Source organism: Amycolatopsis sp. NPDC033938 (genome assembly GCF_055575975.1).
Map to the genome: position 1 here is coordinate 170885 of NZ_JBVIRO010000001.1, position 55105 is coordinate 225989.

General features: G+C 67.6%; 58 protein-coding genes and 1 tRNA gene (1 of these 59 only partly in view). 19 read left to right on the forward strand and 40 right to left on the reverse strand.

Annotated elements, in window-relative coordinates; all coding sequences use genetic code 11:
- Nucleotides 1-86: 86 nt before the first annotated feature.
- A complete protein-coding gene (locus ACZ5ZX_RS00880) occupies nucleotides 87-1106 on the reverse strand; it encodes a glycoside hydrolase family 76 protein (RefSeq protein WP_465500031.1) in 1020 nt (339 codons plus the stop codon).
- Between the two features lie 73 nt (nucleotides 1107-1179).
- On the opposite strand from ACZ5ZX_RS00880, the gene ACZ5ZX_RS00885 reads away from it, so the two are divergent.
- Entirely contained in the window at nucleotides 1180-3315 is a 2136-nt protein-coding gene (locus ACZ5ZX_RS00885; protein WP_465500032.1) for a molybdopterin oxidoreductase family protein, read from the forward strand.
- Nucleotides 3316-3712: 397 nt separating this feature from the next.
- Here the strand turns inward: ACZ5ZX_RS00885 and ACZ5ZX_RS00890 are convergent, their stop codons facing one another.
- The 7 genes from ACZ5ZX_RS00890 to ACZ5ZX_RS00920 all read right to left on the reverse strand — a co-directional run bounded on the left by ACZ5ZX_RS00890 (nucleotide 3713) and on the right by ACZ5ZX_RS00920 (nucleotide 10381).
- The gene (locus ACZ5ZX_RS00890) at nucleotides 3713-4366 is read right to left on the reverse strand and encodes a TrmH family RNA methyltransferase (RefSeq protein WP_465500033.1); all 654 of its coding nucleotides are present in this window, start codon (nucleotides 4364-4366) and stop codon (nucleotides 3713-3715) included.
- A 14-nt stretch (nucleotides 4367-4380) separates the two neighbouring features.
- Nucleotides 4381-4773 (reverse strand): DUF2784 domain-containing protein, encoded by a 393-nt coding sequence (locus tag ACZ5ZX_RS00895; protein WP_465500034.1) that lies wholly within the window; start codon nucleotides 4771-4773, stop codon nucleotides 4381-4383.
- 286 nt (nucleotides 4774-5059) lie between these two features.
- Nucleotides 5060-5623: an orotate phosphoribosyltransferase gene (gene pyrE / locus ACZ5ZX_RS00900; protein WP_465500035.1), complete on the reverse strand. Its 564-nt coding sequence runs from the start codon at nucleotides 5621-5623 to the stop codon at nucleotides 5060-5062.
- Between the two features lie 58 nt (nucleotides 5624-5681).
- Entirely contained in the window at nucleotides 5682-8216 is a 2535-nt protein-coding gene (locus ACZ5ZX_RS00905) for an FtsX-like permease family protein (protein ID WP_465500036.1), read from the reverse strand.
- Nucleotides 8216-8974, reverse strand: a complete 759-nt coding sequence (locus tag ACZ5ZX_RS00910) for an ABC transporter ATP-binding protein (protein ID WP_061981816.1) — start codon at nucleotides 8972-8974, stop codon at nucleotides 8216-8218. The genes ACZ5ZX_RS00905 and ACZ5ZX_RS00910 overlap by 1 nt, the downstream gene beginning before the upstream one ends.
- Nucleotides 8975-9058: 84 nt before the next feature.
- Nucleotides 9059-9565: a PepSY domain-containing protein gene (locus ACZ5ZX_RS00915; protein WP_465500037.1), complete on the reverse strand. Its 507-nt coding sequence runs from the start codon at nucleotides 9563-9565 to the stop codon at nucleotides 9059-9061.
- A 48-nt stretch (nucleotides 9566-9613) separates the two neighbouring features.
- Nucleotides 9614-10381 carry an SDR family NAD(P)-dependent oxidoreductase gene (locus ACZ5ZX_RS00920; protein ID WP_465500038.1) on the reverse strand — a complete coding sequence of 256 codons (768 nt, stop codon included), beginning with the start codon at nucleotides 10379-10381 and terminating at the stop codon, nucleotides 9614-9616.
- A gap of 115 nt (nucleotides 10382-10496) precedes the next feature.
- Between ACZ5ZX_RS00920 and ACZ5ZX_RS00925 the strand changes: the two genes are divergently transcribed.
- Nucleotides 10497-11630: a hypothetical protein gene (locus ACZ5ZX_RS00925; RefSeq protein WP_465500039.1), complete on the forward strand. Its 1134-nt coding sequence runs from the start codon at nucleotides 10497-10499 to the stop codon at nucleotides 11628-11630.
- Here the strand turns inward: ACZ5ZX_RS00925 and ACZ5ZX_RS00930 are convergent.
- From ACZ5ZX_RS00930 to ACZ5ZX_RS00945, 4 genes are all read right to left on the reverse strand, one after another.
- Nucleotides 11627-12337 (reverse strand): hypothetical protein, encoded by a 711-nt coding sequence (locus ACZ5ZX_RS00930; protein WP_465500040.1) that lies wholly within the window; start codon nucleotides 12335-12337, stop codon nucleotides 11627-11629. The two genes, ACZ5ZX_RS00925 and ACZ5ZX_RS00930, sit on opposite strands and share 4 nt — an antisense overlap.
- Nucleotides 12338-12764: 427 nt before the next feature.
- Nucleotides 12765-15362, reverse strand: coding sequence for an ATP-dependent chaperone ClpB (gene clpB / locus ACZ5ZX_RS00935; RefSeq protein ID WP_465500041.1), 2598 nt, complete (start codon nucleotides 15360-15362; stop codon nucleotides 12765-12767).
- A gap of 87 nt (nucleotides 15363-15449) precedes the next feature.
- Nucleotides 15450-16634 carry an MFS transporter gene (locus ACZ5ZX_RS00940; protein WP_465500042.1) on the reverse strand — a complete coding sequence of 395 codons (1185 nt, stop codon included), beginning with the start codon at nucleotides 16632-16634 and terminating at the stop codon, nucleotides 15450-15452.
- 76 nt (nucleotides 16635-16710) lie between these two features.
- On the reverse strand, nucleotides 16711-17175 hold the full coding sequence (locus tag ACZ5ZX_RS00945) for a MarR family winged helix-turn-helix transcriptional regulator (RefSeq protein WP_465500043.1): 465 nt from the start codon (nucleotides 17173-17175) through the stop codon (nucleotides 16711-16713).
- Nucleotides 17176-17445: 270 nt separating this feature from the next.
- On the opposite strand from ACZ5ZX_RS00945, the gene ACZ5ZX_RS00950 reads away from it, so the two are divergent.
- The 4 genes from ACZ5ZX_RS00950 (at nucleotide 17446) to ACZ5ZX_RS00965 (ending at nucleotide 21755) form a co-directional block, all read left to right on the forward strand.
- Nucleotides 17446-18651: a globin domain-containing protein gene (locus ACZ5ZX_RS00950; RefSeq protein ID WP_465500044.1), complete on the forward strand. Its 1206-nt coding sequence runs from the start codon at nucleotides 17446-17448 to the stop codon at nucleotides 18649-18651.
- A 472-nt stretch (nucleotides 18652-19123) separates the two neighbouring features.
- A complete protein-coding gene (locus tag ACZ5ZX_RS00955; protein WP_465500992.1) occupies nucleotides 19124-20224 on the forward strand; it encodes a globin domain-containing protein in 1101 nt (366 codons plus the stop codon).
- Between the two features lie 159 nt (nucleotides 20225-20383).
- Entirely contained in the window at nucleotides 20384-21136 is a 753-nt protein-coding gene (locus tag ACZ5ZX_RS00960; protein ID WP_465500045.1) for a lytic polysaccharide monooxygenase, read from the forward strand.
- 13 nt (nucleotides 21137-21149) lie between these two features.
- Entirely contained in the window at nucleotides 21150-21755 is a 606-nt protein-coding gene (locus tag ACZ5ZX_RS00965) for a DUF305 domain-containing protein (RefSeq protein WP_465500046.1), read from the forward strand.
- Nucleotides 21756-21996: 241 nt separating this feature from the next.
- Here ACZ5ZX_RS00965 and ACZ5ZX_RS00970 read toward each other — a convergent pair whose 3' ends face one another.
- The 7 genes from ACZ5ZX_RS00970 to ACZ5ZX_RS01000 form a co-directional block, all read right to left on the reverse strand.
- Nucleotides 21997-22428, reverse strand: a complete 432-nt coding sequence (locus ACZ5ZX_RS00970) for a heat shock protein transcriptional repressor HspR (RefSeq protein WP_465500993.1) — start codon at nucleotides 22426-22428, stop codon at nucleotides 21997-21999.
- A 5-nt stretch (nucleotides 22429-22433) separates the two neighbouring features.
- On the reverse strand, nucleotides 22434-23606 hold the full coding sequence (gene dnaJ, locus ACZ5ZX_RS00975) for a molecular chaperone DnaJ (protein ID WP_465500047.1): 1173 nt from the start codon (nucleotides 23604-23606) through the stop codon (nucleotides 22434-22436).
- A gap of 33 nt (nucleotides 23607-23639) precedes the next feature.
- On the reverse strand, nucleotides 23640-24419 hold the full coding sequence (gene grpE, locus ACZ5ZX_RS00980) for a nucleotide exchange factor GrpE (RefSeq protein ID WP_465500048.1): 780 nt from the start codon (nucleotides 24417-24419) through the stop codon (nucleotides 23640-23642).
- Nucleotides 24416-26293, reverse strand: a complete 1878-nt coding sequence (gene dnaK / locus ACZ5ZX_RS00985) for a molecular chaperone DnaK (protein WP_465459832.1) — start codon at nucleotides 26291-26293, stop codon at nucleotides 24416-24418. The genes grpE and dnaK overlap by 4 nt, the downstream gene beginning before the upstream one ends.
- A gap of 166 nt (nucleotides 26294-26459) precedes the next feature.
- A complete protein-coding gene (locus tag ACZ5ZX_RS00990) occupies nucleotides 26460-27866 on the reverse strand; it encodes an alpha/beta hydrolase (RefSeq protein ID WP_465500049.1) in 1407 nt (468 codons plus the stop codon).
- Nucleotides 27863-28534, reverse strand: a complete 672-nt coding sequence (locus ACZ5ZX_RS00995) for a DUF4097 family beta strand repeat-containing protein (protein ID WP_465500050.1) — start codon at nucleotides 28532-28534, stop codon at nucleotides 27863-27865. The genes ACZ5ZX_RS00990 and ACZ5ZX_RS00995 overlap by 4 nt, the downstream gene beginning before the upstream one ends.
- A gap of 28 nt (nucleotides 28535-28562) precedes the next feature.
- Nucleotides 28563-29330: a DUF4097 family beta strand repeat-containing protein gene (locus tag ACZ5ZX_RS01000; protein ID WP_465500051.1), complete on the reverse strand. Its 768-nt coding sequence runs from the start codon at nucleotides 29328-29330 to the stop codon at nucleotides 28563-28565.
- Nucleotides 29331-29491: 161 nt separating this feature from the next.
- Here ACZ5ZX_RS01000 and ACZ5ZX_RS01005 point away from each other — a divergent pair, with 161 nt between their 5' ends.
- Nucleotides 29492-30031, forward strand: coding sequence for a YbhB/YbcL family Raf kinase inhibitor-like protein (locus ACZ5ZX_RS01005; protein WP_465500052.1), 540 nt, complete (start codon nucleotides 29492-29494; stop codon nucleotides 30029-30031).
- A 630-nt stretch (nucleotides 30032-30661) separates the two neighbouring features.
- Here the strand turns inward: ACZ5ZX_RS01005 and ACZ5ZX_RS01010 are convergent.
- From ACZ5ZX_RS01010 to ACZ5ZX_RS01020, 3 genes are read right to left on the reverse strand one after another with little or no spacing between them, the layout of a single operon-like run.
- Entirely contained in the window at nucleotides 30662-31096 is a 435-nt protein-coding gene (locus ACZ5ZX_RS01010; protein ID WP_465500053.1) for a GNAT family N-acetyltransferase, read from the reverse strand.
- Between the two features lie 22 nt (nucleotides 31097-31118).
- Nucleotides 31119-31679: a TetR/AcrR family transcriptional regulator gene (locus ACZ5ZX_RS01015; RefSeq protein WP_181775333.1), complete on the reverse strand. Its 561-nt coding sequence runs from the start codon at nucleotides 31677-31679 to the stop codon at nucleotides 31119-31121.
- Entirely contained in the window at nucleotides 31680-32006 is a 327-nt protein-coding gene (locus ACZ5ZX_RS01020) for a DMT family transporter (RefSeq protein WP_465500054.1), read from the reverse strand.
- A gap of 169 nt (nucleotides 32007-32175) precedes the next feature.
- On the opposite strand from ACZ5ZX_RS01020, the gene ACZ5ZX_RS01025 reads away from it, so the two are divergent.
- The 3 genes from ACZ5ZX_RS01025 to ACZ5ZX_RS01035 all read left to right on the forward strand — a co-directional run bounded on the left by ACZ5ZX_RS01025 (nucleotide 32176) and on the right by ACZ5ZX_RS01035 (nucleotide 36189).
- On the forward strand, nucleotides 32176-34470 hold the full coding sequence (locus tag ACZ5ZX_RS01025) for a (Fe-S)-binding protein (protein ID WP_465500055.1): 2295 nt from the start codon (nucleotides 32176-32178) through the stop codon (nucleotides 34468-34470).
- Nucleotides 34471-34662: 192 nt separating this feature from the next.
- Nucleotides 34663-35163, forward strand: coding sequence for a DUF742 domain-containing protein (locus ACZ5ZX_RS01030; RefSeq protein ID WP_465500056.1), 501 nt, complete (start codon nucleotides 34663-34665; stop codon nucleotides 35161-35163).
- A gap of 30 nt (nucleotides 35164-35193) precedes the next feature.
- On the forward strand, nucleotides 35194-36189 hold the full coding sequence (locus ACZ5ZX_RS01035) for a cation diffusion facilitator family transporter (protein ID WP_465500057.1): 996 nt from the start codon (nucleotides 35194-35196) through the stop codon (nucleotides 36187-36189).
- Here the strand turns inward: ACZ5ZX_RS01035 and ACZ5ZX_RS01040 are convergent.
- Both ACZ5ZX_RS01040 and ACZ5ZX_RS01045 read right to left on the reverse strand, forming a co-directional pair.
- Complete coding sequence (locus tag ACZ5ZX_RS01040; RefSeq protein ID WP_465500994.1) at nucleotides 36183-36878, reverse strand: CAP domain-containing protein; 696 nt, start codon at nucleotides 36876-36878, stop codon at nucleotides 36183-36185. The two genes, ACZ5ZX_RS01035 and ACZ5ZX_RS01040, sit on opposite strands and share 7 nt — an antisense overlap.
- A 121-nt stretch (nucleotides 36879-36999) precedes the next feature.
- A complete protein-coding gene (locus ACZ5ZX_RS01045; protein ID WP_465500058.1) occupies nucleotides 37000-37482 on the reverse strand; it encodes a MarR family winged helix-turn-helix transcriptional regulator in 483 nt (160 codons plus the stop codon).
- Between the two features lie 73 nt (nucleotides 37483-37555).
- Between ACZ5ZX_RS01045 and ACZ5ZX_RS01050 the strand changes: the two genes are divergently transcribed.
- Complete coding sequence (locus ACZ5ZX_RS01050) at nucleotides 37556-38746, forward strand: FAD-dependent oxidoreductase (protein WP_465500059.1); 1191 nt, start codon at nucleotides 37556-37558, stop codon at nucleotides 38744-38746.
- On the opposite strand, the gene dcd is transcribed toward ACZ5ZX_RS01050, so the two are convergent.
- Nucleotides 38743-39324: a dCTP deaminase gene (dcd, locus tag ACZ5ZX_RS01055; protein ID WP_125679521.1), complete on the reverse strand. Its 582-nt coding sequence runs from the start codon at nucleotides 39322-39324 to the stop codon at nucleotides 38743-38745. The two genes, ACZ5ZX_RS01050 and dcd, sit on opposite strands and share 4 nt — an antisense overlap.
- A gap of 13 nt (nucleotides 39325-39337) precedes the next feature.
- Nucleotides 39338-40543, reverse strand: a complete 1206-nt coding sequence (locus ACZ5ZX_RS01060; protein ID WP_465500060.1) for an oxygenase MpaB family protein — start codon at nucleotides 40541-40543, stop codon at nucleotides 39338-39340.
- 111 nt (nucleotides 40544-40654) lie between these two features.
- Here ACZ5ZX_RS01060 and ACZ5ZX_RS01065 point away from each other — a divergent pair.
- A tRNA-Gly gene (locus ACZ5ZX_RS01065) sits at nucleotides 40655-40725 on the forward strand.
- A 94-nt stretch (nucleotides 40726-40819) separates the two neighbouring features.
- Here ACZ5ZX_RS01065 and ACZ5ZX_RS01070 read toward each other — a convergent pair.
- The 8 genes from ACZ5ZX_RS01070 to ACZ5ZX_RS01105 all read right to left on the reverse strand — a co-directional run bounded on the left by ACZ5ZX_RS01070 (nucleotide 40820) and on the right by ACZ5ZX_RS01105 (nucleotide 47372).
- On the reverse strand, nucleotides 40820-41998 hold the full coding sequence (locus tag ACZ5ZX_RS01070) for a tyrosine-type recombinase/integrase (protein ID WP_465500061.1): 1179 nt from the start codon (nucleotides 41996-41998) through the stop codon (nucleotides 40820-40822).
- 2 nt (nucleotides 41999-42000) lie between these two features.
- On the reverse strand, nucleotides 42001-42219 hold the full coding sequence (locus ACZ5ZX_RS01075) for a helix-turn-helix domain-containing protein (RefSeq protein WP_005165076.1): 219 nt from the start codon (nucleotides 42217-42219) through the stop codon (nucleotides 42001-42003).
- Between the two features lie 17 nt (nucleotides 42220-42236).
- Nucleotides 42237-43802 (reverse strand): replication initiator, encoded by a 1566-nt coding sequence (locus ACZ5ZX_RS01080; protein WP_465500995.1) that lies wholly within the window; start codon nucleotides 43800-43802, stop codon nucleotides 42237-42239.
- Nucleotides 43803-43855: 53 nt separating this feature from the next.
- A complete protein-coding gene (locus tag ACZ5ZX_RS01085) occupies nucleotides 43856-44242 on the reverse strand; it encodes a hypothetical protein (RefSeq protein ID WP_465500062.1) in 387 nt (128 codons plus the stop codon).
- Nucleotides 44239-45816: an FtsK/SpoIIIE domain-containing protein gene (locus tag ACZ5ZX_RS01090; RefSeq protein WP_465500063.1), complete on the reverse strand. Its 1578-nt coding sequence runs from the start codon at nucleotides 45814-45816 to the stop codon at nucleotides 44239-44241. Before ACZ5ZX_RS01090 ends, ACZ5ZX_RS01085 begins: the two co-directional genes overlap by 4 nt.
- Nucleotides 45817-46126: 310 nt before the next feature.
- Nucleotides 46127-46381, reverse strand: coding sequence for an AMED_5909 family protein (locus tag ACZ5ZX_RS01095; protein WP_465500064.1), 255 nt, complete (start codon nucleotides 46379-46381; stop codon nucleotides 46127-46129).
- Nucleotides 46359-46607 (reverse strand): hypothetical protein, encoded by a 249-nt coding sequence (locus ACZ5ZX_RS01100; RefSeq protein WP_465500065.1) that lies wholly within the window; start codon nucleotides 46605-46607, stop codon nucleotides 46359-46361. The genes ACZ5ZX_RS01095 and ACZ5ZX_RS01100 overlap by 23 nt, the downstream gene beginning before the upstream one ends.
- 303 nt (nucleotides 46608-46910) lie before the next feature.
- On the reverse strand, nucleotides 46911-47372 hold the full coding sequence (locus ACZ5ZX_RS01105; RefSeq protein ID WP_465500066.1) for a hypothetical protein: 462 nt from the start codon (nucleotides 47370-47372) through the stop codon (nucleotides 46911-46913).
- Nucleotides 47373-47541: 169 nt separating this feature from the next.
- On the opposite strand from ACZ5ZX_RS01105, the gene ACZ5ZX_RS01110 reads away from it, so the two are divergent.
- Together ACZ5ZX_RS01110 and ACZ5ZX_RS01115 are read left to right on the forward strand one after the other, a co-directional pair.
- A complete protein-coding gene (locus ACZ5ZX_RS01110; protein ID WP_465500067.1) occupies nucleotides 47542-48309 on the forward strand; it encodes a GntR family transcriptional regulator in 768 nt (255 codons plus the stop codon).
- 14 nt (nucleotides 48310-48323) lie between these two features.
- The gene (locus ACZ5ZX_RS01115) at nucleotides 48324-48986 is read left to right on the forward strand and encodes a YdcF family protein (protein WP_465500068.1); all 663 of its coding nucleotides are present in this window, start codon (nucleotides 48324-48326) and stop codon (nucleotides 48984-48986) included.
- Nucleotides 48987-49078: 92 nt separating this feature from the next.
- Here the strand turns inward: ACZ5ZX_RS01115 and ACZ5ZX_RS01120 are convergent, their stop codons facing one another.
- A complete protein-coding gene (locus ACZ5ZX_RS01120) occupies nucleotides 49079-49555 on the reverse strand; it encodes a DUF6941 family protein (RefSeq protein WP_465500069.1) in 477 nt (158 codons plus the stop codon).
- Between the two features lie 82 nt (nucleotides 49556-49637).
- Between ACZ5ZX_RS01120 and ACZ5ZX_RS01125 the strand changes: the two genes are divergently transcribed.
- The gene (locus ACZ5ZX_RS01125; RefSeq protein ID WP_465500070.1) at nucleotides 49638-49949 is read left to right on the forward strand and encodes a BrnT family toxin; all 312 of its coding nucleotides are present in this window, start codon (nucleotides 49638-49640) and stop codon (nucleotides 49947-49949) included.
- A 137-nt stretch (nucleotides 49950-50086) separates the two neighbouring features.
- Complete coding sequence (locus ACZ5ZX_RS01130) at nucleotides 50087-50338, forward strand: DUF6290 family protein (RefSeq protein WP_465500996.1); 252 nt, start codon at nucleotides 50087-50089, stop codon at nucleotides 50336-50338.
- 749 nt (nucleotides 50339-51087) lie between these two features.
- On the opposite strand, the gene ACZ5ZX_RS01135 is transcribed toward ACZ5ZX_RS01130, so the two are convergent.
- Together ACZ5ZX_RS01135 and ACZ5ZX_RS01140 are read right to left on the reverse strand one after the other, a co-directional pair.
- Nucleotides 51088-51498, reverse strand: coding sequence for a type II toxin-antitoxin system VapC family toxin (locus ACZ5ZX_RS01135; protein WP_465500071.1), 411 nt, complete (start codon nucleotides 51496-51498; stop codon nucleotides 51088-51090).
- Complete coding sequence (locus ACZ5ZX_RS01140) at nucleotides 51495-51749, reverse strand: hypothetical protein (RefSeq protein WP_465500072.1); 255 nt, start codon at nucleotides 51747-51749, stop codon at nucleotides 51495-51497. The genes ACZ5ZX_RS01135 and ACZ5ZX_RS01140 overlap by 4 nt, the downstream gene beginning before the upstream one ends.
- A 220-nt stretch (nucleotides 51750-51969) precedes the next feature.
- Between ACZ5ZX_RS01140 and ACZ5ZX_RS01145 the strand changes: the two genes are divergently transcribed.
- Both ACZ5ZX_RS01145 and ACZ5ZX_RS01150 read left to right on the forward strand, forming a co-directional pair.
- The gene (locus ACZ5ZX_RS01145; RefSeq protein WP_465500073.1) at nucleotides 51970-52494 is read left to right on the forward strand and encodes a hypothetical protein; all 525 of its coding nucleotides are present in this window, start codon (nucleotides 51970-51972) and stop codon (nucleotides 52492-52494) included.
- A gap of 27 nt (nucleotides 52495-52521) precedes the next feature.
- Complete coding sequence (locus ACZ5ZX_RS01150) at nucleotides 52522-53010, forward strand: GNAT family N-acetyltransferase (protein WP_465500074.1); 489 nt, start codon at nucleotides 52522-52524, stop codon at nucleotides 53008-53010.
- Between the two features lie 3 nt (nucleotides 53011-53013).
- On the opposite strand, the gene ACZ5ZX_RS01155 is transcribed toward ACZ5ZX_RS01150, so the two are convergent.
- The 3 genes from ACZ5ZX_RS01155 to ACZ5ZX_RS01165 form a co-directional block, all read right to left on the reverse strand.
- Nucleotides 53014-53667: a hypothetical protein gene (locus ACZ5ZX_RS01155; RefSeq protein ID WP_465500075.1), complete on the reverse strand. Its 654-nt coding sequence runs from the start codon at nucleotides 53665-53667 to the stop codon at nucleotides 53014-53016.
- A gap of 75 nt (nucleotides 53668-53742) precedes the next feature.
- Nucleotides 53743-54177 (reverse strand): GNAT family N-acetyltransferase, encoded by a 435-nt coding sequence (locus ACZ5ZX_RS01160; RefSeq protein ID WP_465500076.1) that lies wholly within the window; start codon nucleotides 54175-54177, stop codon nucleotides 53743-53745.
- Complete coding sequence (locus ACZ5ZX_RS01165; RefSeq protein WP_465500077.1) at nucleotides 54174-54575, reverse strand: DUF4279 domain-containing protein; 402 nt, start codon at nucleotides 54573-54575, stop codon at nucleotides 54174-54176. Before ACZ5ZX_RS01165 ends, ACZ5ZX_RS01160 begins: the two co-directional genes overlap by 4 nt.
- A 152-nt stretch (nucleotides 54576-54727) precedes the next feature.
- Here ACZ5ZX_RS01165 and ACZ5ZX_RS01170 point away from each other — a divergent pair, with 152 nt between their 5' ends.
- On the forward strand, nucleotides 54728-55105 hold the 5' portion of the coding sequence (locus ACZ5ZX_RS01170; protein ID WP_465500078.1) for a GNAT family N-acetyltransferase. The gene runs 150 nt beyond the window's last position; 378 of the gene's 528 nt are visible here — the first part of the coding sequence; its start codon is at nucleotides 54728-54730; its stop codon lies off the right edge, out of view.

The following is a 55105-nucleotide window of genomic DNA, read 5'->3' on the forward strand; positions in this document are numbered from 1 at the left end:
GGGTCGACCCCCTCGTCGGGCCCCGGGGGCCAGGTTTGGCGCCCCTGGGGTGAGGGTTTCGTTCGGGGGCCTGGCGGTTAAAACCCCTAATCGCCACTCACGACAATGCGGGCGGCGGCTTCGAGGAGCATCCAGGCGCTGATCTGGACGGAGAGGTCGCGTTCCGGCGCGTCGGGGGCGAGAGGCAGCGAAGGCGCCGGAGTCGCCCAGTCGGCGCTGAAGAGCGGCCCGTGCGGTGTCGCGGTGGCTCCGCTCCAGCAGGCTTCAGCCGACCGGAGGACCAGATCGCGCGCCACCCCACTCGGCAGCAGCGGCGCCGCGAGCGCCAGGTAGCGCGCCAGGATCCCGGCGAACAGGCCCCCGTCGCCGCCTCCCTGCCCCCGGATCACCCCGTTCGGCGCGACGTGCGCGGCGACCGCGTGGATCGTGCGCTCCACCCTGTCCATTTCGGACAGTTCAAGGCAGGCACCGAGGTAAACTCCTTGGCAGTACGTGAAAATATGCTTGACCAGCTCGCCGGAGTCGACGCGCAGGCCGTCCCACACCAGTCCGGTCTCCGGATCGACGAGCCGATCGGTCATCCAGTCCGTCAGGCCTCGCGCGTGCTGCGTCGCCCCTTCGCGGGCATGGAAGATCGCGGCGGGGCCGTTCGCGGGGGCGTTCTTGAACTGGTCGCCGACACGCCACCAGATGCCGCCGCCCGCGTCGTCGGTCCAGCCTTCGCGCAGCCGCGAACTGATCGCCTCGAGCCCGCCGCGGACGTCCAGACCGAGATGGCCGACGCGTTGCAACGCGAGGCCGAGCCAGGCGATGTCGTCGTAATAGTCGTTGATCCACTTGCCGAAGTTGCGCAACCGCAGCGAGCCCACGAACCGGTCGATCAGCTTCAGCCGATCCGGTGAGGGATCCCGCAGCTGGGCGTCGACGAGGGCGTCCAGCAGATGCGCCTGCCACCAGTAGTTCCAGTGCCAGTGGACGCGCTGGTCGGCCGAGGGCGGCCAGCCACTGCGGCCGAGCACGGTCCGCGGCAGCCCCCACACCCGGCGCAGATGCCGGTCGCGCACCGCGCGCTCGGCGGTCGCGGCCCGGTCGGCGAGAGCACTCATCGCGCCATCATCCCTTGCCCCCTGACATACCGCTCAGTATGTTGAGACGATCCCCGATCCCGCGAGGTGCCTCATGACCACGGCGCATGTGACCTGCCCCCTGTGCGAAGCCACCTGCGGCCTGGAGGTGACGATCGACGAGAAGAGCCTCGTCACCCGGGTACAGGGCGACCAGGAGGACGTCTTCTCCCACGGGTACATCTGCCCGAAGGGCGCCTCGCTCGGCGCGCTGCACCACGACCCGGACAGGCTCACCGCGCCGCTGGTCAAACGCGACGGCGAGTTCGTCGAGGTCACCTGGGACGAGGCCTTCGCCGAGATCGACAAGCGGCTCCGGCCGATCATCGAGGAGCACGGCCGGAACGCCGTCGCCGTCTACTCAGGCAATCCGACGGTGCACAACGCGGCGCTGGTGCTCTATGGCCGCGTGTTCTTCAAAGCCTTGGGCACCAAGAACTTCTACACCGCGACCACGGTCGACCAGATGCCGAAGCACTTCTCGTCTGGGTATCTGTTCGGCGATCCGCAGGCCATTCCCGTCGCCGACCTCGACCGCACCGAGCACCTGCTCATCCTCGGCGCCAACCCGTTGGTGTCCAACGGGAGCCTGATGACCGCGGCCGACACCCGCGGCAGGCTGCGCGGGATCCAGCGGCGGGGCGGCAAGATCGTCGTCCTCGATCCACGCCGCACCCGGACGGCGCAGCTCGCCGACGAACATCACGCGATCCGGCCCGGCACGGACGCACTGTTCCTGTTCGCGCTGGTCAACGTCCTCTTCGCGGAGAACCGGGTCAGTCCCAGCGAGCAGGTCAACGGCGTCGACGAGGTCCGTGCGCTCGCGGAGCCGTTCACCCCGGAGGCGGTCGCGCCCGCGACCGGCATCGACGCGGCCGAGATCCGCCGCATCGCGCTCGATCTCGCGGACGCCGGACGAGCCGCGGTCTACGGCCGGATGGGGACGACGACGCAGTCGTACGGCACCATCGCGAGCTGGCTGGTCGACGTCGTCAACACGCTCACCGGCAACCTCGACCGCGAGGGCGGCATGATGTTTCCGCTGCCCGCCCTCTGGCGGCCGCGCCGGTCCTCGCCGTTCACCAGCGGCCGGTGGAAGAGCCGGGTGCGCGGCTACCCCGAGGTGCTCGGCGAACTGCCGGTGGCCACGCTCGCGGACGAGATCGAGACGCCCGGCGAGGGCCAGGTCCGCGTGCTGGTGACGATCAGCGGCAACCCGGCACTGAGCACGCCCAACTCCGCGCGGCTCACGGAGGCGTTGCGGCAGCTGGACTTCATGGTCTCCCTCGACGTGTACCTCAACGAGACCACCCGGCACGCCGACGTCATCCTGCCCGGCCCGTCACCGCTCGAGCGGCCGCACTACGACGTCGCGCTGTACGCGCTCGCCGTGCGCAACGTCGCGAACTGGACACCCCAGACGCTCGAGACCGACCTGCCGCAGGAGTGGGTGACGCTGCTGCGGATGGCGGGCATCGCCGCTGGTCAAGGCCCGGACGTCGACGTCGCCGCGTTCGACACGATGGTCGCGGCCGAGACGGCGCGACGCACCGGCGTCGACCTCGCGCTCGCCGAAGGTCGCACGGGACCGGCGCGGATGATCGACCTGATGCTGCGTGGCGGGCCGTACGGGCTGACACTGGCCGACCTCGAAGCCGCCCCGCACGGCGTCGACCTCGGCGCATTGAAGCCGCGGCTGCCCGAGGTGCTCACCACGGCGAGCGGAAAGGTCGAACTGGCTCCGGACGCGATCACGAGGGACGTCCCGCGGCTGCGCGCGGAGCTGGACAAGACGCCGGACGGCGGTTTGCTGCTGATCGGGCGACGGCATCTGAGCTCGAACAACTCGTGGATGCACAACCTGACGCCGCTGGTGCGCGGCGGCAACCGGTGCACGGTGCAGGTGCATCCGGACGACGCCTCGCGGCTCGGGCTGGCCGACGGTGAGCTCGCGTCGGTGACGTCGCGGGCGGGGAAGCTCGAAGCGCCGGTGGAGGTCACGGCCGACGTCCGGCCCGGCGTGGTGAGCATGCCGCACGGCTGGGGGCACGGCCTTGACGGGACGCGCACGGGTGTCGCGACCGCGCACGCCGGGGTCAACTCGAACCTGGTCGCCGACGAGACCCTGCTCGACGTCCCCTCCGGGACGGCCGTGCTCAACGGGATCCCGGTGGACGTCGCCCCGGTCTAGACCGCGTTTCGTCCTCTGAATGCGGTCGTCGCACACGCAAAGGGACGCATTTATCGATGGGTAGGGCACTCGCGTGCTCCGAGACCGGTTCCGAGAGTGCGGGATCCAGGCACGACACGTTGCCTTACCCCAATATCAAGTCCGTGAAGGCGTGGTCTTGTGTACCTACGTCTGACCAGCAGATGAGCAGTGATTCGGCGGGCCGTCGAGCGTGTCTGTGAAGGATTTGGGACGTTGAGTGTCCCAAATCCTTCATAGACAGCGGGGATCGTCACCGGTTCGGAGGCTGATCAAGGGCACCTCACTCAGGTCCCCGGTACGGGTGCGAGAGTGGAGGATCGGGGACGTTCAGAGTCCCGAATCCTCCGCACTCGCGTGCTTGAAGACGTATCTCGCGTCACCAGGCCTGGGAGAGGTCGGCGTGCTGCCGCACCCAGGCGTGCATGACGATCCCGGCGGCGACGCCGGCGTTGATCGAGCGCGTCGTGCCGAACTGCGCGATCGAGACGACCAGCGACGCCGTCTTCTGCGCCTCGGCCGACAGCCCTGGGCCTTCCTGGCCGAACAGCAGGACGCACTCGCGCGGCAGTTCCGCCGTCTCGACGGGCTGCGAACCTGGGGTGTTGTCGACGGCGACGACGGCGAGCCCCTCCTCGGCTGCGAAGGTCAGCAGCCCGGAGACGTCCTCGTGGTGGTGAAGGTGCTGGTAGCGGTCGGTCACCATGGCGCCGCGCCGGTTCCAGCGCCGCCGCCCGACGATGTGCACGGCGGCCGCGGCGAACGCGTTCGCCGTCCGGACCACGGTGCCGATGTTGTGGTCGTGTTGGAAGTTCTCGATCGCGACGTGGAACGGGTGCCGCCGGGCGTCCACATCGGACACGATGGCCTCGCGCCGCCAGTAGCGGTACGGGTCGACGACGTTGCGGCGGTCACCGTTAGCCAGGAGTTCGGGGTCGTACCGCTCGTCCGTGGGCCAGTCGCCCTCCCACGGGCCGACGCCGACCTCTTCCCGCGCCACCCATTCGGTGGGGCCGACCTCTTCCTCAGTCACCGAGTGATTGTCACTCAGCCCATGCTGACGCGGTGCGCCGGTGCGTCGCCGTCGTGGTCGCGGTGACGCCAGCGCTGGACCGTGCCGACGTAGGAGATGATCACCGTCGCCATCGCGATCACGACGACCAACGGCAGGGACGAGCGCGGGAACACCGTGTCGTAGAGGTAGTAGGCGTTGAAGCCGCCGGGCAGGTCGCCGAGGCCTTGCTGATGACGGAAGTAGTTCTCCGCCGCCGTCAGCGGGCAGGGCCACGGGAAGACGTTGACGAGGACACCCCATGCGGCGAAGAACACATGCACGAAGATCACCTTCGGCCACCGCCACGCGAGAAAACCACCGAATCCGATGAACAGCAGCGCGAAAATGTGTACCGCGACTGTCACGTCCGCCAGGAAACCCGCCACCTCAAGCCCCCTTTCACTCCCCTACCTGCGACGTTACCCCTCTCGTATTGAGAAACGCTCATGAAAAAACGGGGCATCCTCCGTTCGCATGGAGAATGCCCCGTTCGGGACGCTTTACTCAGGACCGGCAGGCGGAGCTGAAGATGTATCGGAAAGGCGACCGAACTGTGAACCCGCCTCGGCCGAAGGCCCCGCTATCGCGGTGGCAGGGCGCCTGCTCCGCCGTAGTGACGTGGAATGACCAGTCTGCGCCCTGCCGACGTCGATCGCGGGTTCACCTGATCAGTCAGGACAGACCGAGATCGTCCTTGTTCAGAATGTAACGGTATTCGAGGCCAGCCTTCTCGATGGCCTCACGCGCTCCGGTGTCCCTGTCGACGACAGTCGCGACGCCGACCACGTTCGCTCCCGCCTCGCGCAGCGCCTCGACGGCGGTGAGCACACTGCCACCGGTGGTCGAGGTGTCCTCGACGGCCAGCACGCGCTGTCCGAGCACCTCGACGCCTTCGATCCGGCGCTGCATGCCGTGCTCCTTGACCGCCTTGCGGACCACGAACGCGTCGAGTACGACGCCGTCGGTGGCCGCGGAGTGCAGCATGGCCAGCGCCACCGGGTCCGCGCCGAGGGTCAGGCCGCCGGCGGCGACGTAGTCCCAGTCGTGCGTGAGCTGGCGGAGCAGCTTCCCGATGAGCGGTGCGGCCGCGTGATGCAGCGTCGCCCGCCGAAGATCGATGTAGTAGTCGGCTTCCTTGCCGGAAGACAACGTCACCTTGCCGTGCACGACGGCCAATTCGCCGACGAGCCTTGCCAGTTCGAGTTTCGCCGCTTGATCAACCCCGGGGTACGCCACGGCCGAGAGTCTTACACACGGCCCGGCGGGCGCCCCCGGGGTGTTTGCCCCAGTGTGTTCAGTCACTGCCGGTGGTCGCGGCGTCCACGGGCTGTCCCCGGGTCGCCGCCCAGGCCGGGACCAGGGTCGCCGCCAGCGCGAGCACCGCGGCGATCCCGATGATGGACAGGTAGATCAGCGGGGATCCCATCGGCAGCAGGGAATCGGCCGCCACCAGGCAGAACGGGACGATGGCGCCCGCCGAGACGACCGTGCCGAGCACGATCCCGATCAGCGCGACCAGCCCGCCTTCGAAACCGGCCATCCGCAGCACCTGCGCCCTGGTCGAGCCGGTGAGCCGCTGGAGACCGAACTCGCGGCGCCGCCGCATCGTGGCCATCACCAGCGTGTTGGCCACCGAAATCACCGTGTAGGCAATGATCATCCCGACCATGAGGTAGTTCACCCAGGCGCCGACGGCCTGGTCCTTCGCGTGCGCCGCGACGAGCGCGTCCCGGTCGCCGACGGTCACCGGCTGCCCGGCCGTCGCCTCGCGAAGGCGTTCGGTCAGCGTCGCGGAATCGACGCCCGGAGCCGCGCGGACCAGCATCTGCGGGGCGAGCCCGGCGGTGGTGTGCGGCGCCAGGAGAGCGGCCGGGAGCAACAGGCTCTCGAAACCGGGGCGCTGGCTGGTCACCGCGACCACTTTGACGTCGACCGGGATACCGTCGCCGAGCTTCAGGCTCAGCGTGTCGCCGATGCCGATGCCGAAGTCCTTCGCGAAGACGTCGGGGAGCGCGACGGTGGCGCCGGTCAACGACTTCAAGTCGCCCTGGGTCACCTTCGTGTTGGTCGTCGCGGCGGCGCCGGAGGCGGTGAGGCCGACCGCAGGACGTCCATCGTCGGAGCGTTCGTACGGCTTCTCGACGAACACAGTGGTCGTCACGTACTCGGACGCTCCCGCGACACCGGGCACGGCCTGGATCCGCTGGACCAGATCCGGCGAGAGCCCGCCGGCGACCGAGCCGATCACGGCGTCGGCGCGGACGTCCTCGGTGAACGCCTGGTTCGCCAGCTCCTGCTGGGTGGTCTGCAGGTAGATGTTCGCGGTCGCGATCCCGACGGCGAGCATGATCGGGGTGACCGCACCGGCCGCGCGGACGATCCCGGCGCGGGTGTTGAGCACGGCGAGCCGTCCGTCGATGCCGCCGAGGAGACGCATCGGCCACTGCAGGATCGCCGTCATCACCTTCGCGACGCCGGGGGTGATCATCGCGACGCCGAGCGCCCACAGGATCACGGCGGGTCCGGCGGTGCTGGCCGCGATCGGACCGGTCATCACCGCGACGGTCACGATGGCCAGGGCGAGGCCACCGCCGAAACAGAGAACGGCGAGCACGACCCGCGTCGGCGTCAGCCAGCGGCGGGTGACCGCGGCCTCGGCGAGCGCCTCGGTCGGCCGGATCCTGCCTGCCCGGCGGCCTGCCACGAAGGCGGCGATGAACACCGCGAGCATCGCGGCGCCCGCACCGACCACGGCGGGCAGCCAGCCTTGGTAGAACCGGAGAACCTCAGGCACCACACCGTTTTCGACGAGTCGCCCGAACATCCATTCGCCGAGGAACGGGCCGAAGACGGCGGCGAGCGCGGTGGCGAGCAGGCCGACGACCAGTGCCTCGCCGAGCACCATGCGCCGCAGCTGGCGCGGGGTGGTGCCGATCGCCCGCATCAGCGCGAGTTCGCGTGAGCGCTGCTGGGTGGACAGGCTCAGCGTGCTCGCGACGACGAACATCGCGACCATCACCGAGAGCCCGCCGGACACCGCGGCGATGACGATCAGGTTTGCCCCGCTCGATTCGGCCTCGGGGAACTCCGCGACACCGCGGTCGATACCGCTCAGGACGGTCGCCCCGGCCGCGGCCTCGGCGACCTTCGCCTGCACCGCTTCGATGTCGGCACCCGGCTGGGTGAAGACGCCGATGACGTCGGCCCTGCCCGGATACCCGGAGAGCCGCGCGGCGTCCGCGGCGGAGAAGAACACGGCGGACCGCGTGATCGAGCGCGGCGCACCGGCCACACCGGCGACCCGGAACGTTTCGGTCTCGCCACGCGCGGCGACGTCGACACGATCACCGGGCTTCAGCCCCGACGTCGACTCGACGACGACCTCGCCCGCGCCAGGCGCGGCGCCAGCTGTCAACGCGTATGGCGTCAACGCGGCGGAATCCCAAGCGTGGCCGAGAGCCCGCTGACCGGCCGCGGCGAGGGGAAAGCTCACTTCACCGACGACGTCCGAGACGCCGGGGACGGAACGCAACCGCGAAACGAGGCCGTTGTCGAGGCGGACCCGCTCCGGGAGCCGCGCGGTCTCGAACTTCTCGTCGTCGTCGGCGTCGAGAGTCGCCGGATCCTTTTTCGGCAGTTCGAAGGTCTGGCCGCCGGTGACGAGGATCGGGGCGGCCGCGAGCCGCTGCGGCTCCGCGTTGCCGCGGATCCCGGTCTCCATCAGGCCACCGCAGGAGGCGACGATCAGCGCGCCGAAGAAGACGGCGACGAAGGTTCCGATGAACCCGCCCTTGCGCAGGCGCAGGGTCCGGAAGGCGAGACGCAGCATCACGCACCTGCCCGGACGCGGCTGCCCCAAGCACCGAGGTGGGTCATGCGCTCCGCGACGACGTCCGCGGTCGGCGCGTGCAGTTCGTCCGCGATCCGGCCGTCGGCGAGGAAGATGACGCGGTCGGCGTAGGAGGCGGCCATCGGGTCGTGGGTCACCATGATCACGGTCTGGCCGGTCGTCCGGACCGAATCGCGCAGGAGCCCGAGCACCTCGGCGGCGGTCCGCGTGTCGAGCGCACCGGTCGGCTCGTCGGCGAAGACCACCGCGGGCCGGGTGACCAGCGCCCGCGCGATCGCGACGCGCTGTGCCTGCCCGCCGGAAAGTTCGCCGGGAAGGTGCTTGCGGCGGCCGGAAAGCCCGACGCGGCCGAGCATTTCCTCGACGACGCGGCGGTCCGGCTTGGCGCCGGCGAGTTGCTGCGGAAGGGTGACGTTCTGCTCGACGGTCAGCGCCGGGAGCAGGTTGAAGGCCTGGAAGATGAAGCCCACCCGGTCGCGGCGCAGCTTCGTCAGCTTCGTCTCGCTCATCCCGGCCAGCTCCTGCCCGTCGAGCACGACGGACCCGGACGTCGGCCGGTCCAGTCCGGCGGCGCAGTGCAGGAAAGTGCTCTTGCCAGAGCCCGAGGGGCCCATCACCGCGGTGAAACCGCCGCGCGGGAACGCGAGTGTCACCCCGTCCAGTGCGATGACACCCTTGCCGTACTCCTTGCGGACGCCGTCGAGCCGGACCGCGTCACCGTTCCACCCAGTGTTCATGGGGAAAACCCTAGGAATCCCAGGTCGGATGCACCCTGGGGCGAGCGTGCGTCTCCGCGGTGGGGCAGGCCCTACCTCACCGGCTCAGTGGGCCTCGCCGGTCTTGGCGTCCACATTGACCTCGTGCTCGACACCCTTGCCGTCGCGAAGCCCGATCTCCCAGATGAGGGTGCCGTCGGCGGCGTAGTCGATCTCCATCTCGTCGAGTTCACCCGGTTGGCGCTGCTGCGCGGATTGCAGCGCCTTGACCGCGTCGACACCCGCCTGTTCGATCTTCGCCAGGTCGTCGCTCGGTTTGGCGGTCTGCTGTTTGCCGAGGACCTGACCACCGTCCCGGCTCACGCGCACTTTGTGCTCCTGGCCGTGCGACGCGACCTTGATCTCCCAGCCCTCGTTCGACGGCTCCACATCGAACACCCGCCCGTCGGGCACGGCGCCCGCCGCCGTTTGGATCGCGTTCACCGGCTTCCCTTTGGCCTGCTCCGTCGCGGTGGGCGACAGAGAGTTCGGCGGCGGGGTGTTGGGCGGCTCGGTGGAGCAGGCGGCCAAGACCAGGACCACCGCGCCGGCCATCAGGCGGGCTGACTTCATGATCCGTACCTACCCGCTCGGCGAAGTCCCAAACGCCGACGGCGCGACTCAGGTGCGGCCCTTGCCGCCGAAACCGCCGCCGAGTTTGCGCAGCACCGCCCTCGGCAGCAGTCCGCCGACCGCGACGAGCGCCTTGTACTGCAGGCTCGGCACCGAGATCACCTTGCCGCGGCGCAGATCCGCGAGCGCCTCGTCCACGACCTGCTCGACGCCGAGCCAGAACGCCTTGGGCCCCGGCCTGTCCAGCCCGGCCCGCTCGTGGAACTCCGTCGCGGTGAATCCGGGGCAGAGCGCCATCATGCGGACGCCCTTCGGCAGCGAGGCCGCGATGCCCTCGGTGAACGACGTGACCCAGTTTTTGCTGGCCGTGTACGTCGAACCGCGTCCGCTGAAGAAACCGGCGACCGAGCTGACGTTGATGATCGCGCCCTCGCCACGGTCGATCATCGCGGGCAGCGCGGCGCGGGTCAGGCGCAGGACCGCGGTGACGTTGACGTCGAGCTGACGCTGCAGCGCGTCCGGCGGGATGGTCCAGAAATCGCCGTTGAGCCCGAATCCCGCGTTGTTCACCAGAAGGTCGACCGGCTCTTCCGCCAGCCGGGCCTCGACGAGTTCGCGTCCGTCCACTTCGGACAGATCGGCGGGCAGGACGACGACGTCGACACCGTGCGCCTCGACCAGTTCCGCGGCGAAGGCTTCCAGCCTGTCGACGTCGCGGGCGACGAGCACGAGGTCGTACGCCTCGGCGGCGAGCCTGCGCGCGAACTGCGCGCCGATGCCGGCGGTGGCGCCGGTGATCAGTGCGGTTTGTGTCATACCGCGAACCTACTCTCCGGTCGGGTGATTTCTCGCCGGGTGACGAGCGGTGGAGGTCACCCTCAGTGGGGACCTGACGTGCGATGACCTCGGTCGGGAAGTATCGTCCCGGCCCATGGGGAAGCACAGCAGGCGCAAGCCGAGCTATCTGCCCAAGGTCGCGGCCGGTGCCGCGCCGCTGGCGTTGTTGCTCGCCGGCCCGGCCACCTCGCTCGCCGCCCAGACCGACCCGGCGATCCCGCTGCCGCTCGACCACAAGCGCGAAGGCACCCTCGATCGCGGTGTCGGCGTCACCAGCGAAGGGGACACGTCCGTCCTTCGCGGGTTCGTGAACAACACCGAGCGGGACGTCTACAGCAAGGACCTCGGCGACGCGAAGGTCGTCGCGGATGTCCGCCGATCGGTGAGCGAGAGCGTCGAGACCCGCGACGGCGCCACCGTCCGGCCGGACCGGGTGGGCGCGCTCACCGCCTCGAAGACCACGCAGGCGCTCGCGCAAGGCCAGCGGAACACGCTGAAGCTCGACCCCTACGGCAGTGTCGTCGCCGGGAACGAGACCAAGCTCGAACGAAGCGGCGCGCGACTGACCGAGGCCGCCCTCGATCCGCGCACCGGCACGTCCTCCCTCGTCACCGAAGACGGCCGAGCGATCGACGCGTCCGAGGGGACCTATCACGCCGTCCGCCCGCTGCCCGGGTTCGGCGTGATCAACGAGACCCAACAGCACACGGGCGGCGAACTCGATCGGGCCGCGCGGCTCGACGGCGGCTTCTCCGGTGTGCTCGGCGGAGTGGTGGAGGCAGGCCGGTCTTCCGGCCACGCCGTCGATCTCGGCGACCTCGCGACCGTCGGGGCGACCTCGGCGCAGCACGGCGGCGGCCGCTTCAACGGCGTCCTTCCCTTGGACGCCGGCTCAGGCACCGGCTTCGGTCAGGAACACGCTTTCGGCGGCACCGCCGGTCCGATGACCGGGCTGGTGACCACCGATCAGAACGCGGATCTGGCGCAGCACGGCGCCGTGCTGACCGGCTCCGGCGCGAACACGATCAGCGGTGACCTCGGCGTCGACAAGGTCGCGCAAGTCCACGGCACCACCTCGACATCGATCCGCGGGATCCTGCCGACCGTCGATCCCGCCGAGGCCGGGCACGTGACACAGTCCGGGACACTCGACCTGACCGTGTTCGACAGGCCGACTCACACCGGCGTCACCGCCGGGGCGCTGCCGCTGGAGCTCAGGCAGTCCTAGCCCTTGGGCTCGATGTCGTCGGCCTCTTCGGCCTGCCAATGGCGGCCGGGGGTCGGGGTGTTGTTGTACTCCTCGTCGAACGGGTCGACGATGTCGGCGATCTCGCCGAGGTCGCGCAGCAGCCGCTCGAGCCGCGACGGCCCGGCGTTCGGGGCGACGCTCGCGAGCACCCACTCGTTTTCCAGCCACGCCACGCCGACGTCGCCGCCGAGCGAATCGGCCGCGTCGACGAGTTCCTGCGTGATCACCTTGCGGGCGCCCTCGGAGTCGTCGGCGAAGGCGTAGCGCTGGCCGATCGGGCCGAGCATCTCGGGCATGTCCTGGCGCTGGAACGGCACACTGGACAGCCACATCTCCAGCGGTACCTCGTGCACCCGGTTGCAGCGCACGGCGACGACGACCGCCGGGATCTGGCCCTCGGTCTCGATGTCGAAGATGAAGACGGGGCGTCGCCCGTCGGAGGTGAAGGTGGACCCGGCCACGACGTTGACCGCCGCCTGCGCGCCGAAGTACCCGATGGCGCCGCCGGACCACTGCCGCGGCAACCTGTCGTCCTCCTCGACGAACTGCCAGCCGCGCAACTCGGCCCAGCGCATTCGCTCGCGATTGCGCGAGCCCTCCTTCGCCCGGTCGGCCGCGAGCAGCCCCAACCCCGCCACCAAGGCGACGGCGGCGACGACGAACCAGATCCACGCCGGAATACCCACGACCGTCAGGGTATCCCCCTGCGCTCACCGGACGTGATCGCCGGGCGCCGTGTCGCGCCACCCCTTTCGGTGCCGCGACCTCAAGACGGACTGAAAGGTCGACAAATCGCTGTGTCGCCAACGCCATGAAAGGACCTTTCCTTGCGAAATTTGCAAGGAAAGGTCCTTTCATCTTGGTCGGGGCTCGGGGGTCGGGGGTCGGGGGTCGGGGCTCGGGGCTCGGGGCCGAAGGACGCTTTCCCCCCATCGCATGCGGGGAAAGCGCCCTTCGCCGCGTGAGATGAGGGGAAAGGGCCCTTCAGCCCCGCCGGCCGCGACCTTGGCCAGCCCACTCAAGGCCGCAGCACAGGACTCCCGCTCTTGACCGTGTTATGAACGGGACTTTCCTTGCAAAATTTGCAATGAAAGTCCCGTTCATAACATCCGGTCACTCCACCCGGGTGACCGTCAACGCTTCCGACGCCTCCTGCGCGGGGATGTCCACCCGTACCGTGTCCCCGTCCCGGACCTCACCGGCCAGCAACTGTTTCGCCAGCTTGTCGCCGATCGCCGACTGCACCAGCCGCCGCAGCGGCCGCGCGCCGTAGATCGGGTCGAAACCGTTCAACGCGAGCCATTCGCGTGCCGCGGCGGTGACGTCGAGGGTCAGGCGACGCCGCGAGAGCCGCGAGGCGAGTCGTGCGATCTGGATGTCCACAATGGACGTCAGCTCGTCGGTGCCGAGCGCGTGGAAGACCACGATGTCGTCCAGCCGGTTCAGGAACTCCGGTTTGAACTGCCGCTGCACGACCGCCATCACCGCGTCGTTGCGCTGCCGCTCGTCGAGCGTCGGGTCCGCGATGGCCTGCGAGCCGAGGTTCGAGGTCAGCACCAGGATCGTGTTGCGGAAGTCCACCGTGCGGCCTTGGCCGTCGGTGAGCCGTCCGTCGTCGAGCACCTGCAGCAGCACGTCGAACACGTCCGGGTGGGCCTTCTCGACCTCGTCCAGCAGCACCACCGAATACGGCCGCCTGCGCACGGACTCGGTCAGCTGACCGCCCTGGTCGTAGCCGACGTAACCCGGAGGCGCGCCGACCAGGCGGGCCACCGAATGCTTCTCGGCGTACTCGCTCATGTCGATCCGCAGCATCGCGCGCTCGTCGTCGAACAGGAACTCCGCCAGCGCCTTCGCCAGCTCGGTCTTGCCGACCCCGGTGGGGCCGAGGAACAGGAACGAACCGGTCGGCCGGTCGGGGTCCGCGACGCCGGCCCGGGTGCGGCGCACCGCGTCCGAGACGACCTGCACGGCCTCCTTCTGCCCGACGACCCGCTTGCCGAGCTCCTCCTCCATCCGGAGCAGCTTGCCCGTCTCGCCCTCCAGCAGCCGTCCCGCCGGGATGCCGGTCCACGCGCTGACCACGTCCGCGACGTCGTCCGCGCCGACCTCTTCCTTCAGCATGACGTTCTGCTGGCTGACCTCGCTGGCGGCCGTCGCGGCCTCGAACTCCTTCTCCAGCGCGGGAATCCGGCCATAGCGGAGTTCGGCGGCCTTGCCGAGGTCGCCGTCGCGTTCGGCGCGTTCGGACTCGCCGCGCAGCTGCTCCAGCTGCCCCTTGAGCTCACGGACGCGCTCGATCGAGCCCTTCTCGTTCTGCCAGCGCGCGGTCAGCGCCGTCAGCGTCTCCCGTTTCTCGGCCAGTTCCGAGCGCAGCACGGCGAGCCGTTCCTTGGAGGCGACATCGTCCTCTTTGGACAGTGCCATCTCCTCGATCTCCATCCGCCGCACGGACCGCTCGACCTCGTCGATCTCGACCGGCCGCGAGTCGATCTCCATGCGGAGCTTCGACGCGGCCTCGTCGACCAGGTCGATCGCCTTGTCCGGCAGGAACCGGGCGGTGATGTAGCGGTCGGACAGCGTCGCGGCGGCCACCAACGCGGCGTCGGTGATGCGCACCCCGTGGTGCACCTCGTACCGCTCCTTGAGCCCGCGCAGAATGCCGATGGTGTCCTCTGTGGACGGTTCGCCGACCAGCACCTGCTGGAAGCGGCGCTCCAGCGCGGCGTCCTTCTCGATGTGCTGGCGGTACTCGTCGAGTGTGGTCGCGCCGACCATCCGCAGCTCACCGCGGGCGAGCATCGGCTTGATCATGTTGCCCGCGTCCATCGCGCCCTCGCCGGTCGCGCCCGCGCCGACGATGGTGTGCAGCTCGTCGATGAAGGTGACGACCTCGCCCGCGGAGTCGGTGATCTCCTTGAGCACGGCCTTCAGCCGCTCTTCGAACTCGCCGCGGAACTTGGCGCCCGCGACCATCGAACCGAGGTCCAGCGCCACGACCCGCTTGCCGCGCAGGGACTCGGGCACGTCTCCGGCGATGATGCGCTGGGCGAGCCCCTCGACGATGGCCGTCTTGCCGACGCCGGGCTCACCGATCAGCACCGGGTTGTTCTTCGTCCGGCGCGAGAGCACCTGCACCACGCGGCGGATCTCGGTGTCCCGGCCGATGACCGGGTCCAGTTCGCCCGCGCGGGCACGTTCGGTCAGGTCGACGCCGTACTTCTCCAGCGCCTTGAACGTGCTCTCCGGGTCCGGGCTGGTGATCCGCGCGGAACCGCGGACCTTGGCGAACGCGTCACGCAACGCGTCCGGGGTGGCGCCGTGCCGTTTGAGCAGGTCGGCGACCGGGCCGCCCTCGGTGGCGAGACCGACGAGAAGGTGCTCCGTCGAGACGTACTCGTCGCCGAGTTCGGTCGCGAGCTTCTGCGCGTGCGTCAGCGCCTTGACCGCGTGCGCGTCGAACTGCGGGCTCGACACGGTGGCGCCGGTCGCCGACGGCAGCGCCGCGATCAGCGGTTCCAGCTCCTTGTGCACCTGCGCCGGGTCGGCCCCGACCGCGGTCAGCAGCGGTGCGGTGAGTCCCTCACCCTGCGCCAGCAGCGCGCCGAGCAGATGCGCGGCCGCGACATGCGGGTTGCCTGCCATCGTGGCCGCCTGCGCCGCCGACGAAATCGCCTGCTGGGTCTTCGTGGTCGGGTTGAAAGCGTCCATCCCTCACCTCGTACTAGTTCTGCGAAGTTGTTCTCGACTCGTACAACGTCAGAAAAGTTGAGTCTGTTCCGCTCAACCCTGAATCGGTCAGCCCCCGCCCGGCGAGACGGCCTCCGCGGGCAGGCGCGGTCCCACCCGCCCGAGGCCGACGACGGCGGCGCAGGCGCACGTGGCCACGAGCACCCACGGGATCCAGACTGCCACGGAGAACAGCGCGACGACGGTCGGCGCGATCACCGCGGCGAGGGTGAACGCGTACTGGAAGGCCGCCAGATACCGTCCTCGCGCCTCCGGCGGCGCCGCGGCTTCGGCCAGCGCCCCGGACCGCGGGCCGAACGCGAGATCGCCCGCGGCCAGTACGAGAGTCGCGCCGAGCAGGTAAACGGGCTGGAAGACCTTCGGCACGAACACCACCGCGAGGCAAGCCAGGCACCACACCGCGAACAACGCCGAGCCCGCGCGCATCGCGGCGATCCGGGTCAGCTTCCGGGTGACCCGCAGCGCGACGACGCCACCCAGACTGGTGACGACGGTGAGCAGCGCGATGACCGCGCCGGGCAGCCACCGGGGTCCCTGCAGCGAGTTGAAGACGTACACCGGCATCCCGATGAGGAAGAAGTCCATCGTGAGCGCGAAGAGCCCGCTGAACACGATCAGGGCGAGGTAAGGGCGGTTGCGCCAGACCCTGGCAGGCCCCGAAATCCGCCGGGTGTGCCGCGGGAGCGGCGGCACCAGCGTCGCGAGGATGGCCGCGGCGACGACGAACGTGAAGACGTCGACCATGACGGCGACGTACAGGCCCTCGCGTCCGATCCACACCAGCAGCCCGGCCGCCGCGAGCCCGCCGAGGCCGAAGCCCGCGGAGCGCACCATCGCGGCTTCGGCGAACGGCCGGTCCTTCGGGCCTTCGCCCGCGACGTCGGCGATCAGTGAGAACTGCGAGCTGTAGAACAGCTGCTGTCCGGCCGCGAGCATGACCGACGCGCCGACGACTCCGGCGAAACCGGCGGCAGGCAGGTACGCGGCCACGCCGGCGGCCTGGAGCAGATGGGAGCAGATCATCACCGTGCGCGGGCCGAACAGATCGACGAGCCGCCCCGCGAGCACGGGGACGAGCAGACCGGCCAGTGCACCGAGAGTGACCGCCGCCCCCGCTTGGGCGAGGGGCAGACCGACCACACGGATGACGAAGACGAGGCCGAGCGGGAGGAAGAGTCCCGAGCCGAAGTTGTCGATTCCCAACGCGACCAGCAACGCGACCCTGCTTCGCACGAATACCGACGTTACCGGGGTGACAGCGCGGCGAAAGGGCCGTTCAGTCAAGACCGGCGGGTAGGTACGGGTGGCGTCAAACCTCGCATGTCCGCACGGACAGAACGGCGCGGATGTCCGCGTTCATCTCGGCCAGTCGCGTGGTCAGGTCGACGACCTTCTCCTCGGTCCAGTCACCGAGCGCACGCTCCATGAAGTCCAGATAGCCCGCCCGCCTGCGGTCCAGTTCCGCGCGCCCTCGCTCGGAGATGCTGATGATCGACGCGCGGCCGTCCTCGGGCGCGGGGCGGCGGTCGACCATGCCCGCCGCGGACAGCTGGGAGATTTGCCGGCTTACCACCGAAAGGTCCACGAAGCGTCGTTTGGCCAGTTCCGAAGGCCGCGCTTCACCGTGCTTCGCCAGGTCGGACAGCAGCATCGCCGCGGCCGGGTGCAGGCCGGGCTCGTCCTGCCAGGCTTGCATGATCCAGGCGTGCTGCAGCTGGGAGGCGGCCTTCAGCTCACGCATGAGTTCGACCCTGGCGTCGTCGGCGGAGCTCATCGATGCCTCCCGGCTACTTGTACAGTACAACTTTATTCGGCGAAGCTTGCGTAAGACAACTGTTTACCTCGTGAGATCGCCCACTCGCCCCGGGATTCGGCTACACCCGTCCGGAGCAACGATGCGGGCAAAAGGGCTCTCGGCAGCTAGTCTCGCGGACGAGCCGGAACCAAGCCGACCGGCGGACAGCCACTGACCGGAGAGGTGAATGATCCGTGAATTCTTCTCCAGTCGCCCTTCGTTCGTGAACCATCGGAATCCGCTTCCGGTATGCACTTCCCGATCAGCGACCCCCAGCCCGTGACAGCCGACGCGGTCAGCCCGGTTCCCCGGTCTTCGGCGCCGAGGGAAGCCCCGCCGGCGGTCACCGCGATGGTGCGGCTCATCCGCGACACCTGGGCGAAGTCGGAGCCGTTCATCCCGGAGATCTCCCAGTTCTTCTACGGCATGCTGTTCACCCTCGCGCCCGCCACCCGGGACTTCTTCCCGATCAACATGGAGGTCCAGCGCGGCAGGCTGGTGCGCGCGCTGGTCCACATCGTGCAGATGGTCGACCGGCCGGACGATCTCGTGCCGTTCCTGACCCAGCTCGGCCGCGACCACCGCAAGTTCGGCGTCATCCCGCGGCATTACGAGGCCGTCGGCACGGCGCTGCTCGCCGCACTCAAGAACCACCTCGGTCCGGACTGGACACCGGAGGTCGAACGGGCCTGGGCGGAGGCGTTCACCATCGTCGCCCGCGCGATGCAGGAGGCCGCCGCGGCCGACGTGAACCCGGCGTCGTGGTCGGCCACCGTGCTGGAGCACCGGCGGCTCACCTGGGACCTCGCCCTGGTCCGCGTCCAGCCCGAATTCCCGGTGCCGTACCAGCCGGGTCAGTACATGAGCGTCGAAGTCCCGCAGCGGCCGAGGCTCTGGCGCTATCTGTCCCCGGCGAACGCTCCGCGCGAAGACGGCGGCATCGAGTTCCACGTGCGCGCCGTCGACGGCGGCTGGGTGTCCCGCGCCATCGTGAGCCACACGCAGCCGGGTGACGTCTGGCGGCTCGGCCCGCCGCTCGGCAGGCTGTCGGTCGACCGGACCGACCGCCGCGACGTGCTGATGATCGCGGGCGGCACCGGTATCGCGCCGTTGCGGGCCATTCTGGACGACCTCGCGCAATGGGGCGAGAACCCGAAGGTCCGGCTGTTCTACGGTGGACCGTCGCGTGAGGACCTTTACGACCTCGACGAGTTGCGCGCCCTCGCCGCCACGAACCCGTGGCTCACCGTGACCCCGGTGGTCGAACGCGGTGACGAAGCCCCCGGCTGCGAACAGGGCACGCTCGCGGAAGCCGTTACCCAGTACGGATCCTGGCCCGGCCACCGGATTCTCGTCTCCGGCTCGCCGACGATGATCCGGGCGACGGTGTCCCGGATGCTGGTGGCGGGCAGTGCGCTCGACCAGATCGCGTACGACCCCTTCACCATCGACTAGCAGACCTTTCCGGTTGGCGTTCGAATACGATTCCACAATAGGGATCAGCCGGCGTCCGCGTACCGTTACGCGACTCGGTAATCACGGAGAAGCACCACCCGATCGGCGGATCACGTTTTTGTGTCGCACTGGCGAAAAGCACTGGTGGACAAAGAAAAACCGGGTCACATGATCACCTTTACCGTGTGACAGATGGGGTTTACGGCGTGTACACCGTTTGCTCCGTTCGAGCGGGAAACAACGATTCCTGGATCCTTTTGCGAAGGTCGGGCATACAGTCGTGAACCTTCGGGGGAACACGAGCACGATGACATCGGGTCTGGAGAATATGCCCGATCCAACTGGAGAAAATCGTTCACCCATGACTGCCGAAACAGTGAAGTACGAACATCCGCCCAGTTCGTCGAGATCTTCGCCACCGGTTCCCGTTCCGCCGCTGATCGAAGCACCGGCGGCGGACAAGACCGTCCAGATGGCCAAACTCATCAGGGAGAGTTTCGCCTCCGTCGAAACGAAAGCCGAGGAGCTGTCCCAGTACTTCTACGGGGTGCTCTTCTCGGTTTCGCCGGACGCCAGGGCGTTGTTCCCGATCAACATGGCCACGCAACGAAATCGTTTGCTGCGCGCACTCGTCTACGTCGTACAGATGGTGGACCGGCCCGACGAACTGACCACGTTCCTCGGCCAGCTCGGCCGGGACCACCGGAAGTTCGACGTCCTCGGCCGCCATTACGACGCCGTCGGTGTCGCGCTGATCACCGCGCTGAAAAGGTTCTTGAAGGACGACTGGACGCCCGAGGTCGAGGACGCCTGGGTCACCGCGTACGGCGTCATTTCGAAGAGCATGCGCGAGGCCGCGGGCAAGGAGACCGGGCCCGCGTGGTGGAAGGCGACGGTGGTCGAACACCGCCAGGCCTCCCGCGACGTCGCCGTCATCAAGGTGCGCACCGACCAGCCACTGCCGTACCGCGCCGGCGGCTACGTCAGCGTCGAAGTCCCGCAGCGCCCACGGATGTGGCGGTACTTCTCACCGGCGACGGCGCCACATGACGACGGGACGCTGGAGTTCCACGTGCACGCCGTGCGCGGCGGCTGGGTCTCACGCGCGATCGTCCACCACACCAGGGTCGGCGACGTCTGGCGCATCGGCCCCGCGCTCGGCGCGCTTTCGGTGCATCACACGGAAAGCCGTCCGCTGCTGATGATCGGCGGCGGTACCGGGATCGCGCCGCTGCTCGCCCTGCTCGACGACATGTCCCGCTGGCGCCACAACCCGCCGGTGCACCTGTTCTTCGGCGGCCGACGGCCGGAAGACCTCTACGCCCTCGACGACCTCCGCGGGCTGACCGTCACCTGCCCTTGGCTCACGGTGACCCCGGTGACCGAGGAGGGCACCATCCCCGGCGGCGACCGCGGCACGCTGGCCATGGCGGTCACGCAGCGCGGAGACTGGAAGGACCGTGACGTCTACGTCGCCGGGTCACCGTCGATGATCCGCGCGACGATCGCGAAACTGCTCGCCACCGGGACCGACCTGGAACGGATCAAATACGACCCCTTCACCCTGGATTGACCCGGCGGTTCCTTCGTATTAGGCCGATCGGCTGTTCCACCTGGGCTCTACGCAGCAGTAGGTCAGTGAATCATTGACCGTTGGTCACCGGCGGATCTATGGTCTAGACCACATTGCTCCCCCTCACGGGAACACCGTCGTTCCATCCCAGGAGCCGGCATGACCGTCAAACGTAAGCTCATGGCAGCCGCCGCCGGTGCGGTGCTCGCGCCCATCGCCATCGTGGCCATCCCGCAGGTGGCCAGCGCGCACGGCTACGTGCTGTCCCCACCCAGCCGTCAGGCGAACTGCGCACAGGGCAAGGTGTCCGGGTGCGGCAGCATCGTCTACGAACCGCAGAGCGTCGAAGGCCCCAAGGGGCTCCGCAGCTGCAACGGCGGACTTCCGCAGTTCGCGCAGCTCAACGACGAATCGAAGTCGTGGCCCGCCGCTTCGGTCGGCAGCAGCGTGACCTTCAACTGGAAGTTCACCGCCTACCACCGGACCACGAACTACGAGTACTACATCGGCGGCACCAAGATCGCCGACATCAGCGGGAACAACTCCGCGCCGAAGGACCCGACGTCGCACACCGTGAACCTCAGCGGTTTCAGCGGCCGCCAGAAGGTCCTCGCCATCTGGAACATCGCGGACACGCCGATGGCCTTCTACAGCTGCATCGACCTGCAGATCGGCGGCGGGAACCCGCCGACGACGAGCAACCCGCCGACCAGCAGCAACCCGCCGAGCACGTCGAATCCCCCGACCAGCACCACCACTCCGCCCGCGGGTGGCACCTGGGCGGCCGGGACGACCTACGCGGTCGGCGACACGGTGACCTACGGCGGCGTGACCTACCGCTGCCAGCTGGCGCATACGGCGATCCAAGGCTGGGAACCGCCGAACACCCCGGCACTGTGGACCCGGCAGTAGAGGGGACCCGCCAGTGAAGTTCGGTCTGATACTCGTCGCCGGTCTCGTGGCCCTCGGAGGCTGCGGGACCGGTGATGGCTCACCCACCGGCCCCGGTGCCCCGATCTCACCGGTTCCCCAGTCGGCGACGGGCGCCCCGGCGTCCGCGGAGTACAACGACGCCGACGTGATGTTCCTGCAGATGATGATCGCCCACAACAACCAGGGCGTGGAGATCGTCAAGCTGGTGCAGACGAAACAGGGGCAGCAACAGCCGCTCAAGGATCTCGCGGCCGCCATCGAGGCGACGCAGCAGACCGAGAGCTCCGACATGCGGAACTGGCTAAAGTCCTGGGGCAAACCCGAGACGGGCTCGATGGATCCGAACGCGCACCACCATCACGGTGGCGACGGGCTCACGGACAAGGGCCTGCTCGAAGCACTGTCCAAAAAGGATGGCGGGGACTTCACCCTTGACTTCGTGGACATCCTCGTCGCGCACCAGCACAACGGGGTCGCGCTCGCGAGGACCGAATTGAAGGACGGCAAGAACCCGGAATCGAAGGCCTTGGCCCAGCGGGTCATGGACTCGCGCACCGGGGAGGTCCAGCAGCTGCGCGCCCTGGTCCCCGGCCAGTAGAACGCATTCAGTCCTCTGGATCTTTTCAACCTGGTTCGCGGTGCAGACCGTCGCGCCGGTGAAGTGCAGGAAGTCCGTGAACCGGTCCACCGGTCGTGATCGGGCACAAGCTTGATCAACGGAAGATCCGGGACACCCAACGTCCCGAATCCTCCACTGTCACCCGAGTCGACCGGACCAAGAGCCCGGTGAGGTCCAGCAACTGCGCACCCTGGGCCCCCGGCCGGTAGAACTCCCGTGGTCAGCGGCGGCGAGGTTTCGGTTTCCAGACCACCAGTGCCGTCTGCTGCCGCATGGGCACGAGGTCCTTGCGGTAGGAGGCGTGCACGGCCGCGGCCGTCTGCTCGGCGGCGACGTACGCGGCCGTGAGCTCCTCGGTCAGTTCGGCGATCCGGCTCCGCAACGCGTCGACCTGGTTCTCCAGCTCGATGATCCGCTTGATGCCCGCGAGGTTGACACCGTCCTCTTGGGACAGTCGCTGCACTTCGCGCAGCAACGCGATGTCCCGCATGGAATAGCGGCGTCCGCCGCCGGAGGTCCGGCCCGGGGACACGAGACCCTGCCGGTCGTAGGACCGGAGGGTCTGCGCGTGCATCCCGGAAAGCTGCGCCGCCACCGAGATGACGAACACCGGCGTGTCTTCGTCCGCACCGTGCGGCAGCCCGCCGAACATCATGCTCACCTGCCTTCGAGAAGTTCGGTGATCTCCGGTCGCGGATCGTGGTCGGCCATGGCTTCCGCGTAGGCCTCAAGTGCCTCACGGGCCTTGTCGTCCAATTTGGACGGAATGGCCGCCTGCAGGGTGACCAGCAGATCGCCCTGCGCGCCGTCCCGTTTCGCGATTCCCTTGCCACGCACGCGAAGCACGCGGCCACTCGCCGTACCCTGCGGCACCTTCAGGGAGACCTTGCCCTCGAGGGTCGGCACGGTGATCGTGCCGCCGAGGGCCAGTTCCGCGAAGGACACCGGCACGGTGATCGTCAGGTCGAGGTTCTGCCGCCCGAACACCGCATGCGGCGCGACGTGCACGCGGACGTACAGGTCGCCCGGCTGCGCGCCACCCTTGCCCGGTTCACCCTGGCCGGCGAGCCGGATCCGCTGGTCGTCGGCGACGCCCGGCGGGATCCGCACGGTCAGCGTGCGAGTTCGGGTGCTGACGCCCTCGCCCGCGCATTCCGGACAGGGGTCGTCGATGATCGTGCCCCGGCCACGGCAGTCACGGCACGGCTCGGAGAACGCGAACGCGCCCTGGCTCCGGCTGACCAGCCCGCTGCCCTGGCAGGTCGAACACGTCCTCGGGGAGGTCCCCGGTTTCGCGCCGTTCCCGCCGCAGGTGGAACAGGTCGCCGGACTCGACAACCGGAGCGGCAGGGTCGCGCCCTTGACCGCCTCGGTGAAGTCGATCCGGACGTCGGTCTCCACGTCCGAACCGCGCTGCGGCCGGTTCGCCGTGGCACCGGCGGCACCGCGGCGGCCGAAGAGACCGCCGAGGATGTCGCCGAGCCCGCCGAAGCCGCCCTGCTGCTGGCCCGCCTGGCCGAAGATGTCGCCGACGTCGAAACCGCCGGCACCACCGCCGCCGCCAGGGAAGCCGAAGCCGCCGGGACCGCCGGAGCCGAAGAGGCGCCGGGCCTCGTCGTACTCCTTGCGCTTGGACGTATCGGAAAGCACGCCGTAGGCCTCGGAGACCGCCTTGAACTTCTTCTCCGCTTCCGCGTTGCCCGCATTGGCGTCGGGGTGGTTCTCCTTGGCCAGCTTGCGATAGGCCTTCTTGATCTCGTCCGGGGTGGCGTCGGAGGAGACGCCCAGCTCACGGTAGAAGTCCTTACCGATCCATTCCCGTGCACTCACCGAACGTCTCCTCCTTTCACGCCGTTTCGCCGATCAGCGGTTGTTTTCATCGAAGAGCTCGCCGTCGAGCGGCAGCTCGCCGCCGACGGGCGGATCCACCGGGGTGGCCTGCGCCTCCGGTGCGGATGCGGCCGCGGGGGCCGCGCCCGGCTCGTGGTCGGTGACCCCGACCAGCGCCGCGCGCAGCACACGCTCGCCGAAGCGGTAACCGCGGCGCATGACCGTGGTGACCGTCGGGCCCGCGACATCCGGGGACGTGCTGTGCTGGACGGCCTCGTGCACGCTCGGGTCGAAGGCTTCGCCCTCGGCGCCGAACGGCTCGAGTCCCGAGCGCTGCAGGCTGGCGACCAGCTTCTCGCCGACCGCCTTGAAGGCACCCGTCAGATCGCCGTGCTGCTCCGCGCGCTCGAGGTCGTCGAGCAGCGGGAGCAGGTCACCGACGACCGACGCCTTCGCGCCCGCCACGACCTGCTCGCGGTCACGGTCGACGCGCTTGCGGTAGTTGGCGTACTCCGCCTGGAGACGCTGGAGGTCGGCGGTGCGTTCCGCCAGCTCCTTCTCCAGACCGGTGGCCACCGACACCGAATCGTCCACAATGGAGTCCCCGAGGCCGGGGCCCGCGTGGGTCGCGGGCGACGGCGTGGGTTCCGCGGGCTCCTCGGTGGGCGCGGCGTGCTTCGGGCCATCTTGCGGATCGGCGGCCGGGGCGGCCTGGCGGATCTCACCGGTCAGCGGATCGACCCGGCGACGGTCTCGCACGACCACCGGTTCGTCCGGGCCCCGGCCCTCGGTTTCGTCGTAGCGTTCCGTCACTTCTTGTCCTTCTCGTCCTCTTCGACGATCTCGGCGTCGACGACGTCGTCGGCCTTGGCCTGCGAACCCGCACCGGCACCGGCGGCACCGGTGGCGCCTTCGCCCGCGGCCGCACCGTCGGCGGCGTTGCCCGCCGCGTTGGCGTAGAGCGCGGTGCCGAGTTCCTGCGAAGCGGTGTTCAGCTTCTCGATGGACTCACGGATCTTCGCCGAGTCGGTGCCCTTGAGCGCCTCGTTGGCCTCGTCGATCGCGGTCTTCACCTTGCTCTTGAGGTCGTCGGGCAGCTTGTCCTCGTTGTCCTTGACGAACTTCTCCGTCTGGTAGACGAGGGTCTCCGCCTGGTTGCGGGTCTCCGCCTCCTCGCGGCGCTGCTTGTCCTCTTCGGCGTGTGCCTCGGCGTCCTTGACCATGCGCTCGATGTCGTCCTTCGGCAGCGCGGAGCCGCCGGTGATCGTCATCGACTGCTCCTTGTTCGTGCCGAGGTCCTTCGCGAGGACGTGCACGATGCCGTTGGCGTCGATGTCGAAGGTGACCTCGATCTGCGGCACGCCACGGGGGGCGGGCGGCAGGCCGGTCAGCTCGAACATGCCGAGCTTCTTGTTGTGCGCCGCGATCTCGCGCTCACCCTGGAACACCTGGATCTGCACCGACGGCTGGTTGTCGTCCGCGGTGGAGAAGATCTCCGAACGCTTGGTCGGGATCGTGGTGTTGCGCTCGATGAGCTTGGTGAACACGCCGCCCTTGGTCTCGATGCCCAGCGAAAGCGGGGTCACGTCGAGCAGCAGGACGTCCTTGACCTCACCCTTGAGCACACCGGCCTGCAGCGCGGCGCCGACGGCGACGACCTCGTCCGGGTTCACGCCCTTGTTCGGCTCGCGGCCGCCGGTCAGCTCCTTGACCAGGTCCGACACGGCGGGCATGCGGGTGGAACCACCGACGAGCACGACGTGGTCGATGTCGCCGACCGCGACACCCGCGTCACGGATGACGTTGTTGAACGGCTTGCGGGTGCGCTCGAGCAGGTCCGAGGTGATCTTCTGGAACTCGGCGCGGGAGAGCTGCTCGTCGAGGAACAGCGGGTTCTTGTCCGCGTCCACGGTGATGTACGGCAGGTTGATGCTGGCGGAGTTCGAGCTGGACAGCTCGATCTTCGCCTTCTCCGCCGCCTCGCGGATGCGCTGCAGCGCCATCTTGTCCTTGGTCAGGTCGATACCGTTGGACGATTTGAACTTGTCGACCAGCCAGGTGACGATGCGCTCGTCCCAGTCGTCACCACCGAGGTGGTTGTCACCGGAGGTGGCGCGGACCTCGACGACACCCTCGCCGATCTCCAGCAGCGAGACGTCGAACGTACCGCCACCGAGGTCGAAGACCAGGATGGTCTGTTCCTTCTCGCCCTTGTCCAGGCCGTACGCCAGCGCCGCCGCGGTGGGCTCGTTGACGATGCGGAGCACGTTCAGGCCGGCGATCTGCCCGGCCTCCTTGGTGGCCTGCCGCTGCGCGTCCTCGAAGTAGGCGGGGACGGTGATGACCGCGTCGGTGATGGTCTCGCCCAGGTACGCCTCAGCGTCGCGCTTGAGCTTCATCAGCACGCGGGCGCTGATCTCCTGCGAGGTGTAGGCCTTGCCGTCGATCTCGGTCTTCCAGTCGGTACCGATGTGCCGCTTGACCGACCGGATGGTCCGGTCGACGTTCGTCACGGCCTGGTTCTTCGCCGGCTGGCCGGTCAGCACTTCGCCGTTCTTGGCGAAGGCGACGATGGACGGGGTGGTGCGTGAACCTTCGGAGTTGGCGATGACCGTCGGCTCGCCGCCCTCAAGGACAGCGACGACCGAGTTGGTCGTGCCGAGGTCGATGCCGACCGCTCGCGCCATGGTGTGTTCCTCCTGCTATTCGTGACCTGCACGTTCACCCCCACCTTGAGTGGGCGCTACGCAAGTTCTATCGGGATGGTGCGGTTTCCGTCAAGCCGGACTTGAGCCGACTGCACTCAACCTTTGTACCCGGCTCAACGAGCGACCAGGGCGTCTTGTTCCCGGCTCACCGGCAGACCGTGCCCGGAGCGGGTGTGACCCCGCTCACCAGGTATTTCACCTCTTCGACACGCACGCAGGCCGAGTTGAGCAGCCCCGTGTGCCCGTATCCGGCGTCGACCAGCAACGTCGAGTTCTCGATGTTCCGCGCGAGCCCCTTCGCCCACACCAGCGGCGTCGCCGGGTCGTGTTCGCCGCCGACCACGAGGATCGGCGCCGCGCCCCGCACGTGCTGTGGCCGCGGCAGGTACGCCGACGCCACCGGCCAGCCCGCGCAGCCGCTCGCCATGTCCCAGAACTCGGAGTAGCGCCAGCTGTGCGGCGCGAGGGCCTTCACCAGTCCCTGCATCGCCTTCATGTCGGCGTAGGAGGTGAAGGGCGAGCCGAAGTCGTGGCAGCCGATCGCACGATACGCGCCGTACGAGGGGTCCAGCTGCGAGTAGGGCAGCAGCCCGTCCGCGTTCCCCGCCCTCGCGGCTTCGACCGCCTTCGCCAAGTCCGGCCAGAACATCGGCAGGATGATCGAGCCGTACAGGCCGGCCGCCATCTCCTCGGCGGTCACGTTCCGCCCGAGTTGCTTCGACGGGACACCGCCGGGCGTGCGCATGAGGGCGTCGTAGGTCGCGATGACGTCCTTGCCGCGAAGCACGCACTCCTGCGACGTCGTACACCACTTCGCGAAGTCGTTCAGCGCGCCTTCGGTCGCGATGGCCTCGTCGAGGACCGCCTGCCGCGTCGGCCGGGAGTGGTCGACGGCCCCGTCGAGCACCATCGCCCGGATCCGCTTCGGGTACTTCTCCGCGTAGACAGCGCCGAGTTCGGAACCGTAGGAGACGCCGAGCCAGTTCACCTTCGGCTCACCGAGGGCGATCCGGATCGACTCGATGTCGTCGGCGGCACTCCAGGTGTCCACATGGGACAAACCCGGTCCTGTCCTCTTGAGACAGTCCTGGCCGGAAGAACGGTTGTGCGCGATGAGCTTTTCGTAGTCCGCACGGCTCTTCGGGAACCGGCTGACCGCGGGGTCGTGCAGATCCGGACCACAGGTGATCGCGGGCTCGCTCTCCCCGACACCACGCGGATCGAAGCCGATGATGTCGAACCGCTGCCGCGCCTCGGCCATTTCCGGTTTGTCCAGCGCGAAACCACGGCCGCCGTACTTGAGCACGGTGACCCCGGAGCCGCCCGGCCCGCCCGGATTCGTCAGCAGCGAGCCGACGCGGCGAGCGGGATCGGTCGCGGGCAGTTTCGCCAGCGCGATCGAGAAGCCGCCGCCCACCTGGAGGCTCGCGCATTCCAACGTCGGCGCGTACTCGGTCGCGCAGGGCTTCCAGTCGATCCCGGGCGCGGCGGACGCGGGCAGCGCGGAAAGCGGCAGCAGGGTCAGCGCCGTGAGCGCGGCGAGCGTCTTCATGCGGTCTTCACCGTGACCTTGCCGGTGCCCGCGGTGAGGTCCAGGACGTTCGGTGACGCCTGGTCCTGCCGTACGCCGCCGGTCTCGACGCCGCCGACCTCCGACTTCGCGCGGACCTGGTACGCGCCGTCCGGGACGGTGACGGTGATCTTGCCGACCTCGGCGTTCGCGGTGACCGCGCCGGGTTTGGCGAGCCCGACCTCGATGTCGCCGGTGCCGGTGCGCAGTTTCACCGGACCGGAAGAGCTCTGGACCTTGAGATCCCCGACGTCACCGTGGAGGTCGACCGAGGCGGCGCGGGTGAGTGTGATCTTGCCGGTGCCGATCCCACCGGAGATCGCCAGTTCACGCGGGACCACGACCTCGTAGTCCACGCCGCACTGGCTACAGCCGCCGAGTACCAGCGTGCCGTTCTCGACGCTGTGGGTCTTGCCGGGATGACGTCCGGTATAGGTCACTTCGCGGCGCAGCGAGACCGGTGCGCCGTCCTCGACCCGGAGCGTGACGCCGCCGACCGGGACGTCGACCCGGATCGCGGTGATCTGCTCGGTGACGGGTGTGCCGTCGCTCAGTGTCTCGCGGTTTTCGCTTGTGCAGCCGACGATCCCGAAGGCCGTCAGCGCGCCGAGTGCGAGCGCGCCGAGGACGCGCTTCTCCGTGTTGCCCATGAGAAAGTGTTTCCCCCGATAAAGTCCGTCAGGCCGCGTTGACCTTGACGCTTCCGCTGTCGGTGTTGAGATCGAGCTTGTGCGGGGCCGAACCGGACTGGTTCACGCCGATGTCGCGGTGACCGCTGTCGGTGGTGCCAATGACGTTGTAGTCGCCCGAGGGCACGGTGACCTCGATCGAACCGCTGTCGCTCCGCGCCGTGACGTCGGCGCCCTTGATCAGTTCGAGTTCGATGCGGCCGCTGTTGGCACGCGCTTCGACGTTGCCACCGAGCCGTTCCCCCTTGATGGCGCCGGAACTCGCGTGGACGTGGACGTCCTGCCCGATGTTCTTGAGTTCGACCCGCCCGGAATCGGCCTTGACCTTCACCGTGCCGGGGACGTCGCGGACCTCGACGCGCCCGGAATCGACCGCTATGTCCACAGTGGACATCCCGGCGATCTCCACCGCGCCCGAGTCGACCTTTCCGGTGACCGGGATACCCGCCGGGACGACCACGTCGTAGTCGACCTCGCAGCTGGTGCCACAGCCGGCGAGGACCAGGACGTCGCCGTCCATGCGGTAAGCGTCGCCGGGCTTGTTCCAGCGGTACGAAAACTCCTGGTGGACCTTCGCCGGACCGGAACCCGTGGTGATCTTCACGGCGCCCTCGTCATTCTCGACGCGGACACTCTTGATCGGCTGGGTCAGCTCGGCGGTCGCCTCCGCGTCGGACGGCCACCACCAGCCGAGGCCGGTGAGGACACCGACGCCGATCAAGGCGATGCCTCCGATTGCGAGGAGTGGGCGCGCCATGGTCTTGAGTCCCTCCAGAGCAGGTTTTCGTGTGCCTCGACGCTAAGGGCCACGCGGCGGGATGGACATAGGGGTAACCCCCGGATTCGTCCCTGATCCCGCGCCGGGGTCCTCGGGGTCATAACCTGGCGGGGTCATCGGTTCCACGATCAGGAGGACGCATGCCGCAGGCACCCGATCCGTACGACTTCCTGCCCGATCTGCCTGCCTTCACCTTGAGCAGCACCGACATCGAGGAAGGCGGCTTCCTGCCGACGCCGCAGCTGTCCGGGATCTTCGGCGCGGGCGGCGAGGACCGCTCCCCGCAGCTGTCCTGGGAGGGCTTCCCCGCGGAGACCAAGAGTTTCGCCGTGACCTGCTACGACCCGGACGCCCCGACGGCGAGCGGATTCTGGCACTGGGCGGTGTTCGACATCCCCGCCTCGGTGACAGCGCTCGCGGCGAACGCGGGCGACGAAGCCGGGTCCGGCCTGCCGAAGGGCGCCATCACCCTGAAGGGGGACGGCGGCGTTAAGCAGTTCCTCGGGGCCGCCCCGCCGCCCGGGCACGGACCGCACCGGTACATCTTCGCGGTGCACGCTGTCGACGTCGAGAAGCTGGAAGTCGGCGAAGACGCTACGCCGGCTTTCCTGGGCTTCAATCTCTTCAGCCACGCGATCGCGCGGGCGACCCTGACGGCCCTGCACGAGAACAAGGGCTGAGTCGGCTGCCCGTGTCCCGGCAAAGTCGGGATAGGGTGATTCTGGACGCTGGCCTCTGACAGGCCCCGGGCGGGGAAGATTCCGGACGTTCGACGTCCGGAATCTTCCCCCGTCGTCCGCGTCGGCCTCCAGGTTGCCGAGATCGACACACCCCGATCAGGATCCTCCCGCTCCTGACTGTCCATAAGGGACACTTCGCGCGACCGTAACGCCCGTTTTGGCTGTTTTCGCACGGATTCGCGAGGGGAGTCGTGAGTGTTAATGAGCGTTCTGGCCAAGGGTGTTTTAGGTACCTACGGCGGGTGAGTCCGGTGACGGCCGGGCCAGGAAGGACCCCTTCCCTCGGCTCAGCCGAGGAAACTCGACCTTCACACCTTCCCCAGTACATGATGGCCTCCTTCCTTGCGCCTAGCGCAAGGAAGGAGGCCATCATGCACCTCACGCCAGCAAGTCCGCAGGACACGGGTAGGCACCTAAGAGAGGGTTCGCTCTAACCCGAATCGCCACTCACGAGCCACTACAGAACCGGGCATAGAGACATCAACCGAACACCGGGCGCCAGGACATGTCCCTTGTGGATACTGACGCCCGGTCGGCGTCCCAGGATCAGGCCTTCACCAACATCGAGCGCTAGACCCGTCCGCCGGGCCGGGCCCGCTCCATGTACTGGCCGTCCGCCGGATCCCCGAAGCCGAACGGGCGGTACAGCTCGTGCGCGTCGGCGGTGTGCAGCATCCACCGGAACTCCGCGCCCGGCCCGTTGTCGATCATCTCCCGCACCAGCTCCTTGCCGAGCCCGGCGCCGCGCGCGTCCTCGACGACGAAGACGTCCGCGAGGTACGCACTGCCGATGGTGTCCGAGAACGCCCGCGCGAAGCCGACTAGACGGCCTGTCGAAGTCTCGTACGCGCCCACGACGCGCCATGCGTTCCTGACGACCTTTTCGATCATCTCCCGGTCACGCCACTTACCCCAGTAAGCGCCGGTGGAGAGGAACTTCCACACCGCTTCGAGGTCCACCCGCGCCGGGTCGTCGTCCAGTTCGTAAGCACCGACAGTCCGCATGATCCGAAAGTTACCCGGCTGGTCAACGGGGTTTCAGCAGGTAATCCACCACCGGCCGCAGCTCCTCCGCGGACGGCGGCTCGTCGTCGATGAGGCCCTGGATCAGCAGCCCGTCGATACCGGCGAGGAACACCCGGAACGCGACCTCGTCGTCGTGCCGGACCATCGAGGTCAGCACGTCCAGCCAGCGCCGCGCGGCGGGCCGCAGTTCGGGTTTCCGCGCGGCCAGCAGGTACAGCTCGTACTCCGCCATCGTCCGGCCCCGCCGCGGGCCCAGCGCCTGGGCGAGCAGCCCGGCGACCTCTTCCGCGCCGCGACTGCCGCGCGAGCGGGCCCTGTCGATCATCCAGTAGACCTCGGTCGCCATATCCCGCGCGCACGAGATGAGGGTCGCGATCAGCAGGTCGTCGAGGCTGGAGAAGTGATACGTCGTCGAAGCGGTCGGCACACCCGCCTCGGTGGCGACCGTCCGATGCGTGACCCCGGCGACGCCGTCCCGCTCGATCACCCGCAGTGCGGCCGCGATGATCTCCTCGCGTCGCTTCTCGCCCCGCGCCTTCCGGCCGTCGACCTGGATCTTCACTTAGTGCGCGCTCCCTGCCTCGATCAACACGACGCCGCCGATCACCAGTGCCAGCCCGCTGAGCACCGCGAGGTTGACCGGCTCCTTGAAGAAGACCATGCCGACGGCCGCCACCAGCGCGACACCGGCCGCGGCCCAGATCGCGTAAGCGACGCTCACCGGCACGCCGGCCTTCAGAACGTACGCGAGGGCGACGAACGCGATGGCGTATCCGGCCACCACGGCGATCGACGGGCCCACCTTGCTGAAGCCCTCGGAGAGTTTCAACGACACCGTCGCGGATACCTCAGCGGCGATGGCCAAAGCGAGAAGAAGGTACGCACCCATATGACAAAAACTACCTGGACGATCGTCTTAAAACAAAGAGAGGTGTACACCACATCGGTGGGACTTGGGCGCGGTCAGTGGGTTACCCATCAGTAAGAAGCATTAGTCTGCCCGCACCACACTCTGTCCACCCACCACATGGCTTCACTCGGACGAAAGGCACCCGACGATGGGCGCTGTACAGCTGACGCTCGGCGGGATCGCGGTCCTGCTCGGCGTCGTCGCCTGGGGAATGTTCTTCGCGACCATCGCCCGCTTCGTGCGGGTGATCCGCCTCGGTCAGCCGGACTCGACCCGCAACGGCCCGTTCGTGCCGCGGATGAAGACCTTGATCAAGGAATTCGCCGCGCACACCCGCATGAACAAGGTCAAGAGCGTCGGCCCGGCGCACTGGCTGGTCATGTGGGGCTTCCTGATCGGGTCGCTCGCCCTGTTCGAGGCGTACGGCGAGGTGTTCGTCCCCACCTGGGGCTGGCCCATCCTCGACGACTGGTCGGTCTTCCAGCTGCTCATGGAGCTGCTCGGGGTCGGCACCATCGTCGGCATCCTGGTGCTGATCTGGGTCCGCCAGAAGAACCACCCGCGCCGCGCCGACCGGCAGTCCCGCTTCCAGGGCTCCAACTTCAAGTGGGCGTACTTCATCGAAGCCGTCGTGCTCATCGAGGGCATCGGCATCATCGGCGTCCGCGCCGCGAAGTCCGCGCTGAACGTCCACGAGACCCCGGTCTGGGCCGCGTTCGTCTCGCACCCGATCGGCGAGCTGCTGCCCGCCAGCCCGAACCTGGTGTCGGTGTTCGCGTTCGTCAAGCTGATGAGCGCGACCATCTGGCTGTTCGTCATCGCGCGCACGATGACGATGGGCATCGCCTGGCACCGCTTCAGCGCCTTCTTCAACATCTACTTCAAGCGCGAGGCCGACGGCGGCGTCGCGCTGGGCGCGCTCAAGCCGATGATGAGCAACGGCAAGGTGCTCGACCTCGAAGAGGCAGACCCGGACGAGGACACCTTCGGCGTCGGCAAGATCGAGGACTTCAGCTGGAAGGGCTGGCTCGACTTCTCCACCTGTACCGAATGCGGCCGCTGCCAGTCGCAGTGCCCGGCGTGGAACACCGGTAAGCCGCTTTCGCCGAAGCTGCTCATCACGCAGCTTCGCGACCACGCCTACGCGAAGGCGCCGTACCTGCTCGCGGGCGGCAAGCGCGACATGGCCGGTGACGAGATCGGCTTGTCGGGCGACGACATGTACGCGGGCATCGACGTCCTCGCCATCGCGGAGTCCCAGAAGGCCCTCATCGGCGACGACGGCGGTGTCATCGACCCCGACGTGCTGTGGTCCTGCACCTCCTGCGGCGCCTGCGTCGAACAGTGCCCGGTGGACATCGAGCACGTCGACCACATCGTCGACATGCGCCGCTACCAGGTGATGATCGAGTCCTCGTTCCCCAGCGAGCTCAACGGGATGTTCAAGAACCTGGAGAACAAGGGCAACCCGTGGGGCCAGAACGCCAAGGACCGGCTCGCCTGGACCGAGGACCTGGAGTTCGAGGTGCCGGTGTTCGACGGCGACCTCGGCGACACCGAGTACCTCTTCTGGGTCGGCTGTGCCGGCGCGTTCGAGGACCGCGCGAAGAAGACCACGCGCGCTGTCGCGGAACTGCTGCACATCGCGGGCGTGAAGTACACCGTGCTCGGCTCCGAGGAGTCCTGCACGGGTGACCCGGCCCGCCGCGCGGGTAACGAGTTCCTGTTCCAGATGCTCGCGCAGCAGAACGTCGAGATCCTGAACTCGGTGTTCGAGGGCCGCGAACGCAAGGAGCGCAAGGTGGTCGTCACCTGTGCCCACTGCTTCAACACGCTCGCGAACGAGTACCCGGAACTGGGCGGCCAGTTCGACGTCGTGCACCACACGCAGCTGCTCAACCGTCTCGTGCGGGAGAAGCACCTGACCCCGGTGGCGCCGGTCGCCGAGGACGTCACCTACCACGACCCCTGCTACCTGGGCCGCCACAACAAGGTCTACGACGCTCCGCGTGAACTCGTCGGCGCTTCGGGCGCGCAGCTGCGGGAGATGCCGCGACACGGCGACCGCTCGATGTGCTGTGGTGCGGGCGGCGCGCGGATGTGGATGGAAGAGAAGATCGGCAAGCGGATCAACGTCGAACGCGTGGACGAGGCGCTCGGCACCGCACCGTCGAAGATCGCGACCGGCTGCCCGTTCTGCCGCGTGATGCTGACCGACGGCGTCACCGCGCGCCAGAGCGACGGCCAGGCGAGCGAGAAGGTCGAGGTCGTCGACGTCGCCCAGCTCCTGCTGACCGCGGTCAAGCGGAAGCCGGAGCCGCAGCTGGTCCCGGCCGGAGCCCCTTCGCTCGACGGCGTCTCGGATGCCGAACTCGACGGTGAGGCCGACGTGCCCACCGACGAAAAGGCCACCGGTACGCCACTTCCCGAGGAAGACAAGTAGCACGTCCATGTCGGAGGGGGCATTCTCTCGCACATAATGCGAGAGAATGTCCTCTCCTGTTTTATCCGGGCCAGACCATTCCGTTCCCTTACCCGTTCGGCGGTACACGGCGGCGATAAGCTGGCGTTTCCTCGTTGCCGTTGTCGTCCGCGAGGTTCCTTTCGGCGGCACAGAAATGGGGCGAGGAAATCAATGGGCAACCGTCACGAACTCCGGCCGGGCAAGGAACATCGGCTCGCGATGCCGGGCTCGTCGACACCTCGTCCGCCGTCCCGCGCCGCACTCGCCCGGATGGACCAGGAGGCCACCATTCCGAGCATCCCGGCCGCCCGGCGACCCCCACGGCAGCAGCGGCAACGCACGCGCGTCCGCCCGTACGTCCGCACGGGCGGCCGCACCCAGTCGAAGCGCAACTTCGCCATCGAAGCGATGATTTCCGTCCGTAACGACGCGCCATGGAACGCCCCGGGGTTCAGCGTCGAATTCCATTCGGTCCGCTCGCTGTGCCACCGGCCGACTTCGGTCGCCGAAGTGGCCGCATCACTAAGAGTTCCGCTCGGCGTTGCAAAGGTCCTTTTGGGTGATATGGCCGAACTCGGTTTGGTCACCGTTCATGAAACGCAGGCTGAATTCGACGGTCATCCGGCACTCGCCTTGATGGAACGTGTACTGCAGGGTCTCCGTCGCCTGTGAGATCGGCCCGGTCGCACTACGCTACGCAAGGTGAGTGAAGAACCCGGTGGCGAAAGCACCCTGACCGTAGTGCTCGCGGGCGGGGTCAACCTCGCCATCGCGGTGCTGAAACTGATCGCCGGGATCATCACCGGCTCCGGCGCGATGCTCTCGGAAGCCGCGCACTCGGTGGCCGACACGATCACCGAAGTCCTCCTGCTGACCGCGCTGAAACGCTCGGACCGGCCGGCCGACCGCGTCCATCCGTTCGGCTACGGCAAAGAGCGGTACTTCTGGTCGTTGCTCGCGGCGGTGTCGATCTTCGCCTCCGGCGCGATGTTCGCGCTCTACGAAGGCTTCTCGACGGTGTTCGGCGAAGAGACCGAGCAGACCGACCCGATCGTCGGCTACATCGTGCTCGCGATCGCCTTCGTGCTCGAATCGGTCTCGTGGGTCCAAGCCGTGCGACAGGTGCGGCGCGACGCCGCCGAAGCGAGCCAGAAGCTCTCGGTCTACCTGCGGATGATCGACGACCCGGCGCCGAAGACCGTCCTGTTCGAGGACTCGGCCGCGCTGATCGGCCTGCTGCTCGCGTTCGCCGGGATCGGCCTGCACCAGCTCACCGGTTCCCACGTCTGGGACGGGGCGGCGTCGATCGCGATCGGTGTGCTGCTGGCGCTCGTCGCCTACGTGCTCGGGCGCACCAACCGCGGGCTGCTGATCGGCAGGCAGGCGGATCCGAGGCTGGTGCGCGGCCTGCGGGACCACCTGGTGGCCGCGCCCGAGATCGAGGCCGTCGTCGACCTGCAGACCATGCTCATGGGCACCGACCAGGTCCTCGTCTGCGCCCGCGTCGACTTCGACGACGCGCTGGGCGCGGCGGACGTCGAACACGCCTGCGTCCGGCTGGCCACCGAGCTGACGACGGAGTTCGGCGACGTCACCGAGGTGTTCATCGAACCGGTCCCGCGCACGGATCCCGAGCTGCGCGCGGCGGTACTGGCCCGCTACGGCGACATCGCCGAACGATGGGACAAGGGTCAGTAACCGAAGTCCTGCGTCCAGTACATGCCCTTGGTGTTCACGCCGACGCCGATCTTCTTCAGCTTGCAGTTGAGGATGTTCGCGCGGTGGCCGTCGGAGTTCATCCACGCGTCCATCACCTTCGCGGCCGTCGACTGGCCCTTGGCGATGTTCTCGGCACCGGGCTTGTCGTAGCCGGCGGCCCGGATGCGCTGATCGAATGTGACGCCTTCCGGCGTGTTGTGCGAGAAGTAGTTCCGGGCGGACATGTCGTCACTGTGGCCCTGCGCCGCGGCGGCGAGATGCGACTCGTTGCTCACCGGCGAACAACCCGCGTCGGCACGCTCGGCGTTGACGAGATCGACGACCTGGGCGGCGAGCGAACTGTCCTGCGAGCGAGGCGGTTCCGGAGCCTTGCTGGGAGTCGGCTTCGGCGTCTCGGAAGGCTGAGCGGGCGGCTCGGCCGGAGCCGGGGAAGAGCTGGGCGGGGCGGCGGAGGAGGACCTGGGGGCTTCCGAAGACGACGTCGGAGCGGACGTACCGGGCGCGGGTCCGCCCGGCGCCGGAGCGGACGTCTGACCGAAGTAGGCGGGAGGCTTCGCGAGGGCGTCGCCGGGTTTGCCCTTGGTGTCGGGCACACTCAAAGACAGGTTACTCAGCGCAGTGCCCTGGAACCGATCGGTCACCATCAGGTAACTCGCGCTGGCGATCACCCCGCCCAACAAGACGCTGAGCGTGACCAAAAGTAACCGGCTTCGTGTTCTATTGGGGGACACGGGGCCGAAAACTATCACGAACTGGTTACGGCAATACCCCCGAAAGTAGTAATACCGGTCAGCGGTGGCGCCCGGCGCACTGTCCTTCAGTGATCCGTTGTGTGGACTCGCTCGTAATCGTCGCGGCGTCGGCCAGGAACCGGAGCACCGTCTCGAGCTCACCGTCCGTGTACTTCTCGCAGGCCGCTCGAACCGACTTCACCAGGTGATCCCACAACGGGGCGACGTCGGCGATCCGCGCCTCGTCGATCTCGATGAGTACCTTGCGTCGATCGTCGGGGTGCGGCTTCCGCACGACGACACCCTTGCTTTCGAGCCTGTCGACGAGCGCGGTGATCGACGCCGGCGCGAGCCCCGAGAGCCGCGCAAGCGCTTTCGGTGTCTGCGGGCCGAGGCGGGCCAGGTAGTCGGTCACCTTGCTTTCGACCGCCGAAAGCCCGCGCTGCTCCGCGATCGCCGTGTGGAACATGACCGTCTCCGTCGACAGCGCCCGCGAGCCGTTGAGGATCCGCTCGACCAGTTCCGCCCGCTCACTTGACACGCCGTTCAGCCTAGCGGAGTCTTTAGTTCGATAGAACGAATTAGTTTCTAAGAGATTCGATGGGGTGAACTACATGGCGAAGGTACTGATCGCCGGCGGGGGTATCGCGGGCACGATCACGGCGATCGCACTGCACGAAACGGGCCACGAGCCGGTGATCCACGAGGCGTACGAGAGGACAGCGGAAGGAGTCGGCGCGTTCCTGACCCTCGCGGTCAACGGACTCGACGCGTTGGCCCCACTGGGCCTGAAAGACCTGGTCAAAGACCTCGGCTTCGCTACGCCGCGGATCAAGATGCACCTGGGGAACGGACGCGAAATCGCCGACCTCCCCCTGGGCGGACCGCTGGAGGACGGCACCGTGAGCCAGACCGTGCTGCGCTCCGACCTGTACATCGGCCTACGCGACGAAGCCGTCAGACGCGGCATCGAGGTCCACTACGGCAAACGTTTGGCTGACGCGCGAGAGACCGGCGACGGCGTCCGCGCGACGTTCGAAGACGGCACGTTCTCCGAGGGTGACCTGCTGGTCGGGGCGGACGGGCTTCGCTCACGGACCCGGCGGCTCATCGACCCGCAAGCCCCGGCGCCGCGCTACGTGCCGCTGCTGAACACCGGCGGACTGGCCGAGGGCCCGCGGCTCGACGACGAACCCGGCGTCATGCACATGACCTTCGGCAAGCGGTTGTTCTTCGCGCACGTCGTCCATCCGGATGGCGGCGTCTGGTGGTTCGCGAACGTCCCCCGGCAGCAGGAGCCGTCCCAATCCGACCTCGCGGGAATGACCGGCGACGCCTGGCGGGAGGACCTGATCCGGCGACTCGCGGTGGACCGGACCCCCGCCGTCGAGATCGTGCGCGCGACGCGGGAGATCTACCGGCCGTGGGCGACGTACGACTTCCCGAGCGTGCCGACCTGGCGAACGGACCGGATGGTGATCATCGGCGACGCCGCCCACGCGACCTCACCGGCGGCGGGTCAGGGCGCCGCGATGGCCATCGAGGACGCCGTCACGCTGGCGCGATGCCTGCGTGACGTGCCCACGATCCCGAAGGCGCTCGCCACCTACGAAGGACTACGACGCGAGCGTGTCGAAGCCGTCGTCGAGCGCGGTAAGCGCAACGGCGACGCGAAAGCGGTCGGCCCCGTCGGACGGGTGATCCGGGACTTCTTCATCAAGCGAGCGTTCAAGAACCCACCGAAGGAGGATCCGAACGCCTTCATGTGGCAGCACCGGATCGAGTGGGAAGCCCCCGCCGCTTAGCGCCAGGTGTCCACGCGGTGGAAGTTCTTGTACGCGCGGCTCGGGGTCGGCCCCCGCTGCCCCTGGTAGCGCGAGCCGGCCTCGTTCGAGCCGTACGGGAACTCCGCGGCGCTGGACAGGCGGAAAATGCAGAGCTGGCCGATCTTCATCCCAGGCCAAAGCGTGATCGGCAGGTTCGCCACGTTCGACAGTTCGAGGGTGATGTGACCCGAGAAGCCCGGGTCGATGAAGCCCGCGGTGGAGTGGGTGAGCAGGCCGAGGCGGCCGAGGGAGGACTTGCCCTCCAGGCGCCCGGCGAGGTCGTCGGCGAGCGTGACGGTCTCGTACGTCGACCCCAGCACGAACTCGCCGGGGTGGAGGACGAAGGGGTCTTCGCCTTCCTTCTCGACCAGCGACGTCAGCTCGTCCTGCTGGAGCTGCGGGTCGATGTGCGTGTACTTGCTGTTGTCGAACACGCGGAAGTAGCGGTCGAGGCGCACGTCGATGCTCGACGGCTGGACCATCGTCGGGTCGAACGGGTCGACACCGAGACGGCCGGCGTCGAGCTCTTTACGGAGGTCACGGTCGCTGAGGAGCACCCGGTCAGCGTAGTCAAGCTGCCTTCATGTGCCTGCCGTAGGTCGGGTCGAGCCGGAAGACCTTGGCGACCTGCCGCAGATAATGGCGTCGACCGGCGGCGCCGAGGCGCTCCTGCAGCGCCGTCGCCCCCGGCACCAGCCGCCGGACGGTCTCGGCGGCGAAGTTGACGCCCGCCACCGCGACCACGGCCGCCTGCGCGATCGGATCGTCGGGCAGCTCCAGGAAGTCGGCGTTGGTCTTGCCCAGCAGCAGCCTGCTGATCGAGCCGTGCGCCGCGACCGACACATGCGACAGAACCTTGCCGACCGCGCCCCGGCCCTCGCCGATCGCGGCGTGGGACTTCATGAGCGCCCTGGCGAGCCGCTTCGAGTCGTCGTCGGGAATGAACTCGGTGGTGGCGAGCAGCCACAGCAGACGCCACGCGTCGTCCTCGCCCGCGGGCAGGAGCTCCTCATCGACGCCCATCAACCAGCCGACGTAGCGCCAAAGATGCAGGATGTCGGCGCGCTCGCGGGCGCTGTAGCGGAGCCCGAGCAGTTGCGTGCCGAAGACGTAGACGAGCGAGAAGAGCAGAAGTGTGCCCGCGGTCTGGACCTGATTGACCGGCTTGTCCCAAGCGGCGTAATCCCAGTCCTCGCGGCGATTCATGGCCGCACGGACATGTGCGTGCACGATCCGCACCCGCAACGCGGACTCGTACCCGCGCCCACCCGGCACGAGCGCGCCCGGCGTGGTCACGTCGATCCACCACGTCGCCGTCTCGACGAGCCTCCGCGCCGCCTTGTACTCGATCTCGCCGGTGCCGACGAGCGACTTCGTGGCACGCGAGGCGAGGTAGCCGCCCATCAACGAGACGTCGCCCAGCGGAAAGAGACCGAGCAACCCGGCGCGCGTGACCGCCCGCGCTCCGCGGTCCAGCCTGTCCGGGTCGACCCAGTACGGCGTCGCCTCGACGTTGCGGAAGAACGCTTCGACCTCCTTCGGCGGATCCTCGACACTGTCGATGCCCTGCCGCAGCGCCTGTTCGAACTGTCCTTGTGCGCCTTTTCGCAGCAATGGCACCAGCACGTCGGCCGCCGGATCCTCCCGCTGCGCGAAGCGCCGCAACCGGGCCACCTGGCGCTCGTCACCCCTGATGTCACCCTCGATGAACAGCCTCGACGCGACCCGGAACCCGCCTTGGCGGAACAGCTCGGGGTCGGGCAGCCTCTCGTCCATCCGGCTCACCTCCGACGTAGACAACAAGTGTTGTCACTTGACGGCGGCGACGTCAAGATGGGGTGGGGCTTGGCAAGGGGAGATCCGGACCATGTATGCTGACCGGGCACTGCGGATGTAGTTCAATGGTAGAACATCAGCTTCCCAAGCTGAATACGCGGGTTCGATTCCCGTCATCCGCTCTCACGCGAAAGCCCCAGGTCAGTGGATGTCCACTGTGGACCTGGGGCTTTCGCTTTGTCCGGCCGATCTTCCGGCTGGGCCATTAACGGGCCATTAGCCGACCGGGACCGGTTGGCCGCTCAGTCCGTCGTCATCGTCATCCGCCTTGCCCGTCCGGTGCTGGTCGACGAGCTTCGAGAGCCGATCAGCGATCCGTTCGTCGGCGTCGCTGGTCGCCCGCTGGTAGATCAGCGCCGCCCGCATGTCGTCGTGGCCCATCCGCGCCATGAGGTCTTTGGTCGACGTGCCCGCCTTCGACGCCCAGATGTTCCCCGCGTGCCGGAGGTCATGGAAGTGCAGGCCCTTGAGCCCCATCTTCGCCACGACCTCCGTCCACTTCGTCCGCTGACTGAAGTTCGGCCGACGCACCGGGTTGCCCGCACGCTCACCGGTGAACAGCAGCGCGTCGTGATCCGGCTTCACGAACGCGTCGAGGTGCTTCACCACGTCACGCCGAATCGCCGCCGGAACGATCAGCGTCCGCACTCCTGCCCGCGACTTCGGCGGACCGACGATCAGCCCACGCCCAGGGACCTCGACCAGCGCCCGCGAAATCCGGACCCAGCTCCCGTCCTCCGCGACGTCACACCGTCGCAGTGCCGACACCTCGCCCCAGCGGAGCGACGCGAACGCGGCCAGCAAAACGAGCGCCCGGAACCGCTCCGGCATCCGCCCGGCCAGATCGAATACCTGCGGAACGGTCAAAATCGGCCGCTCCGCCGGGTTCTCCCTGTCGGCACCCCGCACCCGGCACGGGTTGCGCTGCAAGATCTTGTCTTCATCGACCGCCGTGGTCAGGATCGCCCGCAGCAGCCTGTACGCCTTGGCAGTGACTGACTCCGACACTCCGGCCGCCAACCGATCCGCACGCCATTGCCGAACGATCGCCGTCGACAACTTGCCCAGTTCGACGCCGCCGAGATCCGCTTTGATGTGCTTCCGCAGAAGCCACCGGTACAACTCGACCGTGCGCGGACGCAGGCCGGGCCGCTGTGTAATCCACTGGTCTGCGTAGTGCCCAAGCGTGACTTTCGCTCGCTCGGGGTCGATCCACTCGCCTTTGATGATCTGCGTTTCGGTCACCGACAACCACTGTTCGGCCGCGCGCTTGCTGGCGAACATGGTGGGAGCGTTCCGCATCTGGCCGTCCGGCCCCGGATAACGTGCCTGCCACTTCCCCGATGCACGTTGCCGGACGTTGCCGAAACCCCGGTGTCCTCGTTTGTTCGCCATGGTCAGGCCGCCCTTCCGAGGTCCCGGATCACCGAAGCCCGCGTGATCGGCTCGACCCGACCGGCCTGGATGAACTCCTCAAGATCAGCGATGGCGAATCGCACGTGTACGCCGACCTTGTGGAACGCCACGCGCCGCTCCGCGATGAGCCGCCGCACGAACCGGACGCGCGTGTTCAGGTACTCGGCTGCTTCTTCGACTGTCAGGTAGTTCTTTCCCACGTTCGCCTCCCCAGTTCCTAAGCCGCCAGCGGAGTTGCCGAAAGATCCGGCGGACTCTGCGCGGCGAGCAATGCCTTGTCGTACTCGGCTTTCCACGTGATCCGTTCCGAGATCGCGTGCATCACCAGGTGGTCCCGAGGAGGCACATTCGCGTCGGCCGAATCAACCTTGCGCCAGACCAGCCGAGCCGGGTCCGGTGCTGGTTTCTCGATCCCGACCGCCGCCAGTGCTTCGATCACGAACGCCTTCCGGTCCGCCTTGTGGTCGACGAGCGTCTTCCCCGACCACTTGCGCGACACCAGCACCCGCCGCCCCGGGAGCCCGAGCGTGGTCCGCCGATGCGCCCGTCCTTTGCACTGCCCAGGGGTGGTCTTTCCGTTGGCGCCCTTGGGATTGATGCCATACAGCAGCCACACCGCGCACCGAGGCGAGCAGGGCGTCACCGACAGCTCCGCGTGCAACCGGTCGTGGTGATCCCTCTGCCGCGTCGTGTCGGCTTCCACGACCTCACCGGTGGACTTGGTGAGGTACTTGGTCAGGTAGCCGATGTGCCGCCCGGCTTCCTCCGAGCCGCCGAGGATGCCTTTGGAGTGCACCTGACGGCCGAAGGTGACTACGTGCGCCGGGTTTTCCACGGCTTCGACCGCGTCGTCCCAGTCGGTCAGCGGTTCGCGGGTGTCGGGGTCGACGAACACCCTGGCGTCGCCGTCCCAGAGCGGCATCCGGTCGACGTAGACGACCTGGTCGTGGTTGGGCCACCAGACCTGGTGATAGGTGGCTTCGGTGACTTGGCGGATCACGTCGTGCGGGACCGATCCCCGGATCGCTGCGTGCAGGTGCGGAGCCGCCCGCCGCTGCGGTTCCACGGTCGCGAAGTATTGCGCGTCCCAGCCGACGACCCGCCGGAGGTTCTGCCACCACCGGTCGACGAGCGCGGAGAAGTGGACCGCGTCCCGAGCGGCCCGCCGGTAGTCATAGGTCGATGGGTTGACCGGTGCGCCGTCCGATCGGACTGGGCCGTAGGTGTCGCAGGTGAGCGTGACGAACATCGACGGCCGGAACCGTCCCGCGTATTCGCGGCCCACGGTGGTCTTGGCGACCTTGCGCCGGGGGAGGTTCGGCGCGTCCTGCCGCCGTTTCGTCGAGCGCTTCACTGCCTTCTTCGTGGGCAGGTCGATCGACGGGAGACGGCCACGCATCCCGAGTTGCCGAAGTTCGTCGTCGACTCCCTGGATCTCCTCTCGCAGCTCGTCAGCCTCCGCCTGGTCACTCACTTCGCGGTAGGCCGCGACGAGGTCAGCCCGGAACGCCAGTAGCTCCGTCTGCGCCTCAGTCGGCGACTCTGAGGTGAAGTCGGGTTCCTCGGTCATGTGCCAGCCTTCACGACACTGGACCTGTCGCAGCGCCTTCGCCTTCCGAGCGCACGGCAGGCAGACCGATTCGACCGTCGAGCCGCAGGGAACGGGGACGTAGCGGAGTTCGCCGGTCGCGGTGTCGCCAACTTCCATCGTGAACGGCCGGACACAGACCCCGTGCTTCTCAGCGGTCGCCTTGACCACGTCCGAGGCGAGCGGTTCCCGCATCCGAGCGGCCCGGGTTTTGGCCGGCGTGGTCACCGCGGCTTCCTTGGTGCTCGTCACGCTGCCACCTCCCCAGGCGTGCTCCACTGCCGCAGCACGAACACCGGCATGTCCTGTCGCATCCCCGCAGGCAGGTCCGGGAAGGTCACTTCGTCGAACCGGACTCCGCCGTAGACCACGACCGGGATGCCACAGGGAGTCCGGCCCTGGACTTCCAAGTGCACGCTTCCGCCGTGGGGCACCCGCCAGATCGAGGCGGTCACGTTCTCCAGGGAATCCGCCCAGACGACCAGGCTCCGTGCCACGTCCGTCAGACCATCGGTATCGAGCTGGACAGACACCGGGTCCGGGCCGAACCCGACCCGCACGGACGCAACCGGTGGGAAAGCGTAGGAGTCGAGGTGATCGCGGATCGCATCGAGGAACACCAGAACGCGGTTCACGCCGCCACCTCCTCTCCACCTCGACGGACAGGAAGGTCGATCACGTGGGCGCCGCCGTTGGTGACGTAGCTCTCCAGCGCCTTGACCGTCTCGTCCGGGACCCAGCCAGCACGGACGCGCAGGGGTTCGCGTATGCCCTCGCCCCAGATGTAGCCGACGCCCGCAGCCGACTCGTCGATGCGGTTCGCCCACGCGCCCCGTTCGTAAGCGCCGTCGCCGAGGACCATCCCGACATGGGTCTTCGAGGTGACCCGCAGGCACACCCGACGTGGGAACAGCTCACGTACGGGAACGGTGTCCTTCGTCGGTTCCTGCACATACCCGCGCACCGTGTAGCCGAGCGCCCGACCTTGAGTGGTCAGGATCGCCACCCGTTCCACGATGGCTTCGCGGGTCTTGCGATCGGTGTACTTGGTGAGTGCGCCGATCTCGTCGAACTCCAGAACCTCTAGGGGATGTTCGGTGGAAATCGGGACCTCACGGGTATGCCCGGCGAACTCGCGCTTGCGGGACTCCAGGCCGTCGAGCAGGTCGTCCAGGACCGCGATGGCTTCCTTCCCGGCGACGCCGTAGCGGGCGAAGATCCCGCGCCCGTAGGCGAGTTCCATCCCCTTCGGGTCGATCCCCGAGACGCGTACCGTTCCGGCCCGGATCGCCGAGGCCGCCGACACGAGCGGAGACCACATGACCGAGTTCTTCCCGGCCCCGGTGGCACCGGCGACGAGCATGTGCGCGCCCGGACCGGTCAGCGGCAGCCGCCAGTCCTTCCCGTACTCGGTGCGTCCGGCGAACACCCGCCGCAGATCCACGGCGTCGACGGCCGCCAGGTCGGGCAGCTTCGCACAGTCCACCGAGGCTTGAAGGAGGTCTCGGCGCTGGTAGTCGAGCGAGACGACGTTGGATTCCAGTTCCCGGACCTGGCACCGCGTGACCTTGCGGGCCACGGCTAGGGCGCGGGCGGCGTCGTCGAAATCTTCCGGCTTCTGACCGGGCACGAGCCTGACTCGGACCTCATCCCAGGACGGTCCCGACTTCACGCCCAAGACCTTCGGGACTTGCACCGCAGCACCACCGCCCGCAGTACGAGAGACCGCCTTCCGGCGACGGCCGACGAGGTTGACGGTCACTTCCACGGGCACGGTGCCGTCGGAGATGGACAGGCCGCAGGCGTGCAGCCAGCCGGGCAGTTTCCGGGCGTAGGTGAACCAGCGCAGCCACCACGCCCGCAGGAACCGGCCACAGCACCGGTCGAACGACACCACGTCGAGCAGCCGCCACACCACCAGCACCACACCGACCGAACCCGCGGTGATAGCCAGCGACGGCCAGCCAAGCCACTGCCACCAGACCGCCACCGCGATCACGCCGAGACTGGTCCGCCAGTGCGTGAAGACCTGATTTCCCAGCCACACAAACAACTTCACGGCCGACCACAAGGCGATGAAGACCACCGCAGCGGCGGCGAGGACTTCCGCGATCGTGGCGAGCGCGCGGCCGAGCTTGTGCAGCAGCCACACCACCACACCCAGCACCCCGCCGCCGACGAGGAGAAGACCGATCCCGTTCGCGTTCACCGGCGACCACCGCCGGTCAGATCCAGCGGCAGCATTCCCCGGCAGGGAGCGCATTCGGTCTCACTGGGCAGGAGCTTGGCGAACCGCTTACAGACTGTGCAGCGCGTTCGGGTGACCCCGTCTAGCGGTCGCTTGTTGCCATCGTTTAGCGTTGTCATTGTTCACTTCCAGAGGTTGTGGACAGCGCAGGACCGGCGAGGTTTCCTAGGCCAGTTACCGGTTCTGCGCCTTACGAGACGCGGGAAGCGCGTGAGGACGTGTTTGTACGCCGCACGTCCCCACGCACGTTTTCCCTACAGCGATTCAGATCTCAGCTAGCTTGAGACTTGTTCTTCTGAATCTGCGCGGCCACCTCCTCCGCCTTCCGCTCCTCATAACCCACCCAGTAACGGAGTTCGTGGTGGTGCCCTCGGTCCACATCGGACACCGCGCGGTACATGCGCGCGTTGGCCTGATGGAACTTCAACCACGTCTCCAGGTTCGCCCCCGGCTTCGGACGATGAGCCGAGGCGACCAGGTGCGCATCCGCCAATGTCTGCGGTTCATTCCGGCCGGGTGTCGTCATCACGCACCGTCGTGTGCTTGTCGAGGAAGACGGCCAGTTCGTCCGCGCTGTCGCGGATCTGGCGAAGGAGCCGGATGAACTCCGGCCACGCGGCCGGGTCGGACGGCGGCAGGATCGCCAGGCTGTCCGGATCCAGGTAGATCACCAGGGCCGGGTTCGCCGAACCATTGCCCTGCATTCCCGCGACCGCCTGCGGACCCGGCTTCCACATCGCGTTGAACGCCACTACTCTGCCTTCCCTCGATACTGGCGCACACCTTCCAATGCCGGGCGTGATCCTCAAACCCCTCGGCCGCCGCTGTCGCCGCCGCCAGCACCCACCACGGCAACTGGCCCTCCGCCGTCAGATCCCGCCAGGCCACCGCAACCGCCCGGCACGCGGCCTCCATAGCGCGAGCTGTACGAGCATCCGGCCAGTCCCCGGTGCGTTCCTTTAGCGCGCTGTAGCGGCGGTAGGCCGTCTCCCACTCCTGGACCAGATGCCGAGGAACCACCGCGACACCGTGATTCCCCCGCACCCCGCCGCCCATCACGCCGCCTTGGGCGTTGACTCGGCCGCAGCGGAGGCCCGGCCCGACTTCGACCCGCCACCGGATGCCGCAGCCTTGAACCCGGTCGCCCGGAACAGATAGGACTGGTACTTGAACTCGCCCTGACCAGCCACCTTCGGCTCCGCCGTCAAACCCTCCAGCTCAATCGGCCGCATACCCGGCAGTACCTCCGACGTGGTCGGCACCGGCTGCACATCTGCCAGGAATGTGACGTCGTAAGACGCGCGCTTGGAGTTGGTCTCGCTCGGGTCCGTGACCGTCGCCTTCCACTGACGCTTGCCCGTCACTTCGTCGACCCGCTGACGAACAGGTCGGCCAGCAGACCTGTCCTCCCGCGACTGGTACTCGTTGTCCGGCGCGACCTCCCCGACCATCACCAGCCCCAGCGGGAACGCGGCATCAAAGTCGATCTCGAAACGGTGCCCCTTGGCGATCGCCATGTCGTCTGTCTCCTGTCGTCTCTGGAGCCCTACCGGGCTTACACCTTGTTAGAGGTAGTTCTATTAAGCGCGTCGCCGAGCGAGTTGTCAATAGAACTATCCCTATCGGGCTCCGTAGACCATGATGGGGTGATACCGCTAGCGTTATCGACCGACGAAGGAGGACCAGGTGGGCACTGGCTACCGAGAGCTGGCCGCGATCCTGCGAGACGCGATCCAGCGGGGCGACTACGCCCCGGACACCACGCTGCCCAAGCAAGACGAGCTGGCCGACGAGTACGACGTCAACGTCAACACCGTCCGCAAGGCCGTCGGTGTCCTCGAAGCCGAAGGGCTTGTGACGCCGATCAGGAGACGCGGGACCGTCGTCCGAGCGCGGCCACCCATGAAGCGCTTGGGCAAGGACCGGTACGCGAAGAGCAAGTGGAAGTACGGCGATACCGTCGCCTTCGTCGCAGACCGCGAAGCTTCCGGCCGAGACTGGAAGCCGACCGACCAGACTCAGACCGTCGCCAAGGTCGAAGCTGACCGGGAAGTGGCGGATGCTCTCGGCGTCATGGTCGGATCACCGGTCTACGAGCGGGCACGGCTGGTCAAGGACGCCGGCCAGCCCACGCACATGCTCACCAGCTACTACCGGCCCGCCGACGTTGAAGGCACGCCGATCGTCGACCCGACTCCCGGCCCAGCCGGACGAGGTGGCGGGTTCCTGGTTCTCACCTTGCAAGGTCTTGAGCCGGACACCATGACCGAGACCTTCTACGCCAGGATGCCGACGCCCGACGAGGCCGAACAGCTCGAACTCCCCGCAGGCGAACCCGTCATGGTCCTGCAACGCCGCACGTACACCGGAGACGGCCGCGTCGTCGAATTCGCACGTGGCGTGCACGCCGCAAGCCGGTTCTCCTGGACCTACACTTTCAAGATCCCCGACTGACCCCGGAGACCCAGATGCCCGAGCGTTCGACCACCCTGCCGGACGAACTCCGCGCCGACGTCCAAACGCTCTGGGACTACCACGACATGCACCATGAACTCCGGCCCGCCGACGTGGGGATCGGACTCGGCAGCCATGATCTCGGGGTCGCAACCTTTACCGCGGAACTGTTCCAGGCCGGAATGTTTCCGCTCATTGTCTTCACCGGAGCCAACGCGCCAACGACCGTCGAACGGTTTCCGCGCGGCGAGGCGGTCCACTACCGCGAACATGCGCTTGAGCTGGGCGTTCCCGATGACGCCATCCTGGTCGAGCCCGAGGCGCGGAACACAGGCGACAACATCACGCTCACCCGGGCTTTGCTGGACTCTCGCGGCATCGAGGTCGGGTCGGTCATCCTTATCTCGCGGCCGTACCAGCAGCGACGCGCCTACGCGACCTGCAAGAAGCTCTGGCCCGAGGTCGACGTCATCTGCGCTTCGCGACCGCTCCCACTGGACGAGTACATCGAGAGCATCGGTGACGTGAACCGCGTCATCAACATGCTGGTCGGCGACACCCAGCGCATCACTGTCTACGCCGAACGCGGCTTCGCTATCAATCAACCAGTTCCAAGCGGCGTCAAAAATTCTTTCGAACGGTTGATCCACGCAGGCTTCGTCAAGCGCCTCCTCTAACCATGGGAGATTGCGGCCAAGTCACGCCAACCAGCAGACCACTTCGCAGAGAAGGCTGCACTAATAGAAACCGCTGACACTGATCGCAGGCGCTATGCAGCCACAGCTTGCGCTACACGCATAACGCGAAACTTGGCGCGGGCAGCCTCTTTCTGATCGATCTCCGCGATCAGGCAGTATCCACCAAGCGCTTTCACTTTAAGGTTCAAGGGCACCGCGATGGGAATTACCGACTCGTCTCCCGGCTGCATTGTTGGCGGCTTTCCAACATTAAAGTCCGCAATTAGCGCATTGCGATCTTGCTCCGAAATCTGAACCCCAGGAGCGGGTTGCGCTATGGCAACAATGTCACCATCTTCACTAACAAGTGAAATCTTCAAACGATGACTACGGTTATGAGAGTTCCACGGCACCGTCACGAGGACACCGGCGGCAAGGTTGATGTCATACGGAGCCGTCGTCGTGTTGGTTCCCACCATGTCGATGGCCCCGCCGACAATGTTCAGCTTCCCCGCGTGCACCTGCGCGTAGTCGCACAGGACGATCGCCGCTCGCATCTGACTGTCCACGGAACCTCCTTTCAAGTTCGTTCGTTTGGCGGATGTGTATGACCATAGCACGAGTATGGTCATACAGGAACCGGAGGTTGGGTTGGCTACCCCTGAGCAGGCCGAAGCCTTCGAGTGGGACCCGGATGACGAGGAGAGAGGGAACACCGCGCACCTTGCCGAGTGGCGCCCAGGCAGACCAGGGATCACAGCTAGCGAGGCCGAGGAAGTCTTCTACAACGGTGGCCGACTTGTGCCGAACATCGGCAAGCACAGTGGAGACTGGAAGCTGATCGGCAAGACCGACGGTGGTCGACCACTCACGCTAGTGCTTAGCTATGACAACGAGCGCAGAGTGATCCGCTTCATCACCGGGTGGCACTCCACCCGTGGTGAGATGAGCCGCTACCTGTAGTCGAACTGAGAGCGCCGTTTGAGAGGGGCATGATGGACGACGAACGCACCAGAGCGCAGAGCTACGAAGACAACAAGGATGACCCTGCCGAGTGGGGCGAGGCTCAACAGGCCAAGCCCCGACGAAGGCTAGCGTCGATGATCTCTGTCAGGCTGACACCTGAGGAGGCGAAGGTTGTACGAGAGGCAGCTAGCATCCAGGGCATATCTGTCTCTGCTTTCCTACGTGATGCAGCTATCGCTGCCGCTCGCGACCAAGGCTCGTCAAACGTCGTCGCTCCGTCCAGGTTTGAACACTCCGTGACTCATGGCGAGGTAACCATGGTCACGGAGCCAAGGACTGGCAATCGCGGGCTGATTGGCGAGACTCGCACTCTGGTTGACTGCTGACATCGGCAACATCTCTCTGCGCGTCCGCTGCCGAACTTGGCTCTATGGGATCAAGGCGCCGCCACCGGCGGCGCGCTCGTCACCGCCCGTACGGCGGGCTTCGCCCCATGGCGGACGCCGGCCTCCCGCTCCGCTCCGGCAGGCGCCGCCGGGCGAGCCCGCCTACGAGGCCGCACCGCACAGCGCACCGCCGCCACCGGAGACCCATAGAGCAAGACAGCCGGAAGCCCGACCCACCTGACCGCGTGGCAGTGGTCACCGGGTGTCCCTCGCTGCTCAGCGTCTAACACCGTGTCGCTCGCATCAAGGCGGGAAAGCGTGCCTTGACACGACCGACCCGGCGCTAGAGATGGCAGGGGCGAGGGAAGCGGAGCGAACAGGCACAAAGACGCAGGTGGGGCAGTGCACGTCGGGCCATTAACGGGCCATTCAGAGGGGTCAACCAAGGTCAATCAGGGCCGCCCCGAGCAAGCGCCATCCCCAGGCCAGGGGCACTTTTCAGCATGATCACCCTGGTTCCCAAGCTGAATACGCGGGTTCGATTCCCGTCATCCGCTCTCACGCGAAAGCCCCAGGTCAGTGGATGTCCACTTAGGACCTGGGGCTTTCGCTTTGTCTGCTCTCCAGCTCAGAGTCATATGTCACGGCCCGCCCGCCGCTGCCCACCTACCTGCTTCGGAACCGAGCGTGCGGCGAGAGCCGAGGCCCACATCAGTCATGTCAGAGATGTGCAGAACTGAGCTCGGTATTCAGGGCAGCAAAGTGAACGCAGAAACGTGCTTAGGCTTGACGACGGAGAAGTGACGCGTATCGAGGGTCGCCACACGCGTGACACCAAGCCGCTCCGCGAGGGCGATCACGCACGCATCGGCAGTGCCGAGCGGGAGATCGGCGTACTTCTCCACGAGGTCGGCTGCCCGTGCGATGTCGGCGAGCATCATGGACTCGACGGTATAGAGACCATCAACGACGTCACGAAGGAAGTCTGCTTCTGCTGAAGAGCCGGCACGCGAGCCGAGCATGTAGCCGATCTCGACCAATAGAGGCTCTGGCAAGACCAGCGGTTCGAGAGTCGAAACCAACAGCTCTGTGCAGCGTTCGTGATCATCGTCGCGCCGGTTACCCATCGCGACCACGACCCCGGTGCCGATCAGAATCAAGCCGACTTACTCGATCCGCCGCCGAGTTCGTGTCGAGCTATCTCCTTGGCACGCCGACCGAGATCGCTTTCGCCGTCGAATACGCCGACCGTGCGAAAACGACGACGCGGCGACTCGGTGCCCGACTGCACTTCGGCCAGTTTCCTGAGCGCTGCCAACGCAGCCGACACCCGCTCATCGGGGACGGCCTCGAGGAGGCGTCGGGCCTCTTCGCGGGGAGCACCCGGGTCTGGGTTTTCGCCAGTCGTCATATCCCATCCTAGCCGCAGTCATGCACCCTACTCGGGAATGCGGTGTACGCAGTGTGCCCGGCGCGCAAGTTTATATAACGCTACGTAAGCATGGTCGGTGTGTCCGCGACGGCGACAAGCACAACGCAAGTCTGTTTGGGGTCAGATGCCCCTGCAAGAGGCGACCCACGGTGATCAACGATGGACCGGATTTGTACCACTCACTGTTACGTTCCGCACCGTGCCAAGAATCCCGGGTGACAGCACAGCGGTCGCTGTGCTCATGGTGCTGGCGGGCGCGCTGGTACTTCCGCTCTTGCTGGTTGGCGCGATCTTCCTCATCATCGACTTGAACACGGGCAGCGGTCCGGGGCCGTACACGGTCGCGTTCGCCAAGCCGGGTGACGAATGCGAGGCGAAAGGGCAGTACCTCGACGCGTCCACCGGCAAGCCGCTGCTGTGCATAGGTTCCGGAATGATCGGGACGGCTTCGCTCGAATTCCCCGGCTTTTCGCCCGCGCAGAACGACGACGTTCGCGACTGGGTGGCCACGTTGGCGGAGGACTGCGATTTGAGCGCCTTCGACCACCGCGCGGTGCAGAACAAGGTCGACGAGATCGCGGCCGGATTGCCGCCGGGAACGCGCGCCGAGCAGGAATCCGGCACGACGGAGACCTGGATCGGCGCGGGTTTGGCGGGTGCCGGGCTGCTCTTGAGTTCCGGTTTCGCCTGGCACTGGTTCCGGAACCGACGGGCCGGTTATTGATTTCCAGGCGTTGTTACGGTGCCGGACATGGAGATCCGGGACTTCACGGACGACGACTGGAAGCAGGTGTGGCCGATCGTGCGCGAGGTCGTGCGTGCGGCGGACACCTATACCTACGACCCGAACCTCACCGAAGAAGCCGCGCGCGGCAGGTGGATCGGGACGTCACCGAGCCGGACGGTGGTCGCGGTCGAGGGCGGCCGGGTGCTCGGTACGGCGAAGATGGGCCCGAACCGCGACGGGCCAGGGTCGCATGTGTCGACGGCCAGTTTCATGGTGGACAAGGACGTTCGCGGTAAGGGCGTCGGCAGTGCGTTGTGCGCGCATGTCCTTGAGTGGGCCCGGGAACAGGGTTTCGCGGGGATGCAGTTCAACGCTGTCGTCGAATCCAACGTCGCCGGGATCCGGGTCTACGAACGGCTCGGGTTCAAGATCGTCGGGACGGTGCCGGGCGCGTTCGAGCACCCGACGCTCGGGCGCATCGGGCTGCACGTCATGTACTGCGACTTCGGCTGAGGGTCAGCCTTCGACGAGTTCCCACGGGGCGTCGGCGCTGGCGCGGTCGTACACCTGGCCGGGTGCAGCGCTCAGGACCAGCGCGACGTCCGGGTACAACGTGACGGCGTGTTCCATCTCCAGTGCTTCGACCTCGAAGTCCTCGTTCTCCGGCACCTGGAAGCCGACGAACAGCCAGGTGCCGTCGGCCTCGCGGACGACCTGACGCACGGCGCGGGCCGGGCTGGCGGGGTCGGTGGAGATCTCGGCGAGTTCCGCGCTCACCTGCACTTCTTCCAGCGGCGAGCCCGGGTGCGTCCACGCCGCCAGGCGGGCGGCGCGTACCAGGAGGTCTTCGTCGTCGTCATCGGAGTCCGCGACCGAACTCAGCAGCCACGCGCGCCGTTCCGGATCCCAGTCGGCGGCCATGCCGGTGGGGAGGTCGGCGAGTGCGGCGATTTCGGGGATGAGGTCCACCGCTTCGCGCAGGGGCAGCGAGCCGAACGCGTCGCGGTTGAGTTCCATGTCTTCGGAGAACTCGTTGCCGTCGCTGATGAACCAGTCGCCGTCGTCGTCCAGCACGACGAACGCGAGGTTCGACGGATCCTCCACCAGCGACCGGGAGATGATGACCGGCGACTCCGGATCCTGACGCAGCGGCCAGTTCTCGCTCGACATGCTGGGCTCCCAACGGGGGTTGTCCGGCTTTGAGACACCATCCCACCATCTCCGGCCTTCCCGCCGCGCACCGGCTCAGCGGAAGTAGCGGCGATAGCCCTCGGCCACGGTTTCGAACCCGCACGACCGGTAGAAGGCATGCGCGTCGACGCGGTCGGAACGGGAGATCAACTGCACCTTGTAGCAGTCTTCCCGCACGGCGAGGGCGATCACTTCCTCGAACAACCGCGTCGCGACACCGATTCTGCGCCGCGAAGCCGCGACAACCACGTTCTCGACGAGCATGAACGGGCGCCCGCCGCGGGTGAGGTTGTCGAGGATCGAGCAGTCGGCCGTACCGGCGATCATGCCGTCGTGTTCGGCCACCAGGATCGTGCGGCCGGGCTGGTCCGCGATTCGCCGCCAGATGGCGAGACCCCGCTCGGCAGGCAGCGGCGGATCTTCCGGATGCAGTTCCGCGTACAACGCGAGCAGGCCGGGAAGGTCGGTTTCGGTCGCCGGTCGGATCATTCGCTGAGATCGTATTCGTCGACGTCCAGCGCGGCGGCGGCTTCGGTGAGGAACGCGAGCACGGCCGGCGAGAGGTGCCAGCCGAACTCCTCGCCGCCGTCGCGGTGGTGGAAGTAGCGGACGACTTGCAGTACGGCGCTCGCGCCTTCGTCCACCAGTGCCCGGATCCCCGGGCGGACCGGGGCGAGCCTGCCGATCACACTCTCGATCTGGTCGTCGACCGGTCCCGGACCCCGATGCGTCACCTTCCAGGCGTGCATCCGCGGCAATCGGTGTTCGGCCGACCGTGAACCCAGTACCAGGACCTCGTCCGGCTGCATGCCGAGCCGCGCCGTGATCTCCACGGCGGACACGGTCTCGCTCTTCAAAGCGAAGTAGCAGTACTGGTGGACCTTCATAGGCCCCGGACCATAGCTTTCGGGCAAGCTGACGAGGTGAAACGTGATCAATCGCTTATCGAACACCTCTCGGGACAACGCGTTAAACGGTGGCTACTCGAAGGCGTCGCCCAATAGTCTGGAAAGTCCGATACCGATCCGGGGATGGGACGATGCTGACCGGTGAACTGACCCGCTTGCGGCCGCTGGAGCCCGAAGACGCCGACACGGTGTGGCGCTGGCACAACGATCCGGAAGTCAACCGCTGGCTTGTGGCCGACCATCCGGAATCGCTCGCCCAGATCCGCGAGCGGTTCGCCAAACGCAGGCCCAACAGCTACGGCTTGGCGGACTTCGCCATCGAGAGTCTCGCCGTCGGCACGTTGATCGGCACCTGCAGGCTGCGCGACGCCACGCCGGAACAGGGCCGTGCGGAACTCGACATCTATATCGGCGAGAAGGACCACTGGGGCGGCGGCTACGGCACCGACGCCATGCGCACGCTCTGCCGCTACGGCTTCGACGTGATGCGGCTGCACATGATCGCGCTG

Coding starts and splice junctions, on each gene's coding strand:
- ACZ5ZX_RS01095 (WP_465500064.1), bottom strand. CDS start 46,381: ATGACGACACCCGGCCGGAATGAACCGCAGACATTGGCGGATGCGCAC.
- ACZ5ZX_RS00990 (WP_465500049.1), bottom strand. CDS start 27,866: ATGAAGACGCTCGCCGCGCTCACGGCGCTGACCCTGCTGCCGCTTTCC.
- ACZ5ZX_RS00970 (WP_465500993.1), bottom strand. CDS start 22,428: ATGTTCGGCGGGCTGCCGCACGGTGCGGACGAAGACACGCCGGTGTTC.
- ACZ5ZX_RS00920 (WP_465500038.1), bottom strand. CDS start 10,381: ATGACACAAACCGCACTGATCACCGGCGCCACCGCCGGCATCGGCGCG.
- ACZ5ZX_RS01030 (WP_465500056.1), top strand. CDS start 34,663: ATGGGCAACCGTCACGAACTCCGGCCGGGCAAGGAACATCGGCTCGCG.
- ACZ5ZX_RS01005 (WP_465500052.1), top strand. CDS start 29,492: ATGCCGCAGGCACCCGATCCGTACGACTTCCTGCCCGATCTGCCTGCC.
- ACZ5ZX_RS01160 (WP_465500076.1), bottom strand. CDS start 54,177: ATGATCCGACCGGCGACCGAAACCGACCTTCCCGGCCTGCTCGCGTTG.
- ACZ5ZX_RS00950 (WP_465500044.1), top strand. CDS start 17,446: ATGCACTTCCCGATCAGCGACCCCCAGCCCGTGACAGCCGACGCGGTC.
- ACZ5ZX_RS01010 (WP_465500053.1), bottom strand. CDS start 31,096: ATGCGGACTGTCGGTGCTTACGAACTGGACGACGACCCGGCGCGGGTG.
- dnaK (WP_465459832.1), bottom strand. CDS start 26,293: ATGGCGCGAGCGGTCGGCATCGACCTCGGCACGACCAACTCGGTCGTC.
- ACZ5ZX_RS00915 (WP_465500037.1), bottom strand. CDS start 9,565: ATGAAGTCAGCCCGCCTGATGGCCGGCGCGGTGGTCCTGGTCTTGGCC.
- ACZ5ZX_RS00925 (WP_465500039.1), top strand. CDS start 10,497: ATGGGGAAGCACAGCAGGCGCAAGCCGAGCTATCTGCCCAAGGTCGCG.
- ACZ5ZX_RS00955 (WP_465500992.1), top strand. CDS start 19,124: ATGGCCAAACTCATCAGGGAGAGTTTCGCCTCCGTCGAAACGAAAGCC.
- ACZ5ZX_RS01155 (WP_465500075.1), bottom strand. CDS start 53,667: ATGTCGAGCGAGAACTGGCCGCTGCGTCAGGATCCGGAGTCGCCGGTC.
- ACZ5ZX_RS01130 (WP_465500996.1), top strand. CDS start 50,087: ATGATCTCTGTCAGGCTGACACCTGAGGAGGCGAAGGTTGTACGAGAG.
- clpB (WP_465500041.1), bottom strand. CDS start 15,362: ATGGACGCTTTCAACCCGACCACGAAGACCCAGCAGGCGATTTCGTCG.
- ACZ5ZX_RS01050 (WP_465500059.1), top strand. CDS start 37,556: ATGGCGAAGGTACTGATCGCCGGCGGGGGTATCGCGGGCACGATCACG.
- ACZ5ZX_RS00995 (WP_465500050.1), bottom strand. CDS start 28,534: ATGGGCAACACGGAGAAGCGCGTCCTCGGCGCGCTCGCACTCGGCGCG.
- ACZ5ZX_RS00910 (WP_061981816.1), bottom strand. CDS start 8,974: ATGAACACTGGGTGGAACGGTGACGCGGTCCGGCTCGACGGCGTCCGC.
- ACZ5ZX_RS01025 (WP_465500055.1), top strand. CDS start 32,176: ATGGGCGCTGTACAGCTGACGCTCGGCGGGATCGCGGTCCTGCTCGGC.
- ACZ5ZX_RS01080 (WP_465500995.1), bottom strand. CDS start 43,802: ATGCGGGAACCGCTCGCCTCGGACGTGGTCAAGGCGACCGCTGAGAAG.
- ACZ5ZX_RS00885 (WP_465500032.1), top strand. CDS start 1,180: ATGACCACGGCGCATGTGACCTGCCCCCTGTGCGAAGCCACCTGCGGC.
- ACZ5ZX_RS01105 (WP_465500066.1), bottom strand. CDS start 47,372: ATGGCGATCGCCAAGGGGCACCGTTTCGAGATCGACTTTGATGCCGCG.
- ACZ5ZX_RS01115 (WP_465500068.1), top strand. CDS start 48,324: ATGCCCGAGCGTTCGACCACCCTGCCGGACGAACTCCGCGCCGACGTC.
- ACZ5ZX_RS00960 (WP_465500045.1), top strand. CDS start 20,384: ATGACCGTCAAACGTAAGCTCATGGCAGCCGCCGCCGGTGCGGTGCTC.
- ACZ5ZX_RS00905 (WP_465500036.1), bottom strand. CDS start 8,216: ATGCTGCGTCTCGCCTTCCGGACCCTGCGCCTGCGCAAGGGCGGGTTC.
- ACZ5ZX_RS01165 (WP_465500077.1), bottom strand. CDS start 54,575: ATGAAGGTCCACCAGTACTGCTACTTCGCTTTGAAGAGCGAGACCGTG.
- ACZ5ZX_RS01070 (WP_465500061.1), bottom strand. CDS start 41,998: ATGGCGAACAAACGAGGACACCGGGGTTTCGGCAACGTCCGGCAACGT.
- ACZ5ZX_RS01000 (WP_465500051.1), bottom strand. CDS start 29,330: ATGGCGCGCCCACTCCTCGCAATCGGAGGCATCGCCTTGATCGGCGTC.
- ACZ5ZX_RS00945 (WP_465500043.1), bottom strand. CDS start 17,175: ATGAGCTCCGCCGACGACGCCAGGGTCGAACTCATGCGTGAGCTGAAG.
- ACZ5ZX_RS01150 (WP_465500074.1), top strand. CDS start 52,522: ATGGAGATCCGGGACTTCACGGACGACGACTGGAAGCAGGTGTGGCCG.
- ACZ5ZX_RS01060 (WP_465500060.1), bottom strand. CDS start 40,543: ATGGACGAGAGGCTGCCCGACCCCGAGCTGTTCCGCCAAGGCGGGTTC.
- ACZ5ZX_RS01140 (WP_465500072.1), bottom strand. CDS start 51,749: ATGACGACTGGCGAAAACCCAGACCCGGGTGCTCCCCGCGAAGAGGCC.
- ACZ5ZX_RS01020 (WP_465500054.1), bottom strand. CDS start 32,006: ATGGGTGCGTACCTTCTTCTCGCTTTGGCCATCGCCGCTGAGGTATCC.
- ACZ5ZX_RS00880 (WP_465500031.1), bottom strand. CDS start 1,106: ATGAGTGCTCTCGCCGACCGGGCCGCGACCGCCGAGCGCGCGGTGCGC.